This is a genomic window from Bifidobacterium saguini DSM 23967 (genome assembly GCF_000741715.1).
Taxonomy (GTDB): domain Bacteria; phylum Actinomycetota; class Actinomycetes; order Actinomycetales; family Bifidobacteriaceae; genus Bifidobacterium; species Bifidobacterium saguini.
The window spans coordinates 1-57671 of sequence record NZ_JGZN01000005.1 but is presented as its reverse complement, the minus strand read 5'-3'; the positions used below and the strand labels follow the sequence as shown (position 1 = coordinate 57671).

General features: G+C 53.2%; 44 protein-coding genes, 2 rRNA genes and 1 pseudogene (1 of these 47 running past the window's edge). 21 read left to right on the top strand and 26 right to left on the bottom strand.

Translation table 11 applies throughout. The features are described from left to right. Both BISA_RS02445 and hflX read right to left on the bottom strand, forming a co-directional pair. Positions 1-363 carry the beginning of an L-lactate dehydrogenase gene (locus tag BISA_RS02445; RefSeq protein WP_033890023.1) on the bottom strand. Its footprint begins 600 nt before the window's first position, so 363 of the gene's 963 nt are visible here — the first part of the coding sequence; it begins with the start codon at positions 361-363; its stop codon lies beyond the left edge, outside the window. Between the two features lie 176 nt (positions 364-539). Further along, positions 540-2045, bottom strand: coding sequence for a GTPase HflX (hflX, locus tag BISA_RS02440; protein WP_033890022.1), 1506 nt, complete (start codon positions 2043-2045; stop codon positions 540-542). A gap of 164 nt (positions 2046-2209) precedes the next feature. On the opposite strand from hflX, the gene BISA_RS02435 reads away from it, so the two are divergent. The 3 genes from BISA_RS02435 (at position 2210) to BISA_RS02425 (ending at position 8166) form a co-directional block, all read left to right on the top strand. Continuing rightward, positions 2210-2866, top strand: coding sequence for a class I SAM-dependent methyltransferase (locus BISA_RS02435; protein WP_033890021.1), 657 nt, complete (start codon positions 2210-2212; stop codon positions 2864-2866). Then, positions 2856-6995: a DUF3418 domain-containing protein gene (locus BISA_RS02430; protein ID WP_033890020.1), complete on the top strand. Its 4140-nt coding sequence runs from the start codon at positions 2856-2858 to the stop codon at positions 6993-6995. Before BISA_RS02435 ends, BISA_RS02430 begins: the two co-directional genes overlap by 11 nt. 181 nt (positions 6996-7176) lie before the next feature. Further along, entirely contained in the window at positions 7177-8166 is a 990-nt protein-coding gene (locus BISA_RS02425) for a hemagglutinin (protein WP_237746071.1), read from the top strand. Between the two features lie 8 nt (positions 8167-8174). Here BISA_RS02425 and BISA_RS02420 read toward each other — a convergent pair whose 3' ends face one another. Continuing rightward, entirely contained in the window at positions 8175-9437 is a 1263-nt protein-coding gene (locus BISA_RS02420) for an MFS transporter (protein ID WP_081889986.1), read from the bottom strand. 161 nt (positions 9438-9598) lie between these two features. On the opposite strand from BISA_RS02420, the pseudogene BISA_RS02415 reads away from it, so the two are divergent. Both BISA_RS02415 and BISA_RS13565 read left to right on the top strand, forming a co-directional pair. Then, positions 9599-10513, top strand: a pseudogene (locus tag BISA_RS02415) (DUF5067 domain-containing protein); the annotation flags it as partial. Between the two features lie 92 nt (positions 10514-10605). Further along, complete coding sequence (locus BISA_RS13565) at positions 10606-11049, top strand: DUF5067 domain-containing protein (protein ID WP_081889979.1); 444 nt, start codon at positions 10606-10608, stop codon at positions 11047-11049. 59 nt (positions 11050-11108) lie between these two features. Here BISA_RS13565 and glnA read toward each other — a convergent pair whose 3' ends face one another. Continuing rightward, positions 11109-12446, bottom strand: a complete 1338-nt coding sequence (glnA, locus tag BISA_RS02405) for a type I glutamate--ammonia ligase (RefSeq protein ID WP_033890017.1) — start codon at positions 12444-12446, stop codon at positions 11109-11111. Between the two features lie 76 nt (positions 12447-12522). Between glnA and BISA_RS02400 the strand changes: the two genes are divergently transcribed. Then, positions 12523-13962 carry a DUF2252 domain-containing protein gene (locus tag BISA_RS02400; protein WP_033890164.1) on the top strand — a complete coding sequence of 480 codons (1440 nt, stop codon included), beginning with the start codon at positions 12523-12525 and terminating at the stop codon, positions 13960-13962. A 245-nt stretch (positions 13963-14207) separates the two neighbouring features. Here the strand turns inward: BISA_RS02400 and priA are convergent, their stop codons facing one another. The 8 genes from priA to BISA_RS02360 form a co-directional block, all read right to left on the bottom strand. Continuing rightward, the gene (gene priA, locus BISA_RS02395; protein WP_033890016.1) at positions 14208-14933 is read right to left on the bottom strand and encodes a bifunctional 1-(5-phosphoribosyl)-5-((5-phosphoribosylamino)methylideneamino)imidazole-4-carboxamide isomerase/phosphoribosylanthranilate isomerase PriA; all 726 of its coding nucleotides are present in this window, start codon (positions 14931-14933) and stop codon (positions 14208-14210) included. Positions 14934-14986: 53 nt separating this feature from the next. Next, positions 14987-15634, bottom strand: coding sequence for an imidazole glycerol phosphate synthase subunit HisH (gene hisH / locus BISA_RS02390; protein ID WP_033890014.1), 648 nt, complete (start codon positions 15632-15634; stop codon positions 14987-14989). 33 nt (positions 15635-15667) lie between these two features. Beyond that, positions 15668-16396: a hypothetical protein gene (locus tag BISA_RS02385; RefSeq protein WP_033890013.1), complete on the bottom strand. Its 729-nt coding sequence runs from the start codon at positions 16394-16396 to the stop codon at positions 15668-15670. Continuing rightward, positions 16396-16998: an imidazoleglycerol-phosphate dehydratase HisB gene (gene hisB, locus BISA_RS02380; RefSeq protein ID WP_033890012.1), complete on the bottom strand. Its 603-nt coding sequence runs from the start codon at positions 16996-16998 to the stop codon at positions 16396-16398. Before hisB ends, BISA_RS02385 begins: the two co-directional genes overlap by 1 nt. A gap of 102 nt (positions 16999-17100) precedes the next feature. Further along, a complete protein-coding gene (locus tag BISA_RS02375) occupies positions 17101-18261 on the bottom strand; it encodes a histidinol-phosphate transaminase (RefSeq protein WP_033890011.1) in 1161 nt (386 codons plus the stop codon). Beyond that, positions 18258-19655, bottom strand: coding sequence for a histidinol dehydrogenase (gene hisD, locus BISA_RS02370; RefSeq protein WP_033890010.1), 1398 nt, complete (start codon positions 19653-19655; stop codon positions 18258-18260). Before hisD ends, BISA_RS02375 begins: the two co-directional genes overlap by 4 nt. Positions 19656-19814: 159 nt before the next feature. Further along, positions 19815-20765: a virulence RhuM family protein/type II toxin-antitoxin system death-on-curing family toxin gene (locus BISA_RS02365; RefSeq protein WP_033890163.1), complete on the bottom strand. Its 951-nt coding sequence runs from the start codon at positions 20763-20765 to the stop codon at positions 19815-19817. Positions 20766-20886: 121 nt separating this feature from the next. After that, positions 20887-22359 carry a xylulokinase gene (locus tag BISA_RS02360; RefSeq protein WP_033890009.1) on the bottom strand — a complete coding sequence of 491 codons (1473 nt, stop codon included), beginning with the start codon at positions 22357-22359 and terminating at the stop codon, positions 20887-20889. Between the two features lie 120 nt (positions 22360-22479). On the opposite strand from BISA_RS02360, the gene BISA_RS02355 reads away from it, so the two are divergent. After that, positions 22480-23307, top strand: coding sequence for an aldo/keto reductase (locus BISA_RS02355; protein ID WP_033890008.1), 828 nt, complete (start codon positions 22480-22482; stop codon positions 23305-23307). Between the two features lie 129 nt (positions 23308-23436). Here BISA_RS02355 and BISA_RS02350 read toward each other — a convergent pair whose 3' ends face one another. From BISA_RS02350 to BISA_RS12770, 4 genes are all read right to left on the bottom strand, one after another. Further along, positions 23437-23901, bottom strand: coding sequence for a hypothetical protein (locus BISA_RS02350; RefSeq protein WP_081889978.1), 465 nt, complete (start codon positions 23899-23901; stop codon positions 23437-23439). A gap of 145 nt (positions 23902-24046) precedes the next feature. Beyond that, positions 24047-25114 carry an Abi family protein gene (locus BISA_RS02345; protein WP_081889977.1) on the bottom strand — a complete coding sequence of 356 codons (1068 nt, stop codon included), beginning with the start codon at positions 25112-25114 and terminating at the stop codon, positions 24047-24049. Between the two features lie 2 nt (positions 25115-25116). Beyond that, positions 25117-25764 carry a 5' nucleotidase, NT5C type gene (locus BISA_RS02340; protein ID WP_033890005.1) on the bottom strand — a complete coding sequence of 216 codons (648 nt, stop codon included), beginning with the start codon at positions 25762-25764 and terminating at the stop codon, positions 25117-25119. Beyond that, positions 25761-26816: a hypothetical protein gene (locus tag BISA_RS12770; RefSeq protein ID WP_033890003.1), complete on the bottom strand. Its 1056-nt coding sequence runs from the start codon at positions 26814-26816 to the stop codon at positions 25761-25763. Before BISA_RS12770 ends, BISA_RS02340 begins: the two co-directional genes overlap by 4 nt. A gap of 342 nt (positions 26817-27158) precedes the next feature. Here BISA_RS12770 and BISA_RS13560 point away from each other — a divergent pair, with 342 nt between their 5' ends. The 4 genes from BISA_RS13560 to BISA_RS02315 all read left to right on the top strand — a co-directional run bounded on the left by BISA_RS13560 (position 27159) and on the right by BISA_RS02315 (position 30233). Continuing rightward, positions 27159-27527, top strand: a complete 369-nt coding sequence (locus BISA_RS13560) for a DpnI domain-containing protein (protein ID WP_420308621.1) — start codon at positions 27159-27161, stop codon at positions 27525-27527. Positions 27528-27635: 108 nt separating this feature from the next. Further along, entirely contained in the window at positions 27636-28403 is a 768-nt protein-coding gene (locus BISA_RS02325) for a hypothetical protein (protein ID WP_033890002.1), read from the top strand. Positions 28404-28422: 19 nt separating this feature from the next. Next, positions 28423-29352: a hypothetical protein gene (locus tag BISA_RS02320; protein WP_033890001.1), complete on the top strand. Its 930-nt coding sequence runs from the start codon at positions 28423-28425 to the stop codon at positions 29350-29352. An 11-nt stretch (positions 29353-29363) separates the two neighbouring features. After that, complete coding sequence (locus BISA_RS02315; protein WP_033889999.1) at positions 29364-30233, top strand: ImmA/IrrE family metallo-endopeptidase; 870 nt, start codon at positions 29364-29366, stop codon at positions 30231-30233. Between the two features lie 208 nt (positions 30234-30441). Here the strand turns inward: BISA_RS02315 and dcm are convergent, their stop codons facing one another. Beyond that, positions 30442-31587 (bottom strand): DNA cytosine methyltransferase, encoded by a 1146-nt coding sequence (gene dcm, locus BISA_RS02305; RefSeq protein ID WP_033890161.1) that lies wholly within the window; start codon positions 31585-31587, stop codon positions 30442-30444. A 130-nt stretch (positions 31588-31717) separates the two neighbouring features. Between dcm and BISA_RS02300 the strand changes: the two genes are divergently transcribed. Further along, the gene (locus BISA_RS02300) at positions 31718-32644 is read left to right on the top strand and encodes a type II restriction endonuclease (RefSeq protein WP_033889997.1); all 927 of its coding nucleotides are present in this window, start codon (positions 31718-31720) and stop codon (positions 32642-32644) included. A 682-nt stretch (positions 32645-33326) separates the two neighbouring features. Here the strand turns inward: BISA_RS02300 and BISA_RS02295 are convergent. The 3 genes from BISA_RS02295 to BISA_RS02285 all read right to left on the bottom strand — a co-directional run bounded on the left by BISA_RS02295 (position 33327) and on the right by BISA_RS02285 (position 42305). Beyond that, on the bottom strand, positions 33327-34376 hold the full coding sequence (locus BISA_RS02295) for a hypothetical protein (protein ID WP_152597212.1): 1050 nt from the start codon (positions 34374-34376) through the stop codon (positions 33327-33329). Between the two features lie 252 nt (positions 34377-34628). Then, positions 34629-38834 carry a UvrD-helicase domain-containing protein gene (locus tag BISA_RS02290; RefSeq protein WP_051917299.1) on the bottom strand — a complete coding sequence of 1402 codons (4206 nt, stop codon included), beginning with the start codon at positions 38832-38834 and terminating at the stop codon, positions 34629-34631. A 12-nt stretch (positions 38835-38846) separates the two neighbouring features. Beyond that, positions 38847-42305 carry a PD-(D/E)XK nuclease family protein gene (locus BISA_RS02285; RefSeq protein ID WP_033889994.1) on the bottom strand — a complete coding sequence of 1153 codons (3459 nt, stop codon included), beginning with the start codon at positions 42303-42305 and terminating at the stop codon, positions 38847-38849. Between the two features lie 366 nt (positions 42306-42671). On the opposite strand from BISA_RS02285, the gene BISA_RS12175 reads away from it, so the two are divergent. After that, positions 42672-44969: a CAP domain-containing protein gene (locus BISA_RS12175; RefSeq protein ID WP_051917298.1), complete on the top strand. Its 2298-nt coding sequence runs from the start codon at positions 42672-42674 to the stop codon at positions 44967-44969. A 156-nt stretch (positions 44970-45125) separates the two neighbouring features. Here BISA_RS12175 and BISA_RS02270 read toward each other — a convergent pair whose 3' ends face one another. Then, positions 45126-45764, bottom strand: a complete 639-nt coding sequence (locus BISA_RS02270; RefSeq protein WP_051917297.1) for a hypothetical protein — start codon at positions 45762-45764, stop codon at positions 45126-45128. 84 nt (positions 45765-45848) lie between these two features. After that, entirely contained in the window at positions 45849-47222 is a 1374-nt protein-coding gene (locus BISA_RS02265; protein WP_033889992.1) for a hypothetical protein, read from the bottom strand. A gap of 176 nt (positions 47223-47398) precedes the next feature. Between BISA_RS02265 and BISA_RS02260 the strand changes: the two genes are divergently transcribed. From BISA_RS02260 to BISA_RS02245, 4 genes are all read left to right on the top strand, one after another. After that, complete coding sequence (locus BISA_RS02260; protein ID WP_033889991.1) at positions 47399-48292, top strand: hypothetical protein; 894 nt, start codon at positions 47399-47401, stop codon at positions 48290-48292. Continuing rightward, positions 48293-48736: a hypothetical protein gene (locus tag BISA_RS02255; protein WP_033889990.1), complete on the top strand. Its 444-nt coding sequence runs from the start codon at positions 48293-48295 to the stop codon at positions 48734-48736. Positions 48737-48861: 125 nt separating this feature from the next. After that, positions 48862-49308, top strand: coding sequence for a hypothetical protein (locus tag BISA_RS02250; RefSeq protein WP_033889988.1), 447 nt, complete (start codon positions 48862-48864; stop codon positions 49306-49308). Positions 49309-49395: 87 nt separating this feature from the next. Continuing rightward, on the top strand, positions 49396-50826 hold the full coding sequence (locus tag BISA_RS02245; protein WP_033889987.1) for a DNA polymerase III subunit epsilon: 1431 nt from the start codon (positions 49396-49398) through the stop codon (positions 50824-50826). A gap of 51 nt (positions 50827-50877) precedes the next feature. Here BISA_RS02245 and BISA_RS02240 read toward each other — a convergent pair whose 3' ends face one another. Further along, complete coding sequence (locus tag BISA_RS02240; RefSeq protein WP_162178583.1) at positions 50878-51882, bottom strand: metallophosphoesterase; 1005 nt, start codon at positions 51880-51882, stop codon at positions 50878-50880. A 463-nt stretch (positions 51883-52345) separates the two neighbouring features. On the opposite strand from BISA_RS02240, the gene BISA_RS02235 reads away from it, so the two are divergent. The 4 genes from BISA_RS02235 to BISA_RS12165 all read left to right on the top strand — a co-directional run bounded on the left by BISA_RS02235 (position 52346) and on the right by BISA_RS12165 (position 55789). Continuing rightward, positions 52346-53161 (top strand): hypothetical protein, encoded by an 816-nt coding sequence (locus BISA_RS02235; protein ID WP_033889985.1) that lies wholly within the window; start codon positions 52346-52348, stop codon positions 53159-53161. Positions 53162-53163: 2 nt separating this feature from the next. Beyond that, a complete protein-coding gene (locus BISA_RS02230; protein WP_051917296.1) occupies positions 53164-53553 on the top strand; it encodes a hypothetical protein in 390 nt (129 codons plus the stop codon). Between the two features lie 262 nt (positions 53554-53815). Next, positions 53816-54244: a PASTA domain-containing protein gene (locus BISA_RS12170; protein ID WP_051917295.1), complete on the top strand. Its 429-nt coding sequence runs from the start codon at positions 53816-53818 to the stop codon at positions 54242-54244. A 78-nt stretch (positions 54245-54322) separates the two neighbouring features. Beyond that, complete coding sequence (locus BISA_RS12165; protein WP_051917294.1) at positions 54323-55789, top strand: hypothetical protein; 1467 nt, start codon at positions 54323-54325, stop codon at positions 55787-55789. 126 nt (positions 55790-55915) lie between these two features. Here the strand turns inward: BISA_RS12165 and BISA_RS02220 are convergent, their stop codons facing one another. From BISA_RS02220 to BISA_RS13220, 3 genes are all read right to left on the bottom strand, one after another. Further along, positions 55916-56122 (bottom strand): hypothetical protein, encoded by a 207-nt coding sequence (locus BISA_RS02220; protein ID WP_033889983.1) that lies wholly within the window; start codon positions 56120-56122, stop codon positions 55916-55918. 157 nt (positions 56123-56279) lie between these two features. Further along, positions 56280-56396 (bottom strand): 5S ribosomal RNA (gene rrf, locus BISA_RS02215). A gap of 177 nt (positions 56397-56573) precedes the next feature. Next, positions 56574-57671: ribosomal RNA gene (locus BISA_RS13220) — 23S ribosomal RNA — on the bottom strand; the annotation flags it as partial.

Below are 57671 nucleotides of genomic sequence, written 5' to 3'. Positions count from 1 at the left end.
GTAAATGGCGTTCGGAGCGACCTTGACGAGGCCTGGCATGATGGCCTTGAGGATGTTGACGGTGGCGCCAACGAGCTCCAGACGGGACTGACCCGGCTTCTGGCGAGGACCAGCGGTGATGACGATCATGTCAGCGTCGCGGCAGATCTCAGGATCATCGGAACCGTCGATGGACACGGTCGGGTAGAAGCTGGAGCCGTGCTGCATATCGAGCACCTCAGCCTCCACGCGCTCCTTAGCGATATCCTCAAGCACGATCTCGCGGGCAACGCCACGCTGTGCGGCAGCGAATGCGAGAGTGGAGCCAACAGCACCAGCACCGATGATTGCAAGCTTCGTGGGCTTAACGGTAGTTTCCGCCATGATGGATTAACCTCTCTTCAAAGGCGGTCTGCAGAATGGCAGGCCATGTAACTAACGGTTTTACTTTATAAACCCGGTTAGACGTTTGCGCTCCCAAAAATTTGCTACGAAAATCAGAAAACCTTGTATTCCCAATGGTTGTTAGCGCTCACAATCTATATGTGACTTTCATCACGTTAATCGATTGACTGTTCAATGACTTTTGCCGCCAAATGCGAGTCCACATCAGCCTCCAGCAGCACACCGTCATCACGGTATTCCACCTTGCTCACCTTGCCATATTCGCGTACACGAGACAGCAACGACCCCGCCGTATACGGCAGCAATGCATTGACATGCACATGTGGTACCGGCAGCAACGCCTCTACGGCATCGCGCAGCTTATCAATGCCCTCGCCGCTATATGCGGAGACGATGAAGGCATCAGGCTGCAGCGCGGATAGACGCTCCCGAGTCGCCTCATCAATTTGGTCAGCTTTATTGAACACGATGATGCGTGGAATCGAAGCCGTGCCCTCGATATCCGCCAGCACATCGTTCACAGCATCGATCTGCGAGAACGGATCAGGATGCGAACCATCCACCACATGCACGATTACATCAGCTTCGGCCACTTCCTCCAACGTGGATTTGAACGCTTCCACCAACTGGGTGGGCAGACGGCGCACGAATCCAACCGTATCCACATAGGCGTAGAAACGACCGTCTCGGGTTTTTGCACGACGCACCGCGGTATCCAAAGTGGCGAACAGCGCGTTCTCCACCAATTCGGCAGAACCGGTCAGGCGATTGGTCAGCGAGGATTTGCCGGCATTGGTATAGCCCACCACTGCCACGGTCGGCAAACCGAAGCGACGACGCGAGCCACGCTTGACTTCGCGAGCCGGGGCCATTTCACGAATCTGGCGGCGAAGTCTTGCAATACGCGTGCGAATCACACGACGGTCCATTTCAATCTTGGTTTCGCCAGGGCCTCGGGAGCCGATGCCAGCATCCGCGCCAGCCGCACGGCCACCTGCCTGACGAGACAGCGACCCGCCCCAACCGCGCAAACGCGGCAACATGTATTCCAATTGGGCGAGTTCAACCTGCGCCTTGCCTTCGCGAGAAGTGGCGTGCTGGGCGAAGATATCAAGAATCACGGCCGTACGGTCCACCACTTTGACTTTCGCGGCGTCTTCCAAGGCACGGCGCTGTGATGGCGGCAAATCATCATCAACGATGATGGTATCGGCCTCCTCGCGCGCCACGATATCAGCGATCTCTCGCGCTTTACCGGAGCCCACATACGTGGCCGAGTCAGGCCTTAACCGGTGTTGCAGCAAACCATCGCACACCACGGCGCCCGCGGTTTCCGCGAGCGCGGCCAGTTCTCGCAGGGATTCCTCCGCTTTGGCTTGCGTGGTCACAGCGCTTGACCATACGCCTACCAAAACTACGCGTTCCAGACGGACCTTACGGTATTCAACTTCGGTAACGTCTTCGAGCTCACCGAGACCTGCCACATGTTTGAGTTCGTTGCGAGCCTCGCGTTCCTCCCATTCCTGGTTGGTGTCCTCATGCCAGCCGGCCGGCTGCTGGTTGCTGTCGAGCAACACGTCTGACTGTGAGGAGAGCACGCCTTGAGAGGTTACGCTGGAGCTGCCGCGGTCAATATCGGTGTACTGGTTGTTGTCGCTCAAAAACACCTCTCATATCAATTCACATCGGTGATTCACGATTCTTCTATGGCTCCTTATTATCATCAGGTGAGGTGACATGCCCGGCACACGGGCATCGGCGGCAAGACAATGCACACAGACGAACAGCAATGGTATGCGGGAATCCCGCGGAAATGGAGCACAGTATGGCAGAGCAGTATTTCTCCGCGGAGCCTTCATCCAAGGATGTACGCCGCACGTTGCATGTGACGTTGCGCGACCATGAGGCCAGCGTTCAAGTGTCCAACGGCGTGTTTTCCGGTTCACGCCTTGATTTGGGCACGTCAGTGCTGCTGCGTCATGCTCCGGAACTGCCTGAAGAGGGCGATTTCCTTGATTTGGGTTGCGGTTGGGGTCCTATCGCATTGTCTATGGCGTTTGAATCTCCGAACGCCAACGTGTGGGCGGTTGATGTCAATGAGCGCGCGCTTGATTTGACGGCAACCAACGCCGCCGACAATGGCTGCGCCAATGTACATATTGCGCAGGTTGATGAATCCAGCATTCCCCTGCCTCAGGACCGCCAGCCGAAGAACGCGACCAGTGTTCCCGAGAGTCTTGAGTTCGATGCCATCTGGTCGAATCCACCGATTCGCATCGGCAAGGAAGCCTTGCACACCCTGTTGATGGCTTGGCTGCCGAAGTTGAAGCGAGGGGCCGCGGCATATCTGGTGGTGCAGAAGAATCTTGGCTCTGATTCGCTGATCAAGTGGCTTGCTCAAGCATTGGGGGCCGAGTTCACGGTGAGCAAATACGCGAGCTCCAAGGGCTTCCGTATTATTGAAGTTCGTCATGAAATATGAGTATCCTGCCGAACTTCCCGTTTCCGCTGCCCGTGAAGAGATAGCCGAAGCGGTTAAGAGCACCCAAGTCGTTATCGTATCCGGACAGACAGGCTCCGGTAAAACCACGCAGTTGCCAAAGATTCTGCTCGAATTAGGGCGAGGCACGCATGGCAAACAGATTGTGCATACGCAGCCTCGCCGCATTGCCGCGCGTACGGTGGCCGAACGCATCGCCTCCGAGCTTGGCGTGCAGCTTGGCGATGAAGTGGGTTATCAGGTTCGTTTTACCGATGAGAGTTCCCCGAACACCCGTTTGAGGGTGGTGACGGACGGTATTCTGCTGGCCCAGATTCAACGCGATCCGAATCTTTCCAAGTACGATACGATCATCATCGATGAGGCGCACGAACGCAGCCTCAACATTGATTTTCTGCTCGGCTACCTGACCGCCCTGCTGCCGCGCCGGCGCGACCTGAAGTTGATTATTACTTCCGCCACCATCGATTCAGTGAAGTTCAAAGAGCATTTCGAACATGCGCTGCACGAAAAGGTGCCGGTGATTGAGGTTTCCGGCCGCACCTTCCCGGTGCAGGTGGTGTATGAGCCGCTTGGAACCGCGCCCGCATTGATGCGCGAAGTGCCTGGTTTCGCCACTGGTGCCCGCCCGGGAGACGCTGATTATGAGGAGCTGGCGAGCGCCATCGCCGAGTCGGATGCGGATAGTTCGCGTTCCCGCCGCTCCGGTAAGAGTTATGAGGATGACGGCATTACTGATATGCCTACCGCTGTAGCACGCGCCTGCGCGGAGCTGGTCATTCATTCCTCTCATGAACGTGGTCCTCGCGATATTTTGGTGTTCGCTTCCGGCGAGCGCGATATTCACGAGTTCGAAGCGGCGCTGAGGCATCATTATGGTCCGCGTGCCGATGATATGCGCCGTCCTGATGCTATCGAAATCATGCCGTTGTTCGCGCGCTTGTCTTCCGCCGACCAGCATAAGGTGTTCGAGCCGCATACGCATCAGCGCATTGTCATTGCCACCAATGTGGCCGAAACCTCGCTTACCGTACCGGGTATTCGTTACGTGGTAGATCCTGGTACCGCTCGTATTTCCCGCTATTCGAAGACCGCCAAGGTGCAGCGTCTGCCGATTGAGCCGATTAGTCAGGCCAGCGCCGATCAGCGAAGTGGTCGATGCGGCCGTGTGGCGGATGGTATTGCCATCCGTTTGTATTCGCGCGAGGATTATGAAACCCGTCCACGCTTCACCGAGCCGGAAATCCTGAGGACTTCCCTTGGCGCAGTGGTATTGCACATGCTGTCGGTCGGTGTGGCGCGTACGGCTGAAGATGTGACCACATTTGGTTTCATCGACCCGCCGGATATGAAGGCCGTGTCCGATGGTTTCAATGAGCTGACCGAGTTGAAGGCGATTGGCCGCAAACGCGGCGAGGTGACACTCACTCATATCGGCCGCCAGTTAGCTCGTATTCCGATTGACGTGCGACTAGGCCGCATGGTTATCGAGGCTGCGAAGTCCGGTTCTCCGAATCTTCTGGCCCAAGTGCTGGTTGTGGTCTCCTTCCTGAGTTTGCAGGATCCGCGCGAACGCCCGGATGATAAGCGTGAGGAAGCCGATCGTATCCATAACCGGTATGCGGATGAGACTTCGGACTTTCTGACCGCGTTGAACATTTGGGACCGCGTGTTCCAAGCAGATGGTGATCCGAGCAATAATGCTCTGCGCCGCATCTGCAAAACCGAGTATTTCAGCTGGCTTCGCATGCGCCAGTGGAAGGATTTAGTTTCCCAGCTGAGGCAAATGTGCAAAGAGCTCAAGTTCAAGGTCGGTGATCCCTTGCCTTCCACTCGCCCAGGTTTGGAGATTCGCCAACTGCCATTGAATCAGCAGCCGGCACATTCGTTGTGCTGCGCTTGGGATGCGGATGGTATTCATAAATCAATGCTCGCCGGTTTGCTTTCGATGATGGGCATGCAGGTGATTCGCACGCTTAAGGCTTCCGATTTTGCCGGTCTTACCGGTGCGGCTCGTGCCCGTGCAATGAAACGTGCTCAGAAGCAGTCGAAGAATGACTATCAAGGTGCGCGAGGTACTCGTTTCGCCTTGTTCCCAGCTTCTGCTGTGGCTAAGAAGACGCCGTCTTGGGTGATGAGCACGGAACTGGTGGAAACCTCCCGTCTGTGGGCTCGTTATTCCGCGGCCATCGACCCGGCGTGGGCGGAGCCGTTGGCCGGTCAGTTGACGCGCACCACGTATGCGGAACCGCATTGGTCCGGTTCACGCGGTTCGGCGGTAGCCACTGCACGCGTGTTGTTGTATGGTTTGCCAATTGTGCAGGATCGCACTGTGCAATGGGGGCGTATCAATCCGCTGGAGGCTCGTGATTTTCTGCTGCGCCAAGGCTTGGTGGAAGGTGATATCCAGCAGCGTTTCAGCTATGACAATTTTGTTAGCGCCAACCGTGACATTCTTGAGGATGCCGCCGAGGATGCCAGCCGTACCCGTCAGTTGGCGGACACCGTATCCGATGAGGATTTGTTCGACTTCTACAATGCGGTGATTCCCGCTGATGTGACGTCAGTGGCCGATTTGGCGAAATGGTGGAAGGTCGAGCACGATAAGCAGCCCGAGCTGCTCACGTTCGACCCTGCCAAAGTGGAACGACTGTCGGCCAGCGAATCCGTGAGTCTCAACGACTACCCCGATCATTGGCACACCATCGGCACTGACGGCCAACCCATCGATTTGCGTTTGAGCTATATTTACGACCCCAGCAATCCACTGGATGGCGTGACCGTACATGTGCCGTTGAAAGCGCTCTCCCGTATCACGCCAGCCCAGTTCACATGGAATGTGCCTGGCCTGTTGGATGAACTGATTCTCGCGATGATCAAGGCACTGCCCAAGCAACTGCGCGTGCAGTTCGTGCCAGCACCTGATGCAGCTCGCGCGATTCGCGCATGGATTGATGAACACTACCCTAATTTGCCTGGCTCCGGTTCACAGCAGAAGCCGAATCTTGCTCCAGCCAGCGAGGATGGCGAAACAACCGGCTGGCCTGATCTGGCCCACGTATTTACCAAGGCCGCCATCGCCACCGTGGGTGCACAGATTCATCCGGAAGTATTGGGACTGGATTTGATGGACCGTCTGCAGCCGTATCTCAAGGTCACGTTCTCGGTGGAACAGCAGACGCCCACGCCCAAACAGTCTCATGGACGTCGCCGTGGACGCAGCCAGGTCAAGGTACTGGACAGCGCCAAAAATCTCAAGGATTTGCAGCGCAAGTATGCGGCTCAAGCCGAGGCTTCAGCTCGCCAAATGGTGAAAAAACAAGCCGATCAGGCAGCGAAACAAGGCAATCTGGTAAGCCAAGCCAATTTGCTGCACAAGGCCGGCGCCACCACGCAGTCTCGTGCCGACATGCTCTGGCATGGCGCATTGGATGCACTGCGTCTGCCCTCCGAACGCGTCTCTTCACGCTGGCTTGGCACGGAAGCATTAATGTTGGCCGCAGCCCCTTATAAGTCCACTAAGGAACTTGTGGAGGACCTGCAGCTGGCCACAGTCAAACGTCTGCTCCCCAACGTCGACACGCTGCCTGATGATGAGGCTCTTGCGAACGCCGTATTGGATGTGCGCGAAGTCTATGAGGATACCGTCTATCAGGTAGCCCATGACGTGATCAACATCATCAAAGCGTATGCCGAAGCGGATAAAGCCACGTCTGGTAAGGCTGATTTGCCGATGCTGTCCGTGTTGCAATCCATTCGCGACCATATCGCCACGCTCGTATACCCCGGATTCATTGGCCGCACTCCCCCGGAAGCCTTGAAGTCGTTGCCACGATATCTCAAGGCCGATGTGATGCGTCTTACCAAGGCGAAAAGCAATAAGAACCGTGACGTCAAATGGGCATGGCAAGCCGATGAAGCCAAGCAGCTGGTGAACAAGGCCTTGGCTCATGCCAAGGCGGAACCGGCAGGACCCAAGCATGAGGCACTGATGAAACAGGCCGAACAGGCTCGGTGGATGCTCGAAGAGTTCTATGTGAGTCTATGGGCCCAGGAGCTCGGCACCCACGGCCCCGCATCCCTAAACCGCATTAAAAAGGTTCTTGCGTGATTACTGACTGACGCTGATGGGTTTGGCATGTGTATCTCGACACACTCAAGGCCGTTCGGCCAAGCTTACGGTCAAGATACACATGCCAAACCCATCAGCTACGCACCATTTGCTACTTAGCCAATACGGATTCACCGCGAGCGTAATGGGCTCTTAATGTTGGCTATTACAATGGCGTGCGATGACACAGGCGAAGCAATCAAAGCAATCCAAAACACCGGCGAAAACACAGTCCAAAGCACAATCCACCAAGCGCACCAACAGCACCAAGGGCAAGGCTCGCGGAAAGAAAACCGCGAGCCGTAAGCCATTGAGCTTCAAGCAATGGTGGAAGCATGCAAGTCTTGGCAAGAAAATCAAGACTGTTGTGTTCACCATCATTGCCGTGGTTTGCGCGATGGCGCTCGCTATGGGTACTTTGCGCTTCGTTGAGTGGCGTCTTGAGGTCAAGGAGGCTGAAACTCGCCAGCTGCAGCTTACGCAGGAATATGATTTTGATCCGGGCGATATTATCTCGGATGGCCAGTTCTTCAATGGCAATGCGATGAGCGAATCCGAAGTGCAGGCTTTTCTTGACGAGCAGGGAGCAAATTGTTCCGGCAGCGAATGCCTGAAAACAAAAACGTTCGACACCACGAATCAGCCTGCAGACGAGTATTGCGATGCCTATAAAGGTGCCAAAGGCGAGACTGCGGCGGCGATCATCACCAAATCAGCCAAAACATGCGGCATCAGTCAAAAAGTATTGTTAACCGTTCTGCAAAAAGAACAGCATCTGGTTACCGCCACTGAAATCACCGACTTCCAATACAAGGCAGCAATGGGATTAAGTTGCCCGGACGATGCGAACTGTGACCCGGAGTATGCCGGCTTCTTCAAACAGGTGTATGGTGCCGCCAAACGATACCAGTATTACACTGCGCACGAGGATCGTTACGGCTACCATGCGAACGCGCTTAACTATGTGCAGTATCATCCTGACACATCATGCGGCGGTACGAACGTCTACATCAAGAACAAGGCAACCGCTTTGCTGTACATCTATACGCCGTACCAGCCGAATGAAGCCGCACTGGCTGCCGGTGTGGGAGAAGGCGACTCCTGCTCCAGCTACGGCAACCGCAACTTCTCCATCATCTATGAAGGCTGGTTCGGCTCCCCGCGCAGCTAATAGTTGATTCAGCGTTCGATACGCTTGCCCACATAAGGGCCAAGCATCATCGACATCACCATAGCCAGCAACGCAAAAATCGCGCCCACCGGGCCAAGCCAAGTCAATCCCAGGAAATCATTGGCAACGCCACCAACCGCGGAACCGATGGCGATGCCGATGTTGAATGACATGGAATTGAGCGATGCGGCCAGATTCATCGAACCCGGATGGGATTGCGCAGCCACATCCATGTATAGCACCTGAGAAGAAGCATTGAACAGGTACATGAACATGCCGAGCACGATAAGTACCATCGCACCGTAAATCGACACTACATGAGCCAAAGCCAGCGAGGCCAATAGTGCGGCATGAGCGAGGAACACCCAACGCAGATGGTAAAGCGGCTCCACTCCCCTGCCATGTTCGGCGAGTTTGCCGGCATACAGGTTGCTCCACAAGCAGGCCACACCATACACCACAAGACCCAAACTGATATATTGCTCAGGCATCTTTACCTCATCGCGCAGAATAGGCGTCAGATAGGTGTAGAACACGTAGCTGGATGCGGCACCACACACCACGGTAAGCACGCCCAGATGAATACGACGGTCGAAGAACAGACGGAACTGGGAGAGGAATCCAACCTTAACAATATGGCTGTTGCGAGGCAGCACCACAAACATCAATACCAACAACACAACCGTCAGCACTGAAATCAAGTAGAACGTCACACGCCAACCAAACGTGTTCGCAACCCAGGTACCCACCGGCACGCCGACCACCGACGCAATGGAGAAGCCGGAGAACACCCAGGCGATGAATTTCGTACGGTACTTGTCCGTGGTCACGTCCGGCGCAAACGTCATGGAGATGGCCACCAAGGTGCCGGAAACCGATGCAATCAGCAGTCGCGCAATCAACAGCACCGGATAATTCGGAGCAAATGCGCACAAAATATTGCCTGCCAGGAACACACCCATCAGCGTCAGATACGTTGCAAAACGCGGGAATCGGCCGGAAATGGCGGAGCCCAGTGGCGTGCATGGCGCATAGACGAAAGCAAAAATAGCCACCAGATTGCCCACGGTAACCTCGGAAACCTTCAGACCAGAGGCAATATCCGGCAGAATACCGACCACCACGAACTCGCTCATGCCCAGCATGAAGCTGGCGAAAATCAGAATGTTCACCGGCAAGGTGAAGAAACGGTCTCCACCCTTTTTCTCAGCCGGATTGTCAGTTTGATTGTCATTGTGCTGAAGCTGTTCCGTGTGAGTCTTCTCAGCCATTACCATCTCCCCCGCATTTCTATGTCCGAGTTGATGGTATTGGTCTATCCCTACAACTTCGCTTATCAGACACGCGGAAGTCAGCCGCCTCTATGCCTTGTTTTCAGCAATGATGACCGTAGAATGGTGAACACAGTTGGAGATGCACCGAGGGGGATGCTATGGGACTACTCAATCACGATGATGACTATGTTTCCCCATTCGATGATGGGCTGCCCTCATACATCGACCCGTCACAACGCGCTGATTATCTGTCCGAAATCGTAGAGACCAAGCATCAGATGCACGAAGCGGCAGAAAGACGGGCCAAAGAATGGGCCGCCGCTTCCCGCAAGCCAGCAAAAGCACAGTCTTCACAGACTTCTGGGCAGCAGCGGAAGCCGTCACAACAACGCGCGCAATCCCATCGTCAGCAAAACAGGCAACGCAATACACAAACTCAACATCCCAGCCCTTCCGGGCATGGCAGCAATCGCCGCCCCAATCCGGTAGTGGCTCGACAGAATGCCACCAAGCCACGGAAGAAGCGTCACGCATTCTTCTGGATGATTATTGTGTTCGCCGTACTTTGGGGGCTCGCCGATCCAATTCTCAACACTGCCAATAATTGGCTTGGCTCCATTGTGCATTCATCAAGTTCCAGTGCTCACACCGCCACCGGCAAGGACTCCGGCAATGCAAGCGATGATGATTACTCCAGCAGTACCGATAGCAGCAACAGCACGGATGACGGTTCATATCAAACCGTTGAGAAAACCAGTGATGTACTTGACGTTTCGGGTAAGCCCCAGGGCGTGCTCACCATTGCTTCCGCCAAATCCGGCCCAAATGATTTCACCGGGCGGCCTACGGTTATCGTGACATTCAATTGGACGAATACCAGCAAAAAAGCCTTGGCCTTCGATACACTGACTCATCCTGAGGTATATCAGAACGGTTTGCAACTCGGAGAAATCACCTTCTCCAAAAGCACTGAAGTGTCTGGGTACAGCTATGAATCCGCTCAAACCGAAGTCAAACCAGGCAGTGAATTCAATACAACACTGGCATTTACATTGCGCGATAAGTCCTCACCCATATACGTGCAAAGCGATCGATCCACCTGGTACCGGGAAAGCCCTCTGATTGTGTCCGCATTCACGCCGAACAGCGACGTTAGTGACGGCCCTTGGACGCAGGTGAACACCAGCACCTTGGCTCCTGTGCCACAAGCAACCGAGAGCGACCGCAAAAACATGAAGACTCTCGCAAAACGGAATATGACCAATTCTTCTATGCACTCGCCGGCGCACAACGAGGCCCCGCAGACGCAATGGATAATCCGTCAGCCATTGTTTCGATTGATTGGATTAATGACACAGGCAACAATGCTTCGCTGAGTTATTTCGGTGACGTATCCGTTACACAAAATGGAGTGAAGCTGGATAACGCGTACTATCTCACAAATCCTGAGGGGTTCGTGGATAACGGCCATATACTTAACAGCCAACCAGGGGTGAAAGCCACCGTCCAATACGCGGTAGAGTTGCGGGACGAGACATCTCCCATTACCGTGACATTCACGCCCTACGACAACGGCAAACCCGAAAGCAAAACATTCCAACTGGAGTAATCAAAAAGGTCCTTGAATCTTGAGATTCAAGGACCTTTAGCATGAGCGCCAATCAGCGGTTACAGCTTCGGCAGGTACTTCTTCAATTCGAACGGAGTCACCTGCTGGTTGTACTCCTCCCATTCCTGATGCTTGTTGTCCAGGAAGTAGCCGAACGCATGTTCGCCGAGTACATCTGCCACGAAGTCGGATTTCTCCATAATCTTCAGGGCTTCGTCAAGCGAGCGAGGCAACGGCTGGATACCCATAGCCTGACGTTCACCATCGGTGAGCTCCCAAACATCATCGCTGGTAGGTTCGCCCAGCTGCATCTGCTTATCGATACCATCGAGGCCTGCGGCCAGCAACACCGAGTAGGCCAGATACGGGTTGGCCACCGGGTCGAGCGCACGGAACTCCATGCGAGCGGAGTTGCCCTTGCCCGGCTTGTATTGCGGGATACGCAGCAGTGCGGAACGATTGTTGTGGCCCCAGCAAATGTAGCTCGGCGCCTCGTTACCGCCCCACAGACGCTTGTACGAGTTGACATACTGGTCGGTCACGGCGCAGATTTCCGCAGCATGGTAGAGAATGCCAGCTGCGAACTGGCGGGCGGTCAGGGACATGTTGAATTCCTGGCCGGCCTCGTAGAACGCGTTGGAGTCACCTTCGAACAGGCTCAGGTGAGTGTGCATGCCCGAGCCCGGTGCGTCGGCCAGAGGTTTCGGCATGAAGCTGGCGTGGATGCCGCGCTCCAAGGAAATCTCCTTGACCACCGTACGGAAGGTCATGATGTTATCCGCCGTGGTCAATGCATCGGCGTAACGCAGATCGATCTCATTCTGACCAGGGCCAGCCTCATGATGCGAGTACTCCACCGAAATGCCCATCTGCTCAAGCATGTTCACGGTGGCGCGGCGGAAGTCCATGCCTGGGCTGCGCGGCACATGGTCGAAATAGCCGCCCTCGTCGATCGGGGTCGGGGCCTTGGACCAATCGTCCTGGCTTTCGAACAGATAGAACTCGATTTCCGGGTGCACGTAGAACGTGAAGCCCTTGTCCTTGGCTTTGGCGAGCGCGCGCTTCAACACATGGCGCGGATCGCCGAGCGACGGCTCACCGTCTGGAGTCAGAATGTCGCAGAACATGCGTGCGGTGCCCTGAGGGCCGCCACGCCACGGCAGGATCTGGAAGGTGGACGGATCGGGTTGAACGATCATATCGTCTTCGGAAATTCGAGTCATGCCCTCGATAGCGGAACCGTCGAAGCCGAGTCCCTCTTCAAATGCGGCTTCCAGTTCGGCCGGAGCAATGGCCACGGATTTCAGTGTTCCCAGCACATCCGTAAACCAAAGACGAATAAAGCGCACGTCGCGTTCCTCGACCGTGCGCAGTGCAAACTCCTGCTGTTTATCCATAACGGCCTATAGTTCCATACCCGTGTTACGAGTCGCGTTAACATCCCATATACGTTCAGCGCTAGAGTAGATGACCATGAGCGAAGACCATCTGACACCATCCGCCAATCCGCCCATTGATGTGACCAGCTGGCAACAGGCCGTCAACCCACGAGATCGTTCTCGTGCCGGTATTGAGGCTCGCAGCAAGGCACCGCTTGAATCGCATGCCATCTGGCAGGTTCGCGAGGGACGACGTGAAGCCATCAGTCTCTTGGAGGAGCAGTCCGCGATTCGCGTACCGGAGCTGATTCCGTTGCGTTATAAGCGTATGAGTGTCAGCCCGTTCACCTTCTACCGTGGCACCGTACTCATTATGACTAATGATTTGGCATCTACTCCGGTGACAGGTATTCCGGTGCAGTGCGTAGGCGATGCACATATTGGCAACTTCGGCATCTTCCGCTCCCCTTCCGCTCGACTGGTGTTCGATATCAACGATTTCGATGAAACCGCCATTGGCCCGTGGGAATGGGATTTGAAGCGCTTAGCCGTTTCCGTGGAGATCTGCGGACGTGCCAATAAACTCAAGACCAAGGATCGCCGTGCCGCGGTGCTGCAATGTGTGCGCACCTACCGCGAACGCATGAAATGGTTCTCCGAAATGGATTATCTGGATGCCTGGTATGAGCATTTGGATGTTGAGGAGACGTTGGATCGTTTCGAGACCAGTGGATCCAAACGCAGCCCGGTGCTACGTGAGGCTGCGATGAAGGCCCTGCTGAAGGATAACGATGCCGCAGCTGCGAAGCTATGCCGTTATGAAGGCGGCAAACTGCGTTTCAAGTCCAATCCTCCGGAATTGGTGCCGATCAACGAGCTCACTGATTATGCCGATCCTGAAGCGTTGCAGGCTCGTCTCGATACGTTACTGGAAAGCTATCGTCATTCTTTGTATGACGATCGACGCATGGTGTTCGACCATTTGCGTTATCAGGATTCCGCCCGCAAAGTGGTCGGCGTCGGTTCGGTTGGTCAGCGCGCTTGGACGTCTGTATGGATCGCCCGCGATATCGACGATCCGATGATGCTGCAGATGAAAGAAGCCACCTATTCGGTGCTCGAGCATTACTGCGGCGCTTCCCAGTACGCCACGCATGGCGAACGTGTGGTGCAGGGGCAGAAGCTGATTCAGAGCACCGCCGATGTGCTTCTGGGCTGGTCCAGCTTCATGGCCGAAGACGGTCGCAAACGCGATTATTATGTGCGCCAGCTGTGGAACGGCAAGGGATCGATTGATATCGATAATCTCAACGCTTCCGGTTTAAGTGATTTGTCGCGCATGTGCGCATGGTCGTTGGCTCATGCGCATGCCCGTACCGGCGACTCCATCGCCATCGCCAATTACATGGGTGGCACCGACGAATTCGATCAGGCCATCGCCTCGTTCGCCGTCAGCTATGCCGAACAGAACGATGAGGATTACGCCGTATTCAAGAAGCTCATCAAGTCCGGCGATCTGCCGTGCGCTAAGTAGCATCACCCCGAATTTTGGACACTGACACAAACTCAGCGTCCATAATTCGGGGAGCTAAGGCAAATCTCCTAATTTTTGGACGCTAACACTTTCTTAGTATCCAAAATTCGGGAAGATGGGGATAATTACCGGAATTATGGACGCCAGGAGTGTAATTTCCCGTGTAGTCCGTTGCCACCTATGAAAATGTGGGGTATCTCGGATGAAATACCCCACATCATGCGATGAGTTTCTATATTCGTGGCTTACTTCGCTACTTCCAGCGCTTCCTGGAGGGTGAAGGCACGCGCGTAGAGGGACTTGCCGAGGATTGCGGCGTCCACGCCCAAGTCAGCCAGGGTCTTGATGGCGCGCAAATCATCCAACTTGGAGATGCCGCCGGATGCAGTCACCTTGGCATCGGTGCGTTCGGCCACTTCGCGCAGCAATTCGATGTTCGGACCGGACATCATACCGTCCTTAGCCACATCGGTTACCACATAACGGGAGCAGCCCACGGAGTCCAGGAACTTCATGGTTTCGAACAGGTCGCCGCCTTCTCGGGTCCAGCCGCGTGCAGCCAGCGTATGGCCGCGCACATCAAGGCCAACGGCCACGCGGTCGCCATACTTTTTGATAACCGAAGCGGTCCAATCCGGGTTCTCCAGAGCCGCAGTGCCAATGTTGACGCGAGCGGCACCAGCTTCAAGAGCCGCATCCAAGGAGTCATCATCACGCACACCACCGGAGAGCTCAATGTTCACCTTGTCACCAAGCTCGTGCACGATCTGACGCAACTGGTCACGGTTGTTGCCCGTGCCGAATGCAGCGTCCAAGTCGACCAAGTGAATCCATTCGGCACCGGCCTCGACCCACGTACGAGCGGCCTCGAACGGGGAACCGTAATCAGTTTCGGAACCGGATTCGCCTTGGCGTAGGCGCACGGCCTTGCCATCGCGCACATCAACGGCGGGCAGCAGAGTCAATGACATATTCAAATACACCTTTCTTGAATACCTAGCAGCAGGTTGTTGCAGCCAAGTGCTTACAGCGTGGCAATCCAGTTCTTCAGCAGCTGGGCACCGGCCTCACCGGACTTTTCCGGATGGAACTGAGTGGCGAATAGCGGGCCGCGTTCGTAAGCAGCTACGAATCGAGAGCGGTCGTACTGGCACCAACTCACACGTTCGGGCTCGCCACTCAGGTCGATGGAGAAGCGTGAGGTATCAGCCTCGCTCACGCCCATGGCCGCATAGGAATGCACGAAGTAGAAGCGCTCATGTTCCACACCCTTGAGCAGCACGGAACCTTCTGCGGCTTCGACGGTGTCCCAGCCCATATGCGGCACCACGTCAGCATCCAGCGGGTCCACGGAACCGCCAATCAGACCGACGCCTTCCGCCTGCTCTCCGTGCTCGGTGCCATGCTCGAACATAATCTGCTCGCCTACGCATACGCCGAGCACCGGGCGGCCAGCACGGATGCGATCATAGATGACGCGATCTCCATCCACTTGCTTCAAGCCTTCCATGCATGCTGCGAATGCGCCAACGCCCGGCACCACGAGGCCATCTGCTTCAAGCGCCTGACGGTAATCGGAAGTCAACGTGGTATCCACACCAAGGTTTGCCAATGCACGCACCATAGAGCGAACATTGCCAAAACCGTAGTCAAATACAACTGCCGTGGTCATAAGCTTCTCCCCTACCTTGTGATTTCCGTATGATTATTCGATGCGCGAACCGCGACCTGCTCGCCCCTGCTTAGTGTGCTTGGCAATGATTTCCATTGCCTGATCATGGTCAAGTTCCGCAGAATTCACGACTTCGAATCCTTGGCTCTTGAGCTGCACCAGCGTCACGATGCCGAGCATCAAATCCTCCACGAATCGTGGTGTGGAATTGAACAGCACTGGTGGAGCAAACGTCTGGCCGGCTTCGCCCTGCATGTACATGGTAGCTTCGAGCTTATCCGCACGATTCACTGCAAGTACTACAGCCATACCGGATACAACAGTGGTCAAATCCTTGGCTGCAGCCTCAGGGCCGTCGCCGTCGAGGTTCTTCAGGACCGCAACGGCACCTTGGTTGGAGCCAATGCATTCGGCTGAGATGTCAGAAAGCTGGCAGAATGCAGCCAGCAGATCGGCAGCAGCGATGCGGGTGACAATCAGTGCAATCTTGGCTTTGTTACCGAGCAATCCGGCAAGTTCGTTGTCGAATCCGACTGATGGGTCGATTACATCGGCCATTGCTTCATTGACGGCATCGGCTACGCTAGCCACATCGTCAGTGGAGGCAGTGGTAGCTGCCTCGCCGGAAGCATCAGTAGCATCAGCCTTGTTAGCATCCTCGTCAGCGAATTCCTTTTCGAATCCAGCGAGGGCCGCTTCCAGTTCTTCGTCCGAGAAATGCGATTCGTTATCCGGGTTCTTATCGTCGGTATTGTCGGCCATCACAGGGCTCCCTTGGTGCTCGGAATCAGGCCTTCGATACGCGGATCGGGTTCAACGGCGAAGCGCAGAGCACGGGCCAGTGCCTTAAATTCGGCTTCGGCGATGTGGTGCGGGTCGCGGCCGGCGAGCACTTGCATGTGCAGGCAGATACCAGCGTGCAGGGCGATGGATTCCATCACATGGCGAACCAGCGAGCCGGTGAAGTGGCCGCCCATCATGCAGTATTCGAAGCCTTCGGGCTCGCCGGAGCACACGCAGTATGGGCGACCGGAAATATCGACCACAGCCTTGGCCAGAGCTTCGTCCAGCGGCACGGTGGCGTCGGCGAAGCGGCGGATGCCGCGCTTGTCCCCCAACGCCTGCTTCAATGCTTCGCCGAACACGATGGCGGTATCTTCCACAGTGTGGTGCACGTCGATATCGGTGTCGCCGTGAGCGTGAATCTTCAGATCGATCAGCGAATGCTTGCCGAGCGCATTCATCATGTGATTGTAGAACGGCACCGAGGTGTCGATATCGGTCTGACCGGTGCCGTCGAGGTTCAGTTCAAGGTCGATGTGTGATTCGCTGGTTTCGCGAACAATGTGTGCGGTTCTTGCCATCATGTCTCCTGATTATGATGCGAATGGAACGGACACGGCAGGGTCCGGAATGTACCGGTGCCCTGCCGCCCTTACCGAAACGAATGTTGACTTAGTCTTGACTCAGGCTGCTTCCACGATGCGGAGCACTTCAGCAAGGGCATTGCGGAAGGTTTCCATTTCCTCGTCGGTGCCCATGCACACGCGCAACCACCCATCCGGTCCGACCACGCGAATAAGGACTCCACGCTTCAACAGTTCGTCGAAAATGGCGTCGCGCTTGTCGAAATGGCCGCCGAAAAGCAGGAAGTTAGAGCCAGATTCGGCCACTTCGAGTGGCTGGCCCTTGTAGGTCTGCTGCTTCAACCATGCGGCAGTGGCTTCGCGGGTTTCACGCAAGTGTTCCACACGGCTCAGCTGTTCGTCGGTGTGCTCGAAAGCAGCCAAGGCGGCGGCCTGGGTCACGGCGGACAGGTGGTACGGCATGCGCACGATGCGCACGCAATCGATGATGCCTTTGCTGGCAGCGAGGTAACCGACGCGTGCGCCGGCGAAGGCGAATGCCTTGCTCATCGTGCGGCTGACAGCCAGATTCGGGTGATTCTTGATCAGGCTGACAGCGCTTGGAGTGCCGGGCTTGCGGAATTCCACGTAAGCTTCGTCGATGACGAGAATCGGATGCACGCCCTCGCCGGCTCCCGCGACTTCCGCGGTTTCGCATGCGGCAAGGATGCGTTCGATGTCTTCCATCGGCAGCGGAGTGCCGGTCGGGTTGTTCGGGCTGGTCAGCAAGACCATTGAGGGCTTGACCTCATTGATGGCTTCGATGACCTTCTCTACGTTCAGTGTGAAATCCGGGTTGCGGTGAGCAAGCTTCCAGCCGGTGAACGTGTCACGCGCATACTCCGGGTACATGGAATACGTGGGGTCAGCGCCCAGAGCCGTACGACCGGGCCCACCGAATGCCTGGAACAACTGGAGCATAATCTCGTTGGAGCCGTTCGCGCCCCAAAGCTCGTCCACATCCAGTCGAGTGCCGGATTCGCGAGCGAGATAGTCGCTGAATGCCTTGCGCAGCTCGATGTGCTCACGGTCCGGGTAACGGTTCAGGGTAGGGGCGATTTCACGTACGCGCTTGGCGATGGTGTCACATACGGCTGGGTCCGGGGCATACGGGTTTTCGTTGACGTTCAGGCACACCGGCACGTCAAGCTGCGGAGCACCATACGGTTCCTCACCAATCAGGTCGTTGCGCAGCGGAAGGTTCGATGAGATAGTGCTCACAGCAGACCAGCTTCCTTTTCCTGTTCGCGCAGGGTTGCCTTGTTGTACGGGTCTTCCACGAAGCGGGAGAGCACGCATTCACCGTGTGCCGGCAGGTCTTCGGATACGGCGAACGCATTGATGCGTGCGGCAAGCTCCTTCAGGCCTTCCTCGTCGTATTCGATAACTTCGACGGGCTTCATGAAGGTGTGCACGCCGAGGCCTGCGGCGAAGCGGGCGGTACCACCGGTGGGCAGCACATGGTTGGAGCCGGACATGTAATCGCCCAGCGGCACCGGGGAGTACGGGCCACGGAAGATGGCACCGGCGTTCTTGATGCGCTTGACCACGGCATCCGCATCCTTGGTCTGAATCTCCAAGTGTTCAGCGGCGTACGCGTTGGCGGCGTCGATGGACTGGTCGAGACCATCGGTCAGCACGATGGCGGACTGGGTGCCAGATAGGGACGTGTGCACGCGCTCAGCGTGCTCGGTCTTCGGCACACGATAGTTGAGATTCTCCTGCACCTTCTCGGCCAGCTCGGGGGAATCGGTAAAGAGCACGGAGCCGGCGAGCTCGTCATGCTCGGCCTGGCCAATCAAATCGGCGGCGAGCAAGCTCGGGTTGGCATCCTTATCGGCAATGATGCCGATTTCGGTCGGGCCGGCCACAGCATCGATGCCCACGAATGCGGAAACCAAAGACTTGGCGGTAGCCACGAAAATGTTGCCCGGACCGGTGATCTTGTCAACCGGATCGCACAGCACGTCGCCATCCTGCGGCTCGGAACCCTTGGCACCGTAAGCGAACATGGCGATGGCCTGTGCGCCTCCGACTGCGTACACTTCGTCAACGCCTAGGATGGCGCAGGTGGCAAGGATGGTCTTGTTCGGCAAGCCTTCCGCGTTATCGCGAGCAGGCGGGGTGGCAATAGCCAAGGATTCGACGCCTGCGGCCTGTGCCGGTACGGCGTTCATAATCACGGAAGACGGGTAAACGGCCTTGCCGCCAGGCACGTACAGGCCGACGCGCTGAATCGGAATCCAACGTTCGGCAACGCGAGCGCCGGGGGCCAGATCAGTGTGGAAGTCCTGCGGCACCTGGTTCTTGGCCACGGCGCGGGCGCGACGCACGGATTCCTCGATGGCGGCGCGAACTTCAGGGTCGAGCGTGGTGAGCGCATCGGCAATCGCTTCGGCCGGCACGCGCAGGTTCTTGGGGCGCACATGGTCGAACTTTTCCTCAAAGTCACGCAGGGCTGCTGCACCGCGTTCCTTGACATCGTCAAGAATCGGGCGCACCAAATCGGTGGCTTCGGAAGTGCCCATTGCGGCGCGCGGCATCGCGGCCAGCAGTTCGGCACGGGACAGTTTCTGACCACGAAGGTCGATGATTCGCATGATGTTCTCGCTCATAACGCCTCATCGTAGCAATGTAAAGCCACGAAGTGCCCGGAAACGTTCACTTTCACCCGTATCGTGAGATATCACGCAGTTTCAGCAATCAGCACCCCGCTTATTCAGTGGATTTATGTCAACAATCGATGCGAAAACCGCACTATTACAGTCAGTTAATTACCTTCTGTTCTGAGGCGACAGCATGCGCTCGACTAAATCAATCATCAAATCCTTTTCACCGGGGTCGCTCACGGCAATCAATAGCGTGATGGCGGCAAGATCATTATTGGTAATAATCGGCTTGCCAGTTTGGGCAAAAGCATCGGCATTACCTTCTAGGAAACTCACGAACATCGCAGCCGCCATGCGCTTATTGCCATCAGCAAATGGATGGTCTTTTACTACGAAATACAGCAGATGCGCAGCTTTTTCCTCAACGGTAGGATATAAATCCTGTCCAGCGAAACTCTGATATATCGCTCCAATGATACGCTCAAGCGCATCGCCACGCTCTTGGCCGAGCAATGTATCGTCTGGATATTCCTTGCGTAATCGCGCCGCCATAGTTCGCGCAGCCGTAGCTGTAATCGTCCATACTGGTTTTACTATTGGATTTGGCGAGAGTTCATTCGCATCATAGTCACGAAGTATGTCTAATCCCGGTAAGTAGCTCGAAACAACATCCGCAATGCCTGCGGCAAGCTGATCATTACTGCGTGCAAGGACGGTAACGACTTTCTCCAACTGTTGCAGTCTCTGTTCATTGGCTGCATAACCGTCTATAAGGTATTGTCTCAGCACATTCGTAGCCCAGCGGCGAAAACTGGTAGCCCGTTTGGAATTGACACGGTACCCGACTGAAATAACCATGTCTAAGCTATACACTTTTACAACACGCCGGATACGACGGGAACCTTCGATATGAACTTGTTCCATTTTGGAACAAGTTGAATCATCAAGTTCACCGTCAGCCAGAATATTCTTAATGTGTCTGGTCATCGCCTGACTTTTTGTACCGAATAATTCCGCCATCTGAGCCTGTGTCAGCCACACCGTATCGCCTTGCACACTGACTTCCAGCTGAACTGAACCATCTTCGGCTCTGTACAGTTCAATATCTTTGACCATTAGCATCCCCGTTCAGTCAAATCTTTGTGGAAAGCTCACCATTGAACACCCACTCTATTTATGCAGCATACGGTATATACATGGTCATTCGCACACGAATACGCTACAGGCTTGACGGATTTCACTGAATTTGGCCATTTAACGAAGCAACCGCTGGATACAGCTTGCAGAACCTCGGGTAACTCTCGTCATAGATGTGCACGGCTGCTGGATTTGGCACGTAGGTAGTGGTTTCGGCAATGTTCGCGGCAAGATCCGGTTGCTCGAATACCAGCGAAGCAAGCGCCACCGCTGGCAGAATATCGGCGTTGGCGTAAACGTCGATTGAGCGCCCAAGCACATCGGCGAGGATTTGGCACCATGCGCTTTCGCGAGCGCCGCCGCCAATCAGGGATATGGAGACCGGCGCGGCGTCGAAGCTTTCCATGCCCTGCCGAATCGAGAACGCCACGCCTTCCAATGCCGCCCGAGCCATATCCGCTTGCGTGGTGTCCGGTGTGATGCCCACATACGCGCCGCGAATGGTCGGATTCATCACCGGGAACCGCTCCCCCACCAAGTACGGCAGGCAGAGCACGCCATTGGCACCGGGCGCTGACGTCGTAATCATCCGATGTGTTTCGGCATAATTGCCGCCGGCAAATACGCCGGTCACCCACTTGTGCACGTCACCGGCATTGAGGAACGGCACCGCGTTCACGAATCCTGATGCCACGCCGAACTTCAGGTTCGCGGCACCAGGCTTATTGACAAATGGTTCCGAAGATACGGTGGCAATCCAACCGGATGTGCCGATATTGATGTTGTACTGGCCAGGCTTGGCAACACCGCTGGCGAATGTGGTGGCACCCGCGTCGCCAATGCCGGCATATACCGCAGTACCGGCAGCAAATCCTGTAAGCGCCGCAGCCGCTGCAGTCGCAGTGCCGATGCAATCCTGTGGCTTATGCAATTCAGGCAAGATTGTGCTATCAATTCCCGCAGCTTCGCACAGTTCCTTATCCCATTGCCCTTCGCGTATGTTCATGGCGCCTGCTGTGGAGCATGCCGCCACATCACCAATGCACGTGCCCGTCAACTGTGCGATGAGATAATCCTTGGAACTGATCAGCACATGGTGCACACGTGCGAACAGATCAGGCTCATGATCGCGCAGCCACATGAGCTTCGGCAATGGCAGGCATCCTTCCAGCCGATTGCCCACAGTTTCCAAGAATCGTGCTGCGCCACCCCGGTACGCATTGCCAAGCTGCTCGGCTTCGTCATCCGCACGACCATCCGAATACAGAATCGCGTTGCATACCGGCTGGAACTTGGCATCTAACGCGATGACATCCTGCATCTGACCGCTGAAAATAATGCCCGCAATCTGTGCGGCATTGAATCCAGACTGGCTCTCCCGTGCTTGGGCCACCAGTGACCGGGATACCTTGCAGAACGCCTGCCACCATTCATGTGAATCCTGCTCGCGGAAATCGCCATTGATAATCAGTGTCAAATCACTGCCGGCGCTGGCAACGATCTGTCCATCCTCAGCCACCAGCGCACCTTTCAGCGCTGTGGTTCCTGCGTCAAACGCCGCCGCATACTGCATAAATTCACTCCGTCACCTAGGTCACGGTGAGATTCCTCACCAAGCAAAATCCATCTCAACAGCTGTTCTGCTTCGTAGAATAGCTCAGGAACGTATTGACATTGAGTTAAGCGAGGCATTATGGCGATTCAATCGACGATTACCCTTAACAATGGCACGGTGATTCCTCAGGTTGGTTTGGGGGTATTCCAGACTCCTGATGGCGAAACGACCATCAACGCTGTGCAGACGGCTCTGGAGAATGGTTACCGTCACATTGATACGGCGATGATCTACCGTAACGAGGCTTCCGTGGGCGAAGGCATTCGCCGTGCCGGCCTGCCGCGTGAGGATTTCTTCGTAACCACCAAGCTATGGAATGACGATATTCGCGCACACCGTGGCTTGGATGCATTCCAGGAAAGCCTGGACCGCTTGGGGCTGGATTATGTGGATTTGTATCTGATTCATTGGCCGGCGGACGGCTGGCAGCAGGCTTGGGATGACCTGCAGGAGATTTACCAGTCCGGCCGCGCCAAGGCGATTGGTGTGAGCAACTTCCAGCAGCACCATATTGAGGAGCTGCTGAAGAACAGCGATGTGGTTCCTGCGGTCGATCAGATTGAGTCCTCCCCTCAGTTCACCAATCAGGAGCTGATTGATTTCCTTGCCGGCAAGGGCATTCATACCGAGGCCTGGAGCCCGCTGGGTGGCACTGGCGGCAATCTGCTTGCCGAGCCGGTGCTGGCTGAGATTGGTGCGAAGTATGACAAGTCTGCAGCCCAGGTGGTAATTCGTTGGCATATTCAGCGCGGCATCGTCGTGCTGCCGAAGTCCACGCACACCGAGCGCATCAAGCAGAACTTCGACGTGTTCGACTTCAACTTGGCGCCTGAGGATATGGCTGCCGTCACCGCGCTCAACACTGGCAAACGCAACGGCGCCGACCCAGACAACTTCGATTTCTAACCATTGCGATGCAACTCGGCATCTTGTTGTAGACGCGCCCTTCGGCTCCCCTCTTCTCGAGGGGAGCCTTCAGCGAAACTGACTGAGCGAGTCGACTCGCAGACGGATCCGCGCTCCGACGTATATCCGTCAGTTTTCCTCGTCTTCTCCATCGGCATCGTAAAAATCACCAAACTGCCCATCGCCGCCGAATGCGTTTTCGAAGAAGCTGCTGTATTCACTGAAGACATTGTCGTCTCCGTAAACGGGCACGTCTTCTCCATCGGCATCCTTCACGCTGCCTGCAGCAGTTTCCGGCTCCTCCTGGATGTGCACCGGATCTGCAACATGCAGATAGCCGCCGTCAGCCTTCTGCTGGGCACGGTTCACCTCTTCCCACGCGTTCTCCCAGTTGAACAGCTCCTCGGCATAACCCGGGTATGGCTCCTTATTCTTGGTTTCCCAATCAATAATCTGCTTGGGAGTCACCGGCTGGGAAGGTACGAACTCTTCAGTAAGTCCTTCCGGAATCGGAACGGTGTAATCTTCCAGACGATCATCATCGTCATCGCGAGGATCCTTGAAGCTCACAGTGGTCTTAATCGGGGTGTTCATGATTATCTCCTTAATCTTCAGCGGCCAGCTGCCCTGTGCAACCGGCTCATTGCCTTACACCTTCATTAACCGGACAAGTACGCTAAAACCCGAGACACGCCTCAAATTTCAACGTTTTCAGACGGTTAGAGAACCTGCCGATTGTTTATGCACGTCCTGACTGTTCCGGCAAATCAAAATTCCATAGAATCTGATTCTTCCAATTGTCCGGAATACCCATTGTTGCGTTAGGGCTCATACCTGGAATATCCGTAGGGAATTCCTCTAGGCACCGCTTAAGAGCCAACGCCTCTTCATCATCTGCGAGATTGCGCAGCATATATGCGATGACGGCAATCTGACCATAGATTTTGGTCTGCTTATGCCCTCGCTTGAGCTCCTTCTGCAGTTCCTTATAAGCAGCCCAATTAGCACGCGCCTGTTGAACACGGCGCAGAGCATACAGCTGATTAGCCTCCTGAGCGTGAATCAGTTCCGGCCGCTGCTCCCAATTAGGAATACTGTCAAATTCTCGGTCAAACAAACGATCTTGATGAGCGGCGCCATTGCGCAAATCAACAAGTACATTCAGCCATGTCTGCAAAGCATCACGGCTCACACCGAAATCCGCAGCGATTTCATCTCCATCCTCAGGCTTAATGCATGAAATCAGGATAATGAGATTGCCGAGAGTCATGGCTTCAGTCGCAACCCAGATAGGCATTTCTCCGTCATAGTCACGCTTGAAGTGTTCGGCATAATCTTCATCGCTACGGCCGATTTCCCGCATGAACGAATTAATGAAGCTGGAATAAGCAACCACATCAAGATCATCTCGAAGCATCATCGGCTTGAGATAGGCAAAAGCATCCCTGTGGCCAAGTACGTACCCAAGCTTGACGCGTAAAGCTACTTCGATTTTGCTCAATGCCGAATATAACGCTGCTCGAAGTCTCTCGTCATACCGGTATAAGCGCATAACATGCTCGAATTTGGCACCCTCGATAAACTCGTCAGATCGCTTATTGGAACTGGGATCAATCTTGCGGAACGGATACCAATATCCGCTTAGACGGTAATAGCCGATACGGGCGAATTCCATCGAGAACTCATGCGCGTCAGTCATGCCGCGCGCTTCCACTTGCTTGATCTGGTCATCGATGCTCAACCAAGGCTTGGAATAGTGAGGCTTTCCACTCATCAATAATGCTCCTTTGCTTTGTGAATACGACATTCCTATTGCTCTCCTTCTCCTGTTTCCGGCCACTGCTCGAACCAGTCAAGCAACTGCTGTGTTGCAGAGCGGCTCCAATCATGTATTCGTGGGCCAACGAAATTCTGGTTGTATGGTTGATCAAAAACAACGACGTGCTGCCCGACTTTGCGCAATGCGGTGATATTCGACGGACTATCGTCTATATGCACGGTGGCTTGCATGCTGTCTTTTAAGCCGGTAAAGCACAACGACATATAAGGAATACCCCACGTATCTAGCCATTGCGCGGTATCCGAGACCGCCATCTGATGCTGCCCGGAGACAAACAGCCGATGGGTGACTATACGAATGTACACATGGTTTTCCGCGAGGAACCGCAACGCTTCCGGTGCTCCCTCTATCGGACGCATCGTGGCATATAAATGCTCTTGTTCCGCGGCCTTATGTGCGGCAAGGTACTCTTCCCGAGTACGGAACGGCCATCCAGCATTTTCATACAGCGCGTAATTGTTCTCTTCGGGATGGGCATCAGGATTCATCACGCCGTGGTCAACAAGATAATCACGCAGGGCACCTGAATAATCGGCACATACACCATCAAGATCAAGATTCAAGACCCGATACCCCGTTACACCTACTTGTTGGTTGCGGTATTGTTCTGGAATCACCGAGCACCTCCTCGTGTCTGTGCACTTATTCCTGACTGTATCGCAGAATTCCACAACTGGTATGCACCATCTTGCGGAAACGGCCATACGTCGGAAGCGCGAAATCGAAGAATATGCAGAGACTCCGCAAGAGCTTCGGAATCTGCCACATCAGACCATAAGGCATGAATTTCTTCCTCTACGGAGTTATCTAAGAGAAGCTCATCCGCATCCGGGAAGGCACGCTCAATCCACTTGCCGCCGTCACGGCATACCACGCACACCGGCATCTTCAATGTCTCACTGCGAGCTACGGTCATGCCACAAAGCCCGCATACATGCTGTGCCAATAGCGCATAGCTTTCAATCAATCGGTCCATCTCCGCGCACTGCCCTTCACTCATATCTCCGGCTCCTGCTGATTCATAAGAGATATGAAGATCGCCGCACTGTTTTTGTGCCTCCACGATTCGGAATTGCCGCAGATGTTCCTTATCAATCACCCGTTGAATGTCTTCGATAAGTTCAGCACCAAACCGTAAACGCCAGCCCAGCGGCAGGTTCAGCAAAGGCCGCGCCCATGAATAGTGATGCTCCAGCGAGTAATACAGCATCGGGCGCGACTGATATGCGCAGAGCAGATGCCGCAGCAACACCAAGCTGGGCTTCATCGCAAGAATACGGAGCCTATCGCACGCGGTGAAATCATACCGATGATTCCACGTATGCACGCTGTCTAGAGATGAATCCACCACGTGCAGCACCAGGTCATACCTGTCACGCTGCTCCCGCTGCCAGCGGATATAGGCAATCATCTCCTCTCGATGGTCCAAGTCGGGCTCATTCCTGCTGCTTTGCACCTGGGCGCACAGGCACATGTAATACGATCCCAGAGCCGGATTATGTTCTGGAATCCATCCATGTCCGGAGAGCATTGATTCGAATCGGTAACTGAGTGCAATAAACACGGCACCCGTTTCGATTTTCGAATCGTGAACAAGCTCCTGCAATTGGAACGTCTCCAATTCATCCAGAAAATCCGAACGGGACCGATGCGGCCAACTATGCATCATTTCAATAAGCTCCTTTCTGCGGCACTCGGCGCCACGGTTGATCCAGCCACTGATGCAGCGAATTTCATCATTTGCGCAATCGTTTCCAGCTCTTCCCAGAGCCACACTCCCAGTAACCGGACAATCCAATCAGCACATACGACACGCCTCGAATTTCAAGGAAAAGGACAGTTGTCCGGTTAGAAAAAGCACAAGGAAAAACCAATACAAACGAAGCGAGGTAATACCTATGACATCTGAAAAGAAAACATTCGGAGATGCAGGAGAGCTGTTAATAGCCAAGCACGTTCCCTGTCCAAAGTGCAAAACCGGAAAGCTCTGTCTCCTGCGGCAGAACTTCAAATGCGCAGACATCATCTGCGACTTTTCGGATTCCTTGCTCAGGTGAAAAGCAAACATGTACAAAAGCTGTCAGATTCTTTCGATGGAACAATTCCTGGAGCAGCATGGAAACCGCAGGAGGAGCGAATGAATGCTGGCATCTACTTCAGCTTGTACATCGTACTGGTAGATCCTGATAACAACGCAAGGATTTTCTTCATTCCCCAAGAATTGCAGACTCGCGAAATGTTCCAGCCGAGAGAGCCACTAGGACCTAACGCGAAACGCGCAGGATGGCAAGGATTCAACATTGTCTGCAGCAAAGCTCTCGGAGCCCCGATTCCTCTTTGCCTCAATGGAGAAAATGTATTTCGTCTAGAGTACAAGTGAGATACGAAAAGGCAATCCGACATCGCACGCTGTTCCTTAATCTAAATCAGCTTGATGACAATGAAGCTGGTAGTAAGCTAGAAATGTTGCCGTTCAGCGGGAGGGATTATGACAGCGAAGTACAACAGGGAAGCTCTCGTCAATCGCAATTACTGGGCATTGTTCTCTCTTCTGGAGAATTTCTTCTCCAAACAACTGAGAAGATATCCAGCTCTGGTTTACAAATATGGAGATGACGCCGAGCAGTGGGCCCTCACCTTCATCTTCCGCAACACAAGAGAAAAAATGGAGTCCCTGTCATACGACACTTCTTCATGCAATCCCAAACTCGCTGAACTATTCACTTCATGCAGCACCGATGAAGAATTTGAAAAGAATGTGCTGGGATCCGCGAAGCAATGGCTTGTTGACTTGTTTGATCAGACCGAGTTCGGTCGAACAAGACGAGTCGTTGAGAAAGATATGGAAGAGCATAGAGAAACGTTCGCCAAAGTAGACAAAACCAACTTGTGGCATTTACTCGCATGTCCTTCTACTCGTTCTCAACTTTCCGAAAAGGAACTTCGCTCATCCGCACGGCGACATAAAGACCTCATCAAATGGCCCAACGACCAAAAATACGACGAATTCCGCCAAGGGAAACGCTCTAAAATGCCTCCGTTGGCACGTACTCCGATTGTCGCTTGTTTGCAGGATATTCTGCAAACCGCACGAGGATCCGTAGAAATCAACGTGCTGACACGGCTCATCGTCGGATTACACCCTTACATGGTCCAAGATGGTTCAGATAAAAATATTTTCCTCGTGGACGATGTGGATTGGAATCAAGAAAATCTTCTGTTCGGTGACCTGGGAACCACCGGATATACCTATTAATAAATATGGAAGGTGAATCATGGTAGAACATACTCACGCAGCAAAGAAGCGCCTGCTGACCCTTCCCTCGGTCACGATTCCTGCTGAAGTCATTCGTATGGACACCCCAGAATATATTAAGCAGCGCTTGCAGAAGCCGGTAGCCAAAGGACAACTGTGGATGGCAAAGACCAACATCGGACACCAGTATGTATTGGTTAGCAATGTAACCGATGACGCGCGCATCATCACAGTGATCCCAATGAGCAACAATACAGCCGTACGAACCGATGATTCGCTCATCGTTCGCAACACTCCCCTGTGCTCGCCAATGGTCGCATGGCCGGCACTTGCAACCGAGGCCCCGGTTCGCATACTGTTCAGGCCACTGGATGAATTCACTCAGGCTGTGACCAATGCACTAACTAACGATTGCGCTGACGATACACTTGGCGTTGAACGCGCAACAGCTCCAGAAGATCCAATGACTTCAGCAGAACAGGAGATCTTCGAAATCCGCAAGCGCATGGAAGCATGGCATCAGTTGTGTAATAGTCTGCCGAAACTGCATGATGACGCAGAATACGAATCCACGGATTCAAATCGAATGGATTATGTGCGTTTATTAACGAAAGAGCTGAAGCTGCCACTCGATAAAGCGATAGATGTTATCGATGGTCGTCTGGCTCTCAGTGCTGCACAACAAAACCAACTGGCCAAGCTTGGAATCAATGCTGAGCTGTTACGGCCACGCACCTTCTCCCTACCTAAGGATTTGCTTATCGAAATCGAGCAGCCCGTATATCGAAGCGCCGCAGACAATTACGCATCTGCAGCTGGCGAAGATTCACGTCTCGCCTTAGCAAAGGACGCTTTCGCCTTGGCAGCGCGCAAAAACGGATATGGTCCTTCTGCCTGGCGAGGTGTAATCAAACAGGCGATCGACCACCACACATCTATATCAGAGTAAGGCTATTCTGCATGCTGGCTGCCACATATCGTTGGGTTGAGGAACAGGTTGAGCTTATGCTCAACCTGGCCACAAGTACTCATCCCAAAACTTTCCTGAGAGATTGTCTGAATGATCCTTTTGGGATTGCACAACATTGGAAGCGGAAGGTACAAGTCCAACTCATTAATCGTTCCGCATATAGTGTCGCCGAGAAAGATGAAGATAGCGACATCTCCGGTCTATGCATGCAACCGGAACAAACGGTTGACGGGAAATACCACCTTATCGTCAATCAATGTGGCTATCTTCCGCGTGATTATTTCACCTTGCTGCACGAACTCGGCCACTATCTACAAAGAACTGATGATGAGCTGATTATTCGGCGAACCATTTTCAACAATATCGCCATGAGTAAAGAAGCCGAGGAAGCAGCCTGTAACCTGTTCGCTTCAAAAGCACTCATGCCGGATGAGTTGATTGCCGAAATCGGTGACTTTCATAAAGCCTCCACGGCAACGACTTTATATACACGTTCGCAGGCCTCACGACCTGCAGTAGCACGTCGAATAGCTGCTCTTCTCGATAATGGGTGGGTCACCATTCTGGATCCCACCAATTCTCTTAAAGTTAGGGCTTTTGCCGATGATCACAGAGAATACGGGCTTCCTCTGGAACTCGAGCTACGCGCTGTAGAACGGTTCCGCGAGCAAGAGCAGTCAAAGAAAAGACTCGAAGAATACACATTCACTGATTCCTATACAGCTCAAGAGGAGCATGATACGAAGATTCATCAGGTAAATGTGAGCATCGCTCCCTCTTGGAGCGGACGCAGGAATACATTCATGTATATCATCGTCAACGAAGGTATGAAATCAGATTCATCAATGCACGAAGGATAGCGGCAATAATTGTACGGCATTACTGATTCCACCAGTTTTGCAAAGAGCAACGCACTTCCTTCTTGTCCATCCACATTCCCATAGATTCTTTTTGCCAGAAACCACTCTGCCAGCGTGAGCTTGTTTTGGTTTGTGCTCGTTTCCCTATGAAAGAAACGAGCACAAACCAAAACAAGCTCACGCCAAAAACTCTATTGAACCTGACCATCTAATCCATGTCTAATACGCGAATCAGTTCGTTTGCAACTGCATGCACGACGGGAACAGCAACACTGTTACCAAATTGTTTGTAAGCCTGCGTATCAGATACCGGAATGATAAATTCTTCTGGAAAACCCTGGAGCCGAGCAGCTTCACGAGGCGTAATCTTGCGAGGATTTTTTCCTTTTTGTTCTATTAATATTTCACTTCCATCTTTGTAATATCTTGCACTTATCGTGTTCGCATACTGGCTATCCGCAGTAAACAGTCCATATCCAAAACCTTTGCCGGCAAGCTTATTCTCTTTCTTTCGTCGCTGGTGTCCTTGCCATAACCGATCACTAATGGTGTACTTGCTATCAACCTCAGGTTCAAGTATGTCGCCTAATCTGGTTGGCGTGCATGGTGGATTCGGATATTCAAATTCTTCCCAGTGTCGAACTTGACTTTTGTCAAATCCGACAATATAGATACGCTCTCGATGTTGAGGAACGCCAAATTTTCTTGCATCAAGGACACGAGCATTAACCGCATACCCAAGATCCTCGAGAGTTTTCCTAATCACTGAAAAAGTCTTACCTTTATCATGTGCCATCAGATTTTTTACGTTTTCCAGCATAAAAGCTTTAGGTCGTTTCGCACGAATGATACGCGCAACGTCAAAGAACAACGTTCCTCTTGTATCTTCGAATCCTCGCTTCAGCCCTGCCATAGAGAACGCTTGACACGGAAAGCCACCCACTAAAATATCGTGATCAGGAATAGTCTCAGCATCTATTTTCGTGATATCTCCAGATGGCTCCTCGCCAAAATTTGCTCGATATGTTTTGACACTAAATGGATTGAATTCGCTTGAGAAAACTACTTTCACGCGACCAGTTTGGACAAACCCAAGTCTCGTTCCACCAATGCCGGCAAATAAATCAATGCTTCGGTAATCCGCAGTTTCTTTATTAGGAAAAGGCGCAGATTCAGGGAACTGCAGAATCGCTTTTAGTTCAAGCGGTTTAGGCTCTGTCTCACCATTTTCCCATCGACGAATAGTTCTATCCCCATACTTGCCTAAACCTGTAGCATCAGCAAGCTCCTTTTGAGTCATATGAAGCCGTTGACGTTTTTCACGTATTAGTGCACTCACTGTTTTTTCAGACATGACCTCGAAGGTACCACAATGTGTCGATAAGAGGACAATCTGTCCCATGAAATCCCAAGAGTTTTGTTTTAAATCAAATTAGTATTGTAATTATGATTAACATTATTTCACACATGAACGCGAGGACGCCATGGATATCGAGGAATATAAGGAAAAGGCGAGAAAACTTCGTACCCAAAAGATGCCTAAACCTTTCGATTTAGCATACGACGCATTCGTCGATTTAGGGTTTGACACCAAGCAACCAGATTTCTTCAAAAACAACGCCAGCGAATTCGTGGAAAGCATGCGTACGAAGTGCTGGGAAAAATATCTGGAAGGCGAGCGGAAGTTCACCACGGAAGCACTTGGACTGCTAGCAGAAAATGATGACTCCTACGATAAACTAAGTGGAGTCGAAGCCGTCACTCAATATGTCACCTTAAACGCTGAGCCAATATATCAGCTCAGCCTTTCCAATACACAGTCACGTCGATCCAGAGCAGGAAAAGAATTTGAAGCCATAATTGAACTGATGTTTATCGGCGCCGGCATTCCCGTGGATTCGCAAGGCAGTATTGGTAAAGATAAGTTCATGCACCGTGGACTTTCCAAACTCGTCGATTTCGTCTCGCCCAGTGTTGTACAATACAACCTCAATAAACTTAATACAGTTCTCGTTTCAGCGAAAACTACATTGCGAGAACGCTGGCAAGAGGTTCCCGAAGAACGCTCTCGGACAGGCGCCCATTCCATGTACTTGGCAACATTGGATACGGATATCACAAAAGAAACACTTGATACATGCTACGAAGCGAATGTCATCATTGCAACCACCAGAAATATTAAACAAGAAAAATATATGAGCGGAAACAACGCTAATCGCGTAGTTACTTTTGAAGATTTGCTGCAATTAGCGTACGATTCGTTCCACAAATGGGATAATTATGTTTTCCGACAAGAAGACATTGACGGAATAAGTAAATATCTGACTAAGCAAATTGCTGCACATCAGAGTCATCCATATGTACGAAATTATTACCAATCACGCCTTACAGAGATTACTATCCCTGATTGAAATCGCCATAGAAACATCTCGGCAAATACGTGACTAGTCTTTTCCGCCGATTATAGAATCGGTGGAAAAGACTAGAAAACACGTTAACTACGCCACTATTAAAGAGAAATCATGACAGTGCAGACCGTCATCGTCAAAGAATCCAACATATCGCAAAACGCGCAGGGAATCCTGAAATCAACTCCAATACAATTGGAAACATCGTGTAAGTTACAAATAATCGTCCAACAATAATTGGGCCCAATCCACTTGCGATATTCAACATTGTATACATATGCTTAGGTATATGACATCCGTACAACAAGTTGCCCGCAGCCGGCCTTGCTTAACTTTCACATGTCCGAAAATCCATAGGTATTTGTCAACGAAAAGCCAGAACAGCAACCCCCTACCAACATTTCATTAATTGAGTCAAATGTTTGAATTTTAATTATGCAGCCGTAACCAATGCAGATTAGTGTCCGCCACCAAAAACAGCAAGTACGCACATTGACAGCGAAGCCACACTGAATCAGCTGCATCGTCAAGAACGAAACCTACTGTACGTAAGCAATGACCCGACCCCGCAAGGAATTGCTAGTCACTGCGGTAAGTTGACTCCACAACTTTTTGAATCTGCAGATAGGTTGCTATGCAGCATAGAATGCACGCTCCTGATAGCAACCTATCTTCCGTTTTCGCATCAGTCAGTACCGTGACCGGCGTAAATCACATCAGCGAAAGCAGTTAACGTGCTTTCCACGTCTACGAACCTGCAGTTGTTATTGATATCGCATTTCGCTTGAAGACCCTTAACCTCGTATTGCTCGGGGACGAAGCGGGCACATTGGGTCGGGTTGCCAGCTCCAGATACGCTCTGGCATGTCCATTCGTCATCGCTTTCGCCACCGTCCTTGAATTCGGCCACGTCGCCGGTAACCTGCGCATCGAACGTGATATTAAAATCACCGTCGCTATCAGGCTTGGCAGAATACTCGGTAATGGTGGAGTTGACTTCGGAGACGTCGTAACGGCATGCGTTGGCAATACTTTTGCCGACCACCAAAGCGAAGTCCTGACCATTCAGATACAGTTCCTTCAGTGTCTGGCACATGCTGAGATTCGAGATTTCGTTCGCCAAATCCTGCTGAATATCCTGATCGGTTGTAATGGCATCCGTGGCCTTCAGCGCATTCATATGGCCAAAGGTAGCCAGTCCAGTGCCCATGGACTTGCCGAAATTACTGTCTGCGGTAATCGTTTCCTTCCAAGAGCCCTCGTACCAGGAACCCTTAGTTTGTACATCATAGACTCCAGGAACCATCGCATACTTCGCATCGGACGTGGTCGCCGCTCCTTTCAAGGTAGCGTCCACAGCGGAAACCATGCGGAACAGCACCGGATTCACCGCTTTCCACTGGTTTCCGTCCTCTTTGCGCATAATCAGATCCACATCCTGCTTCTTACCATCCACCACATAGGAGACGGCAACAGAGCGCACATCATCGCCAACCTTCTGCGAATTGCCAACTTCCACCTGTTCCACAGGCTTGGCCGGCTTGACGTTCAAATAGTTCACCTTCTCATAGAACTGTTGCGTCATCACCGACTGCGCGGCCACAGCCTTGGCGTCTCCTGCAACCACGGAATCCATGATTTTCTGAGCTGCGGAACCCGCACCATCCATACCGCAAGCAGTCAACGGAGCTACCATCGCACAGGCAAGCACAGCAGCTATTACGGTCTTCCTCATTGTTTTCAAGCTTCTCATCGTCTCGTTTCCTTTCACATGTTCCCGATTTACCGGAATCACTGTGATTCGCAATCCCTGCGAACCGTTCACCTCAATAAACCGGACAACATGCAGCAACACCGCGACACGCCTCAAATTTCAAGAAAAAATATCACGCACAGAAAGGCCCTGGACCGAACATATCGCTCGGTTCAGGGCCTTCCTATAGGCACACGGGCAATCGGCCTGAGTCGATTGCCGTGTGCACATCGCTCAGCTCACATCAATCAGTCGATGCCCAGCCAATCCGATGAGACAACGTTCGGTAACGTGATATCCCGGGTAGCGCTGTTCCAAGGCGCGCGCGTAAAGATCCTGCTGGGCTCGGTAATCGCCGGCAAGACGCTGTTGCCAATCGTCTAGAGCCTCCCCGCGCTGCACCCGGTCGGTTTTGTAGTCGAACAATATGATGGATTTCGCGGCATCATCCACCACAAAACCATCGATAACGCCACGGACCACAATCTCCTCATGCTTCATGGAAGCAAGCGAAGAGGCTGCAGCCGAATCCGCAGAACTGTCAACATCCGCGTTACCGCCATTGAGTATCGCCAATTCATGGGCTCCAATCAGCATGGTGAAGGGTTCCTCCCTATGCAGATTATTGGGGTTGGAGCGAATTTGAGCCGCAAGCTTCTGCAACGCCGGTGATTCATCGGCATCGTTTCCATGCTCAGAGCGACCACCGGAGACAAACCACAGTAGATTGTCCATCATCATCTCGCCGCGCAACGTTTCGGCCACTGCAGATGCAATCACATGCTTATACAGCAGCTGATCGATGGCCAGCTCAAGACCGGCTCGGCAAGCTTCAATGTTCTCCGCTTGCTTCCAATCGAAAATCTCCAGCACGTTATGCGCACCAGTACCCACTTCAGCAGGAGATGCCTCATGCTTGGTGGATTCAGCCACCATGAAATCAGGCAGGACAAAGTCCATGCGCCGCCAGTCATCCTTGGTGTCCACAATCACATTTTCTGCCGAATCATCAGCATCATCATCGTCACTATCCGTATCCTGCTGGGCAGCATTGGCCATCCAGTAGCGAGCGCCGGAAGCATTGACGGCCGCAGGCACACGCGGCAAACTGTCACCGTCCACTTCCGGGCGTTGAGCCGCAATATTCATGCGCTTCTTGGTGTATGCATACCCTGGCGTATCCGAGGTCATCTCGGTCTGCGGTTCGGGAGCATCCGCGTGAACGGAAACCGTGATGCGCATGCCCTGTCGGGCGGTTTGTGGATCGGCATCATCGGGGTTTTGGGGAACCGGAATGACGCGGAACTCCCCATCGGAGTGAATACCATCCCAATCATCGGGAGCGTGAGCGCCCGCACCCGGATCCGTCGACTGCTGCCAGGCGAGCAATCCTCCAAGAATCCAGGACAGATAATTGGAGGTTCTCGTCAGCGACTCCGCCGATAGCGCTTTGCGTACTCCGCAAACAGTATCTACTTCTCGCACTGCAACGCCGCTAACGGCATTAGCTACCGCATTCGGGTGATCTTCGGTTTTCTTGCCATTCGCCGCAATGATGAGCTTCTTCTGCGGCCTGGTCAATGCCACGTAGAGCAGGCGCAGCTCCTCCTCCACGCTTTTGCGCTTCAGCTCCTCCATCACATCATCGCGCTGGAACGTACCCAACTTGTATTCGTGCCTTGTGGACACCACATTCATGCCCGCGATGCCATAGTGCGTACCCGGTTTTTCCACCACTGGGACAGATGTCTTCTTCACGTTGTTCAACAGGTCCCCTGAAGCGTTCATCACAATAACCACCGGCCATTGCAAGCCCTTGGCCTTGTGAATGGTCATAACATGCACGGCGTTCTTGGTAGGTACCGTTGAAGCCTCCTCCCCCGCCTTGGTATCCTTCGCCCAGGATTCCACAGCGTCGAGGAAGGCTCGAAGATTACGCCCTTGCGTGGATTCAAAGGTTCTGGCTTTGGCGCACAGCGACTCCAAATTGGCTTTGCGCTGCACACCGTCCGGCAGCAAACCCACATAATCAAATACATCGGTTACCGCATACAGATGCCATAGCACTTCATCCAACGGGTGGCTGGATGCGAAGTTCCGCAGATCATTGAGCAGCTTCAGGAACGCCCGGCATTTGCTGGTCAGTTCCGGAGTGCGCCACTGATGTGCCAAGTCGGTCACGGTATCGTCAGGGCTGGCATCATTCGCGTTATCCGCATGGTCTGTATCGGCCGTCTGTTCACCGGATTTCACCGGCAATCGATTCGCGGGGTCGCTGGCCACCCAAATCTGACCATATAATCCGCCCTTCGTCTGCATGCGCAAGCGTGCCAAATCATCATCAGTGAAGCCAATCGAGCGCAGCACCGCCACCAATGGAATATCCTGATGCGCATTGGCAATGACTCGCAGCCAGTTGAGCGCCAAGGTGATTTCCGATTTCTTATAGAAATCGCCTACGCCCTTCACTTCCACCGGAATGTTGGCAGCCTGCAACCGGTCCGCCAGATCACCGAAATAGGTGGCGCCACGCGAAAGAATCGCGATATCGCCATACGAATAGCCTTCCTGGGCAATCAGTGACTGTACTCGGCGCACAATCATGTCCACTTGCAGCTGGTTCTGCTCGCTGCGCATATTGCCTTGAGGCACCGGCTGGGGTTCTGGCTTATCACCGCCGGGCTCCTCACCACTCTCAGTACGCTCACCTTGCAGGCACAACAGCAATTCCACGGCATCGCTTCGGAACGACGTATCCCGCACCGACGCATCAGCTTGGGCATCGGCTCGCATGCGCAGCCTCTCAGCACGGTAGTCCACCTTGCCCATGTCTTTGGTCATCAGACCATCGAACACAGCGTTCACGAACGTGATGATTTCCGGCGTCGAACGGTAGTTCACCCACAATTGGCTGGTGTGCTCCGGCGGCACCTCATCGCAGATCTCCTTGAATGCTTCAGGAGAGGCATCGCGGAATCCGTAGATGCTTTGCTTGACGTCTCCCACCATCGTGAGCTTGTCCGCTTCACTGCTGATGTATTGGACGAACGCGTTCTGCAACGCGTTATCGTCCTGGCTTTCGTCCACATAGATGTAACGCCACTGATCATGAATGCGTTGCGCCGCTTCCGGCTCCTGCAATATGGAGAGCGCCCATTCCGCAACGTCGCTGAAATCGACCAATCGCATGTGCTCTTTCTTCTTGCGATAGGCATCATTCAGAAGATGAATGAAGTCAACCAGCGTATCCAGACGATGCTTCATCTGCGCATACAGCAGGTTAGTGTCTTCCAGGGGGAAGGCAAATATCGACAGTATCTTTTTCAACGGCTGTTGGACTTTTCCTACCGCACCCGCGAGTTCCTTCACGCCCTCACGCGTGGTGTTGACTTTGTTGTTGAAAATATCTTTCAATACACTTGTATGCTCAGTGCAATTCGTAGTAATGGCATGGTACAGGCCATTACCAGGATGCTCCTGTTCGTCACGGAACAGCGCATACAGTTCATTCCATGTACCGTTGCGCAGCAGTTCCGGCAGATCGCTCAGCTGGGAAAGCGATCGCAAATAATGGCTGTCCTCCGGAAAATTGGTGTCCGGGTATTGCGGGGCATACGTTTCCGCGATGAATTCGATTCGCTTCAGCAACTCCGGATACGCACTGTTGAACTCGGCAATAGCCGTATCGATACGCCGGTCGAGCCCATCGCTCACCCCATACACCGGCTTATCAGCGGCAAACTTCACATCATAGGGCTCACTTAAGTTGCGCAACCATGCGAGACCATCCGGCTTGGTCAACGCTGTGTCATAGAGACGGAACATCAGCGCGCGCAATGAGTTGTCGTTCTGTGCACCGCCGAAACCTTCCAAAAGGTCCATGAAATCATCGTGGTGGCTATCGTTTTCCCCGTACCATTGCTCGAACAGGTCGTCCATAACCTGCCGTTGCAGATCATGGCGCATCGCTTCATCGGAGAGAATCTGTTGCCCCGGCGTCACCTGAGGCAACAGTTCGAAATTACGATCCACGATGTATTTGGCGAGCGCATCGATGGTGCTGATATGTGCGGCCGGCAGGTCATTGAGCGCCTGCGTGAACACCCTGCAGGCCAATGGGCAATCGGTCAGTATTGCCTGTGCCAAGGCCCCATCATTGCCGCCGATAGCATACTCATCATCGTTTTTGATAAGATGCTGCGGGTTGCAATGCGCGTTGGCCGTGGCGAAGTCGATGGCGAAGCGAAGGTTGGACTCCAATCGTCTACGCATTTCCGCCGCCGCAGCCTCCGTGAACGTAATCACCAAGGACGTGCGAATGGACTGCGGGCTTGCGGCATTGCGATTACGCTCCAACAAGTCAAGGAGCACGTCTTGCAGCAGCTGGGTGGTTTTACCGGTGCCAGCGGAAGCATTAATCACATACGTATTCTTGTTCATGGTAGCTATCCCCTACTTCTTCCTCTGAGCCAGTGTCATAGCCGTATTGATGAGCGAGTCTTTCGAAATTTGATCCTCGTAATGGAAAGCTTGGCCGTCCAACATATCCAGGGCAATCACGTCCGCATACGGATTATTGGACACGCCGTCCTTCACTTTTGGCCCCAAGGTCTTAAACGGGTGCACCGGCAGACTCCCAGCCATGATGTTCTCGCAAGCCTCTTGAATCTTAAATTGCACGAAATCACAAATAGCGTTGAACTCGTCGCTCTCTATCTGAGCCCAGATTTCAGGTTTAGCGGTTTTCCACGGCTTCACAATGGTTGAGCCGCCACCCAATTGCATCGTCCAGCTCGAGGCCCAAGCATCATCTTGGAACAATGTCATCACACCGTCGCTCAAAGTGCCTTGTGTTTTCTTCGAGCCCCAATCATTGAATGCTATTGCATCAGTATCAGCGCCTTTACGACGAATCGGCACGAAGCACAGGCCGATAATCGGCACATCGGCATTGCGCTGCGCCGCTCGAGCATAGGTGAACAGCTGGAGTTCGCGTCCATAATGGATGGCAGAACCTTTATCATCCGGCTTGTCCCCCGTTGACTTTGCACCGAACAACTGGTGAGCGGAAGATTTGTAATCCAGCACCAGCAATCCCTCGGTATCCGTCTCGCCATTGGAGGCAATAACCTTATCAATGCGGTCGACTTTACCGTTGACATGCAGTGGGATGGATATTGCTTGCCCATTGACTATCCCATTGAGATAGCCATCGGTCAGCGCTTCCCACTTGCCAGGCTTGCCGCTAATGGTTCCGAACTTCCGTTCGGTATGCAACGGGACAATACGATGCGCCGATATAGGAACCGGCTTAGTCTTTTTGCTCTTTTTCTTATTTTCCGTATCCTTGGGTGGCTCCTGCCGCAGCTTGCCTTCCGTGCACCAGGCGGCGCGAATGCCATCCATATATGCAGCCATATTGAGCAGTGTGTAGGTGAGTTGCTGGTGCACCATGCGCATGCGCTCGCTGGAATCCAAAACAGACATGCGCGGGTCTTCTTCCAGCACACTCCACCGATCATCCTGAGCGGCATCATGGCGATCGAGACGCGCATAATCGCGTATATAGGCCTGCATCTGATGCAGCTCAGGTGCTTCTCCCGGATGTTCGGCAGCCCATCTGCCAACGGCATGTTCCAACACCGCATGGTAGAACACACCCTCCAGGATGGGATCCAATTGGTATGGGCGAAGCGGCTTAATCTTCAGACCACGCTCAAGGAAGTAGTCATACGGATTGCAGTAATACTGCTCGATAGACGACACCGAAGCATCAAACACTCTGGATTCAGTCGCGGCATTGTCGGAATCACTCCCCTGACTCTTGGTGAACAGCAGTGTTGCCAGCTCTCGGTCGAGAGGGTTCGCCTGATCAGGCAGATCGATCAAACGATCTTCGATATCGTGCCTCCATTGCCCGACTGCCGCGTTCGCTTCATCCTGCGCATCAGACGCATGCGGAGCAATGGCATTCACATATGAGGATGGCTGCTGGGCCGCACCATCCAAGGTTTTCGGCCACGTCACAATAAGCGCATCGCTCGCATGCGTGGTAAGCATATTGAACGCCAGCGGTTCTCTCTGAGACTTGGCATCCAAAGTGGAGCGCAGTATCGACCATGCCGCAACCTTCTTGCCGCGCCCAGTCAACACATCGGCCAGCAAGTACCGTTCACTCTCATCCAGCAGCCCGCCTTCATGCGGAATGGCCGGCAGCTGTGATTCGCTGGCACCGAGCACATACACCAGTCGGTATTGCCTCATCGGAGTCGGGAACGTCACCACATCCACAGCATTCAATGCTTTCGGGCGAGCGCCCAGAGGCTCGGAACACAGTAAGGATTCAAGATTGTTCTTGAACGTGGGCGCGAACACGGAAAATGGTTCGTCACCGAATTGTTGCACCATTTCGTTCAACGCGCCCATGACGGTATCCCACACCTGGCGCGTGCGATTAATGCGGCGTTCGTTGCTCTTGCCAGACTCCGCTCCGGTGTTCCACACGGCTTTGTTCACCTTCATATCGATGAGGAACTGCACCAGCGAACGAATCTGGTCACGCACAGTCGCCGTGCTGCCGCCATCATTGCCTTGATAATGAGCACATGCTCTGAGCCCATACTGATGTTCAGCCTGATCTATGCAGGCTTTGATGACGCGAGCAGCCTGCCATTCGGGGGCTAGATTCGCTGAATCTTCCTTAGCATCCTGCCAAATCGTGCGGGGATTTTGAGTAATGAGCAGATTCTCCAACTTGTCCAATGTGGAACGAGAAATCGGCCGGCGTTTCACTGCTCCGGTCTCATAATCCTTATAGTCAATGGTCACTGCGCGCATCAACCCACTGCGGAATACGCGCATCATCGCAGCCGGTTCACGGCGGTAGAAGGCCGGGTCCAGCAATCCGAGAACCACATCCGCCAACGGATCATCGCTCATCATGGCTGCAGGAGTGGTGTTCACCGGCACTGACCTATAAGAGAATTCCGTATCCAGCAGTGCACGATACGGGCTCATATCTCGGGCTGCAACCAATACGTCGCCATAGGAAAGCTTCCCATGTGCCTCCTTGACCCGTCGCACAATATCCGCGGCCACAAATCGAATCTCCTCAGCCGGATTATCGATTGCCTGAATCACGACTGGCACACCATTCACCGGCCGCACAGATGCAAGTGTGCGAGGGCTATCGGTCGAGGAGCCTTCCAGCACCCGCAGTAAATCGCCGTACGGCACCTCACTGACATCCGCATCACAGTCGAGCCGAGAATACCGTTCAATCCATTGCAGGGCCAGCGCTTCCGAAGGCGCGATATTCTCGAAGCCATACAATCCAAATCGATATGCGGAACCATGCGCGGCCAACCATGATTTCATTACGGGAGCGATTTCACCTGGCAGTGCGTAATCATCTGCATACTCATGCTCAACAAGTTCCATCAACGAGTGCAAAGCTTGGAACCGGTCGGCATCGGAGCTTGTACGACTCCTTGCATGCTGGTGCGCCGCAGCAAGAAGATCGTCCGAGTCAACGCCGGATTTACGCAGCTCCTCAATCTGGGCCGCGAACTGATTCACTGAACCAAACGTACGGCCAGCCTCACGAAACAGGTCTGGCCTGTTGCCCATCTCCTGAGCAAGCAAGGCTCGCATGAGGAACGGTGAAAGCGTCGGGCGCATGGATGCGGCATCATCATGGTTGCCAATCACCGAGCGCACAAAACTAATGAAGGAATGGACGCTTACCTCAACCTCGTGCTGCTGCGGCTCGCGGCCACGCATAAAGCGCAACGTTTCACGCTCGGCATAGGAGCGCAGACGAGCCGGTGTGAGTACGACGATATGCCTGCAGCTAGGAGCAGTATTGCCAGACAGCATTCGCTCCAACAGTGATTTCAATGCGCTTGTCATCGTGTTCCCCCTTCATTGGAAGATGCCCTATGGTGTACCTTACCTCGGCACAATGGCCATCTCATGCAGCACCACTCAATCATCAGACTGTTTCCTCCGTTCCCTTCCACGTCTATGCGTACGACCCGCCGTATTGGGCACCTGCCTCTATTAACCGGACAACTCGCGCATCACGAGAATCACAAGCAACGACACGCCTCAAAAATCAACGTTTTCAAAGAACCCACATGCATTGTCCGGTTAGGTTGGATGTCAGCTTATGGCGGTGAAATTCCACCAGCAACTGATGCAGAAAAGTTCAGACGCTGCGCGAGACAGCACGCCATGAACTCCACAAAACCAGCCTCAGGAGATTAGGAGAATCCAATGAAATCTATGAGCAAGGCCGCTGTTGCGACGCTTATCACAGCCGGCACTATCGTCGCCCCGCAGGTGGCAGTAGCCGATGAAACAGCATCCACACCGCAAGATCAGCTTGCTTCGGCGACACAGGCTGTTTCCGAGGCACAACAGGCGGTATCCGAAGCCCAGCAAATTGCCGGCGTTCCGCAGGCACAACAGAAGGCGGATGAGGCCGCAAGCGCACTGAACCAGGCGCAGACAGCATTGAACAACGCTCAGTCCGCGCAGCAGAATACCGCTCAGCAGCTCAATCAGGCGCAGCAGAACAATACCGAAGCCCAGCAGCAGCTTTCCGATGTCAGCACCGCACAACAGCAGGCTCAGGAGAACTATGACAAGTCTTCCGACCCTGCAGCCCAGCAGGCTGCGCAGCAGGCTGTCAATCAGGCTCAGCAGGCTGTCGCCGACGCTACAGGCAAGCTTCAGGAAGCCAATGATGCGGTCAAGAACGCGCAGCAAGACGCCAACGATGCCGCACAGAATCAGAAGGACGCCGAAGCCAAGCAGCAGCAGGCTCAGCAGGAGCGTGATGATGCGAAGAAGGATGTCGATGCCAAACAGCAGGCCATTGATATGCCGGATTCCGTGAAGCAGGCGTTCGAAGCCGCCAAGAAGGCTCAGGAAGAGGCCACCGCTGAGCAGAAGGCCGCTGCAGACAGCGAATCCCAGGCCACGGCTGACGCCGAAGCCAAGAAGAACGCGTCCGATGAGGCTGCGAAAACCGCGGCTGACGCCAAGAAGGACGCCGACGAGAAGAAAACTGCTGCCGATAACGCCGATGCCCAGTGGAATAAGGGTGCCCTTGGCTTCTTTGAGGCTAATGGTCTCGATAAGGCGGCCAATGCCATCAAGGATTGGGATGGCAAGGTCTGGTACAAGCTGGGAGACAAGGATTCCGCAACCTCGCTGGACAACATGGCCCGAACTGCAAAAGTTATGAAGGAGACTAATGAGATTCGCAAGAGTCTTGGGCTGAGTGAACTCAACTACAGCGCATATCTCGCTGCGGCTGCTCAGGCCGCCGCAGATTACAACACGTTTGACGGTGGTGGGTTCGGCCATGTGTTCTTTTATGGTGGTTCCCAGAATCTCGCATGGAGCTACGATGATCCGCTTATGGGCTGGTATTACCAAGAGAAGGAAATCTGGGATTCCGGCAACCATAATTATTCCGATACAGGCCATTACCAGAACATCATCAACCCAGATATCACGTCTACCGGAACCGGCACCTCGTATGGCGACGATAGCCGCTATAAAGTCGACGCTCAAAACTTCGGTTACGATGCTGGCGATATGACCGTGGACGAATATATGACGAAGCTGAACGCCTATATGGATGGGCTCAAGAATGCGGGATCCATCTATCAGACCGCGCTCGACAAGGCCACTCAGGCCCAGGAGAACGCCAAGACCGCTGCAGATGCTCTGACCAAGGCGAATGCCAAGGCCTCAGCCGCCACCGCCGCGCGTGAGGCCGCTGATAAGGCGCTCAAAGAGGCGAACGACAAGCTTGCCGCAGCTCAAAAGGCCTACGATGAAGCAACCGCATCGCAGAACAGCAAGGTGGAGGCCTTGAAGAAGGCCCAGGAAGTGCTTGCCTCCAAGGAGAACGCGCTTTCGGATGCCAAGAATGCTGTCACTGAGGCTAGCGAGGCCGCGACCAAGGCCAACAATGCTCTAGAAGCAGCCAAGTCCAAGGTGAAAGAGGCACAGCAGAATCTTGATGCGGCGAATGGCACGTTGGCTGATGCCACGGCAGCGCAACAGGCTCTTGATCCCGCAACCGCCAAGGCCACGCTCGACAAGGCCAATGCCGCTCTGGAAGCAGCCAAGGCCAAGGCAGAAGATGCAGCCAGCAAGTTAGCGGATGCCATTACCGCCAATGATGCTGCCGAAGAAGCTCTTGCCGCCGCGCAGAAGACCTTTGATACCGCAAAGTCTGATAAGGATTCTGCCGACAAGGCTCTTGCGAGCGCAAAGGCTCTGGCCACTAAGCTTGAGCAGGCTCAGAAGGACAAGGAACAGGCCGCAACCGATGCCGCCAACAAGGAAGCCGCAGCCAAGCAGAATGCCAAAGATGTTGCCAACCAGACGCTGTCAAGCGGCACTCACGAAGCAACAGGCGATGGTCTGGCCACTACTGGCGCAAGCGCTGCTCTGCCGCTGACCATGATGGCCATCGCCTCGCTTGCCGGTGCGGGTTGCATCTTCGCCAAGGTGAAGATGGCTGGGCATGATCGCACATCAGAACGTGACTAATCGCGGATAACTATCCAGCATGAATGAGGAGGGGTTCACTTCCATATGGAAGTGAACCCCTCCTCATTCTGTTTGTTGCACTTCAATAGAAAACACTATTGCCTAGCATTGGCCGGTTCGCCAATGTCAGGCAATAGTGTTGCGCTTACTGATATTTCAAAAGCCCCAATGTTCGCTATGCCGTTCGCCTGAAACCTCAAACTGCACTGATGGCTCGCTCGGAGGATTGGCAACGAATCGCTCAATCATCTCCATTTGTGGACGACTGATACCAATGCGCGAATCCGGTCCAATGCCAAGCACCGGAGCCGTAGGCTCGCTGGATTGAATGGCCAATCCTGCATCATAGGTGGTTTCCTCATCATCAATCCAGACAATAGGACGGCCGGTTTTCAGATGGTTAATCACTGACCGCCTCTTGCCGGTGTATCGCCCTTCGCGGGTGATTGGATCATACCAATGCAGAGTCTCCCAATCCACATCAAGAGCTACATCGAGCGCCGGTATATATGGCTGCCAGGTGCTTAGCCAGATGATTTCAGAGTCAAGGGCCTTGATACGATCAACGAGCTGAGACGCCCAATGAATCCGAATGTTGCCGTGATAATGGCCGGCCCATACCGTACCGCTATGGTCCGGTATGAACCAGTTACGCGGATCGTAGACCTGAATACGAGGGTCGTCCGGTTTCATCCACACCGTGGAATTCTGGCGGCGGCGGACCTTATCATCCGGAAACTGATTGATGACACCGTCAAAATCAATCAACACCAATGGCAAAGAGTCATTGCCCATAAGCACTCCTTTCGATATCTCGTTGCGAATAAACAATCAATTCGCATACCTCTCAGTAACCGGACAATTCGCCTTTACTGCTCCTCATGCAAATCTCCGTCTCCCTTCGTCGCATAATTGCAAGAGCTTATGAATATGAGCATGCTTCAATTTCAGATCACGCATCTTGGGAATAAAGATATCGGCCCATGATGTAAGAGACACAATGTTATCCGCCATCTTTACCATGGAATCCCAAACCTCATTGAAATCCGTCTGAGATAGCGCGCTGTCCGTGTATTGGCAGCGTCGGCAGATGGGATAAATCCATCCATCCACAGAGGTGCGAACATCATGCCATGAACCGCATCGAATACAAGTCCGGCCCGAAAGACCCTGATAGCAGCTCAGCAACGCGCGCATCACATCAGCAAGTCTCATCCATGACTCATCCCGCTCCCGGTGGTCAACAGCATCCCACGGATCATCATCAAAAGAGACGCACAATTTTCCCCATTTTTCCTTGACCTGCTCCAAACGGAATCCGTCAAGCCCTGCATCAATGATCGCCTGCATATCGTCAATGAGTTCACCGCCGAACCGCACAGACCAGCCTTGCGGCATATCAAGCATCATCAACGCCCACGGCATGCTCGATTGCAACACCTGGCTCAACTGCATGCAGGAGCGCTCCATTGTCGCGAAGTAATCATGCAACATAGGCAACGTCGGCTGAACGGTCATCAACTTCCAACGCTCATCATCGCTGATATTGGCAAGAGAAGAAAGCTCCCCCGCGCACAGTATCCGCTCATAGTAAGCATACAGGCGAAGAAAACGATGTATGGCATCGATCTTTGCACTCCGATGGCTCAAGTCGAGGTGAAGATACTGATCTTCCACGTCGTATCGTATTCGATCCATCGCTGCAGCTTCAGCTTCGTTTCCGCGCTGGCGCTGTTTGGCGGCAACGCCTATAAACACCGCCATAAGAGACCGGCACAGATCATCAAGGAGACCGATAATCATGCTTTCCGAATTTGGCGATAACTCATCATGACCACTCACAAGCGCAATATCTGATGGATCCCAATGCAATCGGCTGGATAGTATACGCTGTTCGTCAGCAGTGAATGTTGCATCGTACACGGGCTCGAATGGAATCTGATGCTGCAATGCCTGACTCATAGCGAGCATCCTGGATTCACAGGTGATCATCGTCCCATTCTCCGGATGTGCGGCCTGAGGAGCCTTCAAGTTTCGCTCCAGATCATGCGCGACCTTGTAAGCGACCATGTGTTGCGCTTCATCTAATAAACGCTCAGTGCGAGAGCCATATGGGAGCCCATAAAGCTTTACCTCATCGCATGAAATGGTAAATACTAAAAACCGTTCTTCCCAATGGGTTCGATACGTATATTTCGTGCTGTACCGCATTGCCTGCCGATCAACACGACAATCATCATTATGCTCTGTCATCTCATTTCCTTCTGCGCTGTCATATCACGTTGAACCATCGATGATCAGCATCGATGCCTCTTATAGAACACAACCGGACATATTCGCGGTAGAACCGCATCTGCACGCATATCCGGCATGTTGTCCGGTTGGGAAAAGCAGGAGAAGACGAGGCTCACTCGTTGAAAGGAGTTGTTATGAGCATCGATTCCGGCAAGCCGGATGCATCCGGCAATAAGGTGATCACTCATCGTGTTTCCATATATGACTCACCGGGACGCCATGAAATCCAGCAGCTTGATCGCATCAATACACGCTATGGCACCGAATTCAGAGTGATGCGTTTTCGCCAACCTCACAAGAATGCGGACGACCGCTGGAATTGCCAATTCCAGTTACCGACATTGCTGACTTGTCAAGGCGAAACCGAACGAGAACGCGGATATCCCATTCGTCGCATGTTCGATTTGCGATACGTTCGCGCGCAAGTCCAGCTCGGGCGGCGCAATTCATACGCATTACTGAGTATGAACGCGCTTATGAGCACGCAGCCGCATCCTGTCGAGGAGCCCATTACGCAACAGGTGGATTGGGCACTTGCACTAGAGGATGTGCAGCGAGCGCATCTGCTTATCGCCGATGGCGAGGATATCGCCATGCCCTATCTGTATGCCTTGGTCGAACGCCGGTCAAAACTCGTTTTCCCCATCTCCATCCGATGCGATATCGTCATCCGCATTGGCACAGTTGACGAGCTTCAGCGACCGTATTGGGTGCAATGCAGCGCATCCACGCTATCGGACCATGCATCATCGCCGATGATGGAAATTACAACCCAGTTACCACATTCTGAGTCGGAACCGGCATCGTATGAGCATCATTTCAGCAGCGCCGAGGCACGAGACAGCGAAATACTGAAGTATTTGGCGAAAGACTCAGCATTGCTGCGACGCGAGTTGCTTCAGCGTAACTCCGAACGGTTCCGTATCGTTCGAGAAGGCGTAACGAGCCTTCGAGCCGATAATCCCGAGCATCCGCAAGACGGGCGCGAATTAACGTCGGAATCCACTTCCAACACCAAGGAGGAATAGATGTCTGCCACATCATCGCCAGCAATCATTGTTACTCCCGCAATTCCCGACGCGCTGCTAGATGAGCACATCGACCATGGTGATTTCGACTTTCCCATGTATCCCGATGACTGGGGACGCGATAAAAAGGTATGCCAATACTTCAATGCCTTCAACGAGGCGGACATATGCACCACAGACCCCGAATACTTCATCCGCGGATACTGTTGGGATCCCGGCTGTATGGAAGTGCACACATGGTATTACTGTCTGTGGCATTTCGGCCGCAATATCGCCACGCTCGCACACGACCTGTGCTCCATAGAGCCTGGGCAAGAAATCATCTGGTATCTGCGTACTGGGGATATTCCGCCGCGTTATCAGATTCTCGACTGGGGCCGCATTGGCGAAGAAGGGCTCCATCCCCTCGATGACCCCTTTGCCATCAGCATGAAACAGCAGTAATAAAAGCGCAACACGCCTCGAAACACAAGGAAAACAGCGTATCGCACCATGTTGTCCGGTTTATACAAGTAGCAACAAGAAATCAGGAATCCCCCCCTGAATCGATACGAAAGGACGTTACTACAATGATGACGCTACTAGGCTGCATCGGAATGTTTATCTTGGTGTCGCTGCTCGCAATCCTGCTACTTCTAGGCATGTTCTTCAGCAGTGATGCCGGCCAAGTATTCACTGATACGTTCAACTTTGTGACCACTGATCTGCCGGCATTCATCGTTCTTGCCGTGCTCACGATCATTGTTGGCGCAGTAAGCATATTAATCCAGTTCGGAGTGGCGGGCTGGCTGTCTGACCGGTTTCTGGAGTCGAATATTCCCGACATGGCCCAGATGCTAATCATCTTGATGGCATTGGTTCCTGTTCCAGCTTTCTTGTTCATCACCGGCGGATTGGTTTACTTCTGGTTCGATGCCTTCACTGTCCTCTTGTATGCCATTCCCGCATTGTTGACCATATGGGCCTACATAGGTGCGGAATATGATGACATCACCACAAAGAAGAAGCGCAAATAAGCGGTCATCTGCTGCAAAGCAACAATTATCATTCCGCTGGTTTATATGATGGAACAATCACAATGATGCGATCGCCAAGGAGCGTATATGACTTATTTAGAACATGACTGGTTCAGCGAAGCACAGCAGGATATTGATATATGGCGACAGCTCATGCCTGTCGACGCACAAGGCCGACCAATCAACTGGGACTGGGTCCAATCATTGAATCTCAAGCGAGGTATCGGCCGCGCCACAGAATCCGACCTTGCACCTGGTACACCTGCAGACTTGCACGCGCTGCTCAAATGGGATTATGCCGTGCGCAATGCAGTTGAATCCATTCTTGTGCAATGTTCCGCCACATTCATGATGGATTTTGACAGAAAACTGTCCTCGTATCGGCTGCCACGCGCACTTGCCTATGCCAACCGACGACTGAACGACGAAATATGCCTTCTGATTGATAAAGGTGCGGCCGAGCAGCTCTGGACGGTTTCCTCGGAGAAACGCGGCCGCGCCACGGTCACCGTGCTTACTCCAACTGAGACGTGCCCGTTCTCTCTTGACGATATTCAAGACGATACCGATACCATGCTGGAGGCTCGCACGGAGTACCGGAATACGGTTCAGCGCAGCAAGCAACGCGGATATCAAAGCCGTTACAGCTCTTCGCGCACATATACTGGACCTTCGGCGAAAGCCAATGATTCCAGCCATCACAATGCCAACAGTGCTACCACCGGCAATGCTACTGCATCATATGGCAGCACTGGCAATGCACAGAGCCAACCGGATTGGCGTAACGCCTATCTTCCCGGCCGTGATGTGGATATGGTCATGGGCATTGACATTGAAACCACCGGCACTGATCCGGCCCGCGATTACATTCTTGACGTCGGTTTCGAATACATGAATATGGTTTCCCCGAAGCCACTCAACGTGATGACCGGATACCGTTATGAGCAGACCTATTACGAAGAGGGCGATGCTTACGGGCAGGCCCGTCTTTCGCTGGGAGTTCCTGAACATAACGCGCAGCATGGCAATCCACTGATTCTCAGCATTACCGGTATTGACGTCCGCACGCGCGGCCCGCAATCAGGGCTCACCATATTCGATGAATATCCTGTTGCTCAGCAAACATTGCTCTACCGGCTGCAGCAATTACCTTATGTGGCGCATAATGCCACCTTCGAGCATAATCATTTCATGCTCAATGTTGCCGGCTATGCGGAAAGCTACCGGAATGGCGAAATCACCATTATCGATACGCTGCCTATGAGCAAGCAGTGGGATCCTGAATCGGCACCGGATGAGGAGCATCCATATGGCAATAACACACTTGACGCCTATGCGAAGCGTCAAGGGGCCTTGGCCGACGATAAGAAAGAACGCCATTTAGGTCTGGAGGATGCACATATCATGCTCGTCGCCATGAAGCATCACCTGAACACTCTGCGTGCAGCGGGGCAAGGTCCATGGGGCCCCGGTGGCATTGCCGGCGTTGGCGGCAAGCATTGCAAGCGCCGTTTCTGATCTCCGCATAGCCGTTGCTGGTTGTCATTAGTCGATGGCAACCAGCAACGGCTATATTGCACGTTTTACAGTGCCAGCAGTGACGCTCCAAGCGTTGCCGCTGGCGCGATCATACAGCAGCAATGAATCATCTCCTATGGGGCGTCCATCACGATACAGCGAATGCGTATCGCAATACCAAAGTTCCGCTCTGCTGCGTTTGGATGGTCTGCCGGATTGAGCCAGTGCACCCGTGCCAGCACCACAACGTCGGTATTCCACCGTTTCAACCGGCGTATGGCCGACAATCTGACGGAAACCGTGAAGCGGATCTCGAGCCAATTCCTCCTTGCCGGCCCAAACCGGAGAGGGCGCTTCTCCCCGACTGCCCCCGCGTTCGTGGCCGACCATAATGCCGAAGGGTCTGATGCCGTCTCCAATGGAACCTTGCGCACAACGATTCACCGTATCCGCAACCGCTACGGCGTCCGAATCATATAGAGCCGGCACATTCCCGATGCTTCCGGTCAGTTCATTCGCCATCCAATTCCACCAGGATTGGGTAAGTCCGGCATGAGAGGCAAGCACCCGATGGCCTTGCGCATCATCGAATCCATATATCATCTGAGGTTGCAAAGCATGAAGCAAATCATGCACATCCGGATAGGCAGACTCGTTATATCCGGGACAGGTGCTCTTGAACGCACGGTAATCTGGTGTATTTGATTGCACCCAGTAGGTTAGATCATGGTTGCCAAGCAATACGACCACCCTACGATGCCTCCGCTGATCATTCACCCAATCAACAAGCTTGTTAAACGCAGCAGCTTCGTTCTCCGGCGCAATATTCCATTCATTGAGTAAATCGCCAAGCAACACGATAGTGCCCGCATCCACACGGTCAGCCGCCTCGCTGATCAATGAGCCAAGCCTGTCAATCTTGCAGTGGATATCACCGCAGAACAACACACGATCATCTCTAGTACCTGATTGTCCAAGATTTCTACGCCATCGCTTCGCTCTCACAGCAGGCTCCGGCAATGTGTTGCCCGGTTTGCAGATAAAACGTTCAGCCACATTCTTGTACAGGACACCCGGCCGAGAACCGGAATCATCAACAGCATCAAGGTCTCTTCGGGAGGCATTGTATTCGTCCGCTCCAGCTGCGCTTGGATTTGACGCGTATTCTATGAACACGTCATATGACGCATCTCTGATCCACAATCGTTCACCGTTGTTATCTACTCCCCCGTAGCAACAATCACGCCAATTCACGGTATGTACAACGCCTGAAAGGCGCTGACCCGAATCGTTCGGCTCGATGATATCGACTGCATCGTTTCGATTGAATAACGGACAACCATATGGCATGGTTCTTGTTCCCCTCCTCTCTTTCAACATGCTGCATCACATGCAATTCCTCGATGTGGAAATTGTACCGCCGTGACTATCGGCAAAGTTGTCCGGTACATACCAATAGCGGCATTGATGAGCACCGATGCCAACTACAGCAATCAACCGATAAAGAAGAAAAGAGACTATGAAGAAAGAGCCAACAGACAATCGTCACGAACAAGTTATCGAACCGGATTGCCATGCACAGGGAATCATCTGGGTTGGGGACACCAGTCAACCCGGAACGCTGGAGCGTCTTCAGCACGAGTTCGATGCTATCGGCAATATCATGCCGGCGTTCGAAGTTACCGGCTTCGACAACTTCGACCGCCATTATCTCAACAAGTACGATTATCCGAAAGCTTTCACCTTGTATCGCCACATGTGGAATGCGAAATCATCTCAGTGGTTTCAACAAGAGCCCGACAATACGGCATTTGACCAGAGTATCCTGCGCAGCCGTGTTCCGGTGAACTGGCATTGCACCGCAGATTTGTGTTTGCGATATCAAAAGGAAGACGACGAAGTTACGACGGATTGGGATTCATCCTACCAATTCTTTTCAGTGATGCTTTTACATGATCTGGAGCGTGAGCATATGCTTACCGATGATGACGAACGGCGTGAAGAAAGCGTTGTTGCGCTTATCGAGCATCGTTCGGAGCTGGTGCTGCCGCTTCCCGCCCACGCTGCGATCTCTTGGATGTATTACAGCGACGGTGCAGGCATTGAAATCTCTGTATGCGACGGCAAATCGTTGCGCTGGCAGATGGGCGCCTATCCCGAATATTTCAATCCAAACATTGTTCTCAATGAGGATGATGTCGAACTTGATATAGCCAATTGCCTTGATCTTCTCGAGCAAATCCAAAAAGGATTTCTGAATCCGCGTGAACTACCCGCGAAGAATGTCCCGACATGCCCAGTACAGCAACGAAACAATAAGGAAAGGAACCGATAGATATGAAGACAACCGCTCCGATGGCAACGCCGATAGCTGCCACCACAGCCATGACCATCACAATGACGCAAGAGGAGTTCGATGATTCATTCGATGACATCATTCATGGAGGCTTCTTTGACGATGACGATCATGGTGGCGGTAATGAAAGCTGCTTCTTCCCCCTGGGGGAATGCGACCAGACCGCCAAATTCTGGTTGGCCATCGCAAGTGAGAGTGATCCAGACGGCCAATATAAGTTCTTCCTCTGTCCGCGCCATTTTGCACTTCGTCTGCATCTGATTCTCGATGCAACACGACGTAATGTGTATTTTGACGAGCTGAATACTCCCGCACAGATTCGCGAGGTGTTTCAATCGTATTTTCTTGATTGGGGCAGAATCAGGCTATAAACCGATTATCCGAACTCACATAACAGTTGATATGTTCTATAAAGAATTCGAAGAGGAAGACCAAGGAAGGAAACAATTATGAAATCCTGCATGAGATGCGGAACATCCACCCAGATGAAGCCAAAAACTGTCAGCAGTGCGGAATGCCATTAGTAGACATTCCGCTCGCCCAGCCGCACGATCAACAACAATCGAATATGCCTTCCACCGATGGCACCCCGCAGCAGCCACCGGTGTATCCACAATGCAACGAAAGCTCCCGATGACCGCGATCATCGCTATCATCGCGGCGACGATTGCGATTGCCGTATGTGCAGCTACCTTCATCACCTACAAGATGGAATTGTGGGGCCCGCAAACCGTACCTAACATCACCGCATCCAACGCGGAAGATGCGGTAAGCCAGCTTGCCAGCAAGGGGTTCGTAGTCAAGAAGAAGCAACAGTATAATGCCATCCGCAAAGGCGGCTACATCGGTATGACTGGCGCAAAAGCCGGCGAACGCATTACCAGAGGTAGTCAAATAACGGTTCTGGAGTCTCTTGGTCCTGGTGTGCCTCAAGGCACGGTCGGCTCCACTGCCAAGCAGGCTGAAGCAAAGCTTAAGCCGATGGGCGTGAAAATCACCGAGCACGAGGTGGTTTCCGAACATCCTGGCAAGGTGTCTGTCTCCGCACCAGCTGACGGTTAACCAGTCACCGATTCCGATGAGGGCATCCACCTTGGTATCAGCGTCGAAGGCAATGGTATTCCTGTAGAAATTGCGGGAATGGACAAGCAGCAAGCCGAAAATGAACTGTCCGGCAAAGGCTATTCGGTCACGCTCGAGCCGAGATTCAGCAGCAAGCAATATCTTGGCAAAATTGTGGGTGCCGATCCCGGTATCGGTGTCAAAACCGATGCTACAGATATCACTCTGTATTATGGCGTCGATGCAAGTGGCCGCTATGACGTATTGACTGGCACAAAAGGACAGTTTGACACCGGTTTCAAGGACATCGCCCGTACCGACCGTCTTGCCGGACGATACTGCACCGAGGATGGCGACTGCATCACGATGAGCGAGGATGCATCGCAAGCAAGCGATACTACCTACTATGTGAGCGGCGAATTTAATCAAGCAGACAGTCTGAACTTATGCGGTGTTATACAGGGACCGGGCGTATGCACGCCAACTAACCAGGCGGATGCTGAAATCGCACAAGCGTCCTCGCTCAACAACAGTCTAATCTCTGGTGATACTGGAGCATTCGAACTGTACAAGGGGCTCGGTTCCGCCTATTGTGGTAACGATCTCTCCCCCATTACTCCTGGTTACGTCTATTGTGATAACGGTCATCTCGCGAATGGGGATGGTTCACAGCAGCAAAGCGGCGAAACATTCAAGGCCACGGATTTCTTCGTGTATATGCCAGTCAATGCGAATCTCTCCGCACTGGAATCAAATGGCTATTTCACGAACAAATCCAGCTATCAGCCAGACAAGAACCGACCATATGTGATTAAGCGAGATAACTCGGATTACAAACCGATTCCAGTCGACAACAATGCGACCGGACCGCGATACGATCCATATGTTCCTTCGAGTGGCAGTAAGCCGGTTCAGTTCAAGGAAGCTCCGAACAAGCACAATGTCTACTATCTGGTTGAGACTCCCATTGACTGGATTCAGATCGACGGCACTGATACAACCAATGCAGGCAACGACAACAGCACCAATGACTCAGCTTCTGAGGCCAAAGCAAGCGAGAGCTTTAATCAGTTCGCCGGAAGCTACCTGTTCTCATCTGGTTCGGGCGGATGGGCTACTACGTTGACCGTATCCAATGATGGCTCGTTTACCGGTGAATTTCATGATGACGATCTGGGCATTACTGGACCTGGTTATCCCAACGGCATCAAATCTGAGGCCAAATTCTCGGGCCGGTTTGCATCCATCTCACAGAATGCAGATGGATCGTATGCCTTGCAATGCGACTCAAATAGCTTTGCAGTGGAAGGAACCAAAGGAAGTACTCGTATTGAGGATGGCATGCAAATCACTATTACCGACGCATACGGTATGGAACCTTGCGGGTCATTTACTGCTTATCCGAAAGGATACGATTCAAGCAGACTCAGCAATGATGTGAAATCATGGAACGCCGGAAGCTACGATTTTGCGGCTAACTCATCCTTGAGTATCAACATACTGGTGAACAACAACCAGCAAGAATCGTTCTACCAGCAACAATAAAAGCCGGCATGGTAATACCGTCTTCGTCAAGAAGCGAACTATCGCACTTTGGCGAAGACGGCATATGTTTTAAAAAGAAACAGCAGATTCTAACAATACCTATCCCAGTCATGAGGCTGAGACAAACTAGAACATACTGATTTGATACAGTTCCAGAGAATCAGCTTTGCGTACAGCTTCAATTTTAGCTTTCAAACTCTTTTCCATTGAAGATACTTGCTCCAACGCATAACGCCGTTCCTCGCGCGGGAAATGAGGCTCTTTCTCAGTGGGTAGAATCCGTTCGAGTTCATCAAGTTTCTGTTCAATTGCCTGATCAAGCTCAGTATTCACAGGATTCCTCCTCGTCAATTGTCCTTGACAGACTTGGTCTCTAAGCATTGAGACACTGCTGTAGTGTCACAATATACTACCGTTACTTTTTAACGATGCGGGATATGTGGAAACCCTCGGGAGCTGTTGCTCTACCGAGGGTTTCCTTTGACGTGTGTTGCGGCGGTGTGCTACTCTCCCACACCCTGTCGGGTGCAGTACCATCGCCGTGCCAGGCCTTAGCTTCCGGGTTCGGAATGGGACCGGGCGTCTCCCCTGGGCCATGACCGCCGCAAATCTTCGATTCTCGGTCAGACTGTCGTCTGCCGGCATGTGGTGGCTTGGGGACCGGATGGTGGACGCTGTCATTGGTATTCGTTTTCCGACCGCGGTGACCGACCATAGTGCCGTCATTGTCGTCCGCGTGTCACTGTGCGCAGCACGGTCGCCGACAATCGAAGGTGTCGGCATAAAGGTTTCGCCTTTCCCCGTTAGTACCGGTCGGCTCCACCCCTCGCGGGGCTTCCACGTCCGGCCTATCGACCACGTGTTCTACATGGGGGGTTCAAGGCCCGAGGGCCTATGGAATGCTTATCTTGGAGCAGGCTTCCCGCTTAGATGCTTTCAGCGGTTATCCCTTCCGAACGTGGCCAACCGGCCGTGCCGCTGGCGCGACAACCGGCATACCAGAGGTTCGTCCACCCAGGTCCTCTCGTACTATGGGCAGGCCTCCTCAACATTCCAACGAGCGCAGAGGATAGAGACCAAACTGTCTCACGACGTTCTGAACCCAGCTCGCGTGCCGCTTTAATCGGCGAACAGCCGAACCCTTGGGACCTGCTCCAGCCCCAGGATGCGACGAGCCGACATCGAGGTGCCAAACCATCCGTCGATATGGACTCTTGGGAATGATCAGCCTGTTATCCCCGGGGTACCTTTTATCCGTTGAGCGATGCCGCGTCCGTACACCGGCACCGGATCACTAGTTCCGACTTTCGTCCCTGCTCGACCCGTCAGTCTCGCAGTCAAGCTCCCTTGTGCACTTACACTCGCCACCCGATTGCCAACCGGGCTGAGGGAACCTTTGAGCGCCTCCGTTACTCTTTGGGAGGCAACCGCCCCAGTTAAACTACCCGCCAGGCACTGTCCCAGACCAGGATGACTGGTCGTGGTGAGACATCCAATGCGAACAGAGCGGTATTTCACCTTGCGACTCCACCCAGGCTGGCGCCTGGATATCGTAGTCTCCCGCCTATGCTACACAATCCACACCGAATGCCAATACCAAGGTATAGTAAAGGTCCCGGGGTCTTTTCGTCCTTCTGCGCTTAACGAGCATCTTTACTCGTACTGCAATTTCGCCGAGCTCCTGGTCGAGACAGTGGGGAAGTCGTTACGCCATTCGTGCAGGTCGGAACTTACCCGACAAGGAATTTCGCTACCTTAGGATGGTTATAGTTACCACCTGCCGTTTACCGGGCTTGAATTCACCGCTTCACCTAAAAGGTTGACGGATCCTYCTTAACCTTCCGCACCGGGCAGCGTCAGTGCATATACCGCGACTTGCTGT

Coding starts and splice junctions, on each gene's coding strand:
- BISA_RS02260 (WP_033889991.1), top strand. CDS start 47,399: ATGAGCATCGATTCCGGCAAGCCGGATGCATCCGGCAATAAGGTGATC.
- hisD (WP_033890010.1), bottom strand. CDS start 19,655: ATGAGCGAGAACATCATGCGAATCATCGACCTTCGTGGTCAGAAACTG.
- BISA_RS02435 (WP_033890021.1), top strand. CDS start 2,210: ATGGCAGAGCAGTATTTCTCCGCGGAGCCTTCATCCAAGGATGTACGC.
- BISA_RS12770 (WP_033890003.1), bottom strand. CDS start 26,816: ATGATGCATAGTTGGCCGCATCGGTCCCGTTCGGATTTTCTGGATGAA.
- BISA_RS02420 (WP_081889986.1), bottom strand. CDS start 9,437: ATGGCTGAGAAGACTCACACGGAACAGCTTCAGCACAATGACAATCAA.
- BISA_RS02425 (WP_237746071.1), top strand. CDS start 7,177: ATGACACAGGCGAAGCAATCAAAGCAATCCAAAACACCGGCGAAAACA.
- hisB (WP_033890012.1), bottom strand. CDS start 16,998: ATGGCAAGAACCGCACACATTGTTCGCGAAACCAGCGAATCACACATC.
- dcm (WP_033890161.1), bottom strand. CDS start 31,587: ATGTCTGAAAAAACAGTGAGTGCACTAATACGTGAAAAACGTCAACGG.
- BISA_RS13560 (WP_420308621.1), top strand. CDS start 27,159: ATGCGCAGACATCATCTGCGACTTTTCGGATTCCTTGCTCAGGTGAAA.
- BISA_RS02255 (WP_033889990.1), top strand. CDS start 48,293: ATGTCTGCCACATCATCGCCAGCAATCATTGTTACTCCCGCAATTCCC.
- BISA_RS02230 (WP_051917296.1), top strand. CDS start 53,164: ATGAAGACAACCGCTCCGATGGCAACGCCGATAGCTGCCACCACAGCC.
- BISA_RS02320 (WP_033890001.1), top strand. CDS start 28,423: ATGGTAGAACATACTCACGCAGCAAAGAAGCGCCTGCTGACCCTTCCC.
- BISA_RS02245 (WP_033889987.1), top strand. CDS start 49,396: ATGACTTATTTAGAACATGACTGGTTCAGCGAAGCACAGCAGGATATT.
- BISA_RS02235 (WP_033889985.1), top strand. CDS start 52,346: ATGAAGAAAGAGCCAACAGACAATCGTCACGAACAAGTTATCGAACCG.
- BISA_RS02360 (WP_033890009.1), bottom strand. CDS start 22,359: ATGCAGTATGCGGCGGCGTTTGACGCAGGAACCACAGCGCTGAAAGGT.
- BISA_RS12165 (WP_051917294.1), top strand. CDS start 54,323: ATGGACAAGCAGCAAGCCGAAAATGAACTGTCCGGCAAAGGCTATTCG.
- BISA_RS02430 (WP_033890020.1), top strand. CDS start 2,856: ATGAAATATGAGTATCCTGCCGAACTTCCCGTTTCCGCTGCCCGTGAA.
- BISA_RS12170 (WP_051917295.1), top strand. CDS start 53,816: ATGACCGCGATCATCGCTATCATCGCGGCGACGATTGCGATTGCCGTA.
- BISA_RS02325 (WP_033890002.1), top strand. CDS start 27,636: ATGACAGCGAAGTACAACAGGGAAGCTCTCGTCAATCGCAATTACTGG.
- BISA_RS12175 (WP_051917298.1), top strand. CDS start 42,672: ATGAAATCTATGAGCAAGGCCGCTGTTGCGACGCTTATCACAGCCGGC.
- BISA_RS02300 (WP_033889997.1), top strand. CDS start 31,718: ATGGATATCGAGGAATATAAGGAAAAGGCGAGAAAACTTCGTACCCAA.
- BISA_RS02285 (WP_033889994.1), bottom strand. CDS start 42,305: ATGACAAGCGCATTGAAATCACTGTTGGAGCGAATGCTGTCTGGCAAT.
- BISA_RS02345 (WP_081889977.1), bottom strand. CDS start 25,114: ATGTCGTATTCACAAAGCAAAGGAGCATTATTGATGAGTGGAAAGCCT.
- BISA_RS02365 (WP_033890163.1), bottom strand. CDS start 20,765: ATGGTCAAAGATATTGAACTGTACAGAGCCGAAGATGGTTCAGTTCAG.
- BISA_RS02400 (WP_033890164.1), top strand. CDS start 12,523: ATGAGCGAAGACCATCTGACACCATCCGCCAATCCGCCCATTGATGTG.
- BISA_RS02295 (WP_152597212.1), bottom strand. CDS start 34,376: ATGAGGAAGACCGTAATAGCTGCTGTGCTTGCCTGTGCGATGGTAGCT.
- BISA_RS02265 (WP_033889992.1), bottom strand. CDS start 47,222: ATGACAGAGCATAATGATGATTGTCGTGTTGATCGGCAGGCAATGCGG.
- BISA_RS02250 (WP_033889988.1), top strand. CDS start 48,862: ATGATGACGCTACTAGGCTGCATCGGAATGTTTATCTTGGTGTCGCTG.
- BISA_RS02350 (WP_081889978.1), bottom strand. CDS start 23,901: ATGAACACCCCGATTAAGACCACTGTGAGCTTCAAGGATCCTCGCGAT.
- BISA_RS02315 (WP_033889999.1), top strand. CDS start 29,364: ATGCTGGCTGCCACATATCGTTGGGTTGAGGAACAGGTTGAGCTTATG.
- hisH (WP_033890014.1), bottom strand. CDS start 15,634: ATGACCACGGCAGTTGTATTTGACTACGGTTTTGGCAATGTTCGCTCT.
- glnA (WP_033890017.1), bottom strand. CDS start 12,446: ATGGATAAACAGCAGGAGTTTGCACTGCGCACGGTCGAGGAACGCGAC.
- BISA_RS02270 (WP_051917297.1), bottom strand. CDS start 45,764: ATGGGCAATGACTCTTTGCCATTGGTGTTGATTGATTTTGACGGTGTC.
- BISA_RS02290 (WP_051917299.1), bottom strand. CDS start 38,834: ATGAACAAGAATACGTATGTGATTAATGCTTCCGCTGGCACCGGTAAA.
- BISA_RS02385 (WP_033890013.1), bottom strand. CDS start 16,396: ATGGCCGACAATACCGACGATAAGAACCCGGATAACGAATCGCATTTC.
- priA (WP_033890016.1), bottom strand. CDS start 14,933: ATGTCATTGACTCTGCTGCCCGCCGTTGATGTGCGCGATGGCAAGGCC.
- BISA_RS02355 (WP_033890008.1), top strand. CDS start 22,480: ATGGCGATTCAATCGACGATTACCCTTAACAATGGCACGGTGATTCCT.